This window comes from Ectopseudomonas alcaliphila, assembly GCF_900101755.1.
Taxonomy (GTDB): domain Bacteria; phylum Pseudomonadota; class Gammaproteobacteria; order Pseudomonadales; family Pseudomonadaceae; genus Aquipseudomonas; species Aquipseudomonas alcaliphila.
This window is the reverse complement of record NZ_FNAE01000003.1, coordinates 424,674-482,344: the sequence shown is the minus strand read 5'-3', so window position 1 is coordinate 482,344 and position 57,671 is coordinate 424,674. Positions and strand designations below refer to the sequence as shown.

Here is a 57,671-nt window from a genome sequence, read left to right as displayed (position 1 = left end):
TCTTGATGCCGCTGAACAGCAGGAAGGCGCCGAAGAGGTAGAGAATCCAGTCGAACTGCTGCACCAGAGCCGTGCCCAGGCCGATCATGATCGCGCGCAGCACGATCACCCCGAGAATGCCCCAGAACAGCACGCGATGCTGGTACTTACGCGGGATGTTGAAGTAGCCGAGGATCATCGCCATGACGAAGACGTTGTCCATCGACAGCGATTGCTCTACCAGGAAACCGGTGTAGTACTCCATCGCCTTGGTGCCGCCGAGCTGCCACCAGATCCAGCCGCCGAAGGCGACGCCGACGCTGAAATAGCCGGAATACAGCAGCAGGCTCTCGCGCATCTCGATTTCATGCTGATCGCGATGCAGCACGCCGAGGTCGAGTACCAGCAGGGTGATGATCAGTACCAGAAAGGCCAGCCAGAACCAGCCGGGGGTACCGAAGATGGGGGATGTCAAAAAGGCAAGTAGAGCGTCCATGAGCCCTCCCTAATGTCTGCCTGAGTTGAAAGAAATCGACTCAGTGACTCCGACATCACGGTGAGAAAGCTCACCGCCAGAGGGGCCCGGCGTCACGCGATGCAAAGGCTAACGCCGAGTGGATAGACTGCCAAGCCCCCTGACGAGAAATATTTTCCGGCGTCAGTAGACCCAGATTTCGACGCGGCGATTGCGAATGCGGCCGTTGTCCCGGTCATTCGCCGCCACCGGCAGCTCACTGCCCATGCCGGTGATTTCACGAAACAGTACGCCCTGTTTGGCCAGCTCGCGGCGCACGGCCATGGCGCGCAGTTTCGACAGCAGTTCGGCGCGCTCAGGGTCGCTCTTCGGGTCGCCGAAGCCTACCAGCACCACCTTGTCCTGCAGCTTGTCGTGCTGCTTGAGATAGTCCAGCACTCGCTGCAGATCGCGGTGGGCCTTGTTATCCAGCGTTGCGCTACCTTCCTGGAAGCGGAAGTTCACCGACAGGCGCTGCGCCTGCTGGGCCAGTTGCTGGTATTCCGCTGGCATCTGCGCATCCGCGGCGACCTTGACCGCCTGGACGGTCTGGGCGATGAACCCGCTGTTGTCGACGATGGCCTGGCCGCGTGGGCTGTGGGCGAAGTCGATCAGCGCGCGCACCCAGGGATTGGCCAGTTGCGGGTCGTTGTAAAGAAACAGGCGGCGGGCCAGAGGGTAATCCTCGGTGGCGATCAGTGTGGTGCTCGGCGGCATCGGCTGAGAATTGCCAGCCGCGACGGCGACAGCCTTGGCCTGACGGACGTAGGGCAGGCCAATGAAGCCGATGCCATTGGGATCGCTGCTGACCGAGTCGGACAGCTGGGTGCTGGATTCGAAGCGTTGCGCGCCGGCGGCGAGTGTGTGCCCGCCCGGAGCCAGCACCAGTTCCTTGAAGGTGTCGTAGGTGCCGGAATTGTCATCGCGCGCATAGGGGCGAACCTTGCCGGGTTTGCCGCCCAGTGCTGCCCAGTCGTCGATATCGCCGGAAAACAGCTGCGCGATCTGCTCGACACTCAGCGTCCCAATCGGGTTCGATGGATGGACGATGATCGCCAGGCCGTCGATGGCGATGACCTGTTCGCTCTGTGGGCTGCGCAGGTCGCCAAGGGGCGCCAGGGTCGCGGCTTCGCCATCCTTGATCGGTCGCGACGAGGCGGCCAGGTCGGCGCTGCCATCCTTGAGCGAGGTAAAGCCGGTACCCGAACCGTGGGCGGCAACTTCGACGATCACCAGGCGGCCGTCGGCCCGGCGCGCGAGCAGGCGCTGCTCGTTTTCCCGGGCGCCGTTTTCACTGTGGATATCGTGCAGGCCTTGAGCTTCGAACAGCCCCTTGACCAGCTCCGGGCCGAGTTTGGCACCAATGGTGTTGGAGCCCTGGATGCGCAGTACCGGTCGGTTGCCCTCGGAGGCTGGTAGTGCGGCGAGGACGGAAAGTGGCAGGGCGTAGCAGATGAAACCGATCAGCAGCAGGGACAGAGTACGACCCCAGAGGTCGCGGTCGACGGCAGGCAGGGCGCGCGGCATGCGGCAGGCACCTTCTAGTGGGTGGGAGAAAGTGCCGCGCAGATTAAGTCAGTCGAGTTGCAGTCATGTTACAGGGCGCGCTTTCTGCGCGCGCCCCAGTCTCACGCCAGTTCCAGCCAGATCGGCGCATGATCGGACGGCTTTTCCATGCCGCGCAGGTCGTAGTCGATGCCGGCATCCTTGAAGCGCGCTTGTAGCGGCTGGCTGGCGAGGATCACGTCGATGCGCAGGCCGCGCTTGGGGTCGTCCTCGAAACCGCGACTGCGGTAGTCGAACCAGCTGAAGCGGTCATTCACCTCGGGGTTGAGGTGGCGGAAGCTGTCCACCAGGCCCCAGCTCTTGAGGGTCGCCAGCCACTCGCGTTCTTCCGGCAGGAAGCTGCACTTGCCGGTTTTCAGCCAGCGCAGGCGATTGGGCTCGCCGATGCCGATGTCGCAATCTTCCGGGCTGATGTTGATATCGCCCATCACCACCAGCGCCTGCTGCGGATCGAAGTGCTGCACCAGCAGTTGCTGCAGGTCGGCGTAGAAACGCTGCTTGGCCGGGAACTTCACCGGGTGATCACGGCTTTCGCCCTGCGGGAAATAGCCGTTCATGACAGTGACCGGGTTGCCATTGGCATCGGCGAAGGTGCCGTAGATGAAGCGGCGTTGGGAGTCTTCTCCATCGCCGGGAAAACCCTTGTGCAGGCTCAGCGGCTCCTGGCGCGAAAGCAGGGCGACGCCGTAGTGGCCTTTCTGCCCGTGGTAATGCACGTGGTAGCCGAGCTGGCGGATCTCTGCCTCGGGGAACTGCTCATCGGCCACCTTGGTTTCCTGCAGGCCGATCACGTCCGGCTGGTGTTTCTCGATCAGGGCTTGCAGCTGATGAGGGCGCGCACGCAGGCCATTGATATTGAAGGAGACGATTTTCATGGGCAGCGGGTCCTGGGCAAAAGGCGATGCTAGCCGATCCTCGGCGCTGGCGGCCAGCGCCTGGCGGCTGTCGAGCGGTGGTGCTAAGTTGGCTGTAACCCCACCTGACCCATAACCTATAACAACAGAGGTCTGCCATGCCCAACAACGCTCCAGCAGAAGTGCGCATGCTCGATGGCGGTTACGCTCGCGAGGTCCGTTCGCTGCTCTACCATGCCTATCGTCACGAGCCGACCTTCGCTTACCTGTTCGAAGCGGAGCGACCGGGGTTCGACCAGCGCGTACGCGCTACGGTTCGCGAACTGGTGCAGCAGCACTTCGCCGAAGACCAGCCGGCCATCGGCCTGTTGATTGACGACCGGCTGATCGGCGCAGCACTGATCGCGCCACCGCAGCGCCGCCTGGATATCACCGAAAGCTGGGGTTGGCGGCTGCGCATGCTGCTGAGCACCGGTTTCAGCTGCACCAAGCGCTATCTCGAATACCACGATGCGGTGCTCAGCAGCCTGCCGCCTGGCCCCTACCACGTGTTGCCGCTGCTGGGCATTCACCCCGAATTTCAGGGGCAGCATCGTGGCGAGCAGTTGCTCGAGGCGCTGCATGACTGGTGTGCCCAGGACAGCGGCTCGCAAGGCGTGGTGCTGGACACCGGCAATGCTCGCTATCTGGATTTCTACCGGCGCCAGGGCTACGAGCAAATCGGCGAGCTGGCCATAGGCCCTGTGGTCGAGCACGTGTTCTTTCATCCCAACCCGCAACCGGTGGTCAGAGCCAGTGCCTGAACTCCGGCTGTCTGGAGCAAATGTAACGGCTCTGGCATGGGCTCTGCTCCGTGGTAGCATCCTTCGCCATGAGCGTATATGGACATCTTCAGCGCAGCCTGGCGTTGCTGCTGATCAGTACGGGCGCCTTCGCAGCGAGCGAACTCGACGTACGAATCACCCCGAGCAATTCGGCCCTCAAGGCCAATATCGAAGGTTATGTCGGCAGCCTCGATGGGCGCGACGCGCAGTCGTTGCGGCGTTTGCGGCGTATCGCCGAGAGCGAGGCCGACAAGGCGGCTCAGGCCCTGGGTTATTATCAGGCGCGCATTCGTAGCCGTATCGAAGAGGGCGAAACCCCACGCTTGGTGCTCGAGGTCGAGCCCGGCGAGCGCATTCGCCTGCGCAACGTCGACATTCGAATCGAAGGACCTGCCAGCGAGCTGTCTGCCTTTCGCGTACCCACTGCCGGCCGTATGCAGCCAGGCTCGGTGCTCAACCATGGGCGCTATGAGGACGCCAAGCGGCTGATCCAGAATCAGGCCTCGCGCTACGGCTTCTTCGACGGTCGATTCTCCCGGCAGAGCCTGGAAATCGATCCGCCCGCGGGGGTGGCCGACATCGAGTTGGTGTTCGTCAGCGGGCCGCGCTACAGCCTGGGTGATATCGCGTTCAGCGGCGATTTCCCGTTCGATGAAGAGCTGCTGTTGCGCATGGTGCCGTTCGACCCGGACACGCCCTACGATTCCGAGTTGATCGCCGAGCTATACCAGGCGCTGCAGTCGAGCGGCTATTTCGAGTCGGTGCGGGTCGATGCCATTCCCACCCAGGCTGACCAGTTGCGCATTCCCGTCGCGGTCGCGCTGCAGGTGCGTGAGCCGCGCAGCATGGGCCTGGGAGTAGGCTTTTCCACCGACGTCGGACCACGCCTGCGCGCCAACTGGACGCGCCACTGGCGCAATCCGCAGGGGCACAGCTACGGGGTGGAAACCGAATTGTCCGCGCCGCGGCAGAGCGTCGGTCTGTGGTACGACATTCCCGGCGATCCGCCGCTGACCGACAAGCTGCGCCTGGCGGGCGGCTATCAGTATGAGGAGTTGGCCAGCAAGGACAGCCTCAGCCGTCTGCTTACCCTCGGCCCGGAGTGGCACAGTCGGCGTTCCGGCGGTTGGCAGCGCGTGCTGTCGGTGAAATGGCAGCGTGAGGAATATCGCCTGGGGGATGATTCCGGCTTGAGCACCTTGCTCATGCCGGGCGTCAGCTACTCGCTGTTGCGCAGCGACAATCGCCTCGACCCGAACCAGGGCTATCGCGTGCAGTTCGACTTGAGCGGCGCAGTCGATGGTGTGCTATCCGATGCCAATGTGTTGCATGGCAACGTCATGCTCAAAGGTTTGACCACGGTATTCGACAATCACCGTCTGCTCGGGCGGGTGCAGTTCGGCGGTACCGAAACCAATGGTTTTTCTGCCGTGCCGCCGTCGCTGCGTTTCTTCGCCGGTGGCGATCAGAGCGTGCGTGGCTACGACTACCAGAGCCTGTCGCCGGAGAACAATCGAGGCGACAAGGTCGGTGGCCGCTATCTGTTCGCCGCCAGCGCCGAGTACCAGTACAGCCTCACCGACAAGTGGCGTCTGGCGACCTTCGTCGACCAGGGCAATTCGTTCAACTCGCTAGACTTTCCCACCCTCAAGACCGGGGTCGGCTTCGGCGTGCGCTGGGTGTCGCCGGTCGGCCCGCTGCGTCTGGACCTGGCCCACGCGCTGGATGACGACGGCGGCGTACGCCTGCATTTCTCCATGGGGCCTGAGCTATGACCCGGCGCCTGCTGAAAGGGGTGGCTGTCGGGCTGCTCTGTCTGCTGCTGTCGGTCGTCGCCGTGTTGTGGACGCTGCTCGGTACCCAAGGTGGCAGCCGCTGGTTGCTGGCGCAGGTGCCAGGTCTGCAAGTCGACAACTTCGAAGGGCGTCTTGGCGGTGCCTGGCAGGTCGATGCGCTGATCTGGCAGCAGGACGAGATGCGTGTCGAGTTGCAGCAGCTGGACATGGCCTGGTCGCCGTCCTGCCTGCTGCGCCTGACGCTGTGTATCGATCGCCTGCATCTGCAGCGGGCCGCGCTGAACCTGCCGCCAGGCGGCGAGACGAGCAGCGAGCCGCTCAGCCTGCCAAACCTCAATCTGCCGCTGCGCTTGCAGCTGGGCGATATCCAGCTGGGCGAACTGCGTCTGGATGGCCAGGCGCAACTGAGCGATCTCGAACTGATTGCCAGCTGGAACGAACAGGGCGTCGACCTGCAGCGGCTGGCCGTGCAGCGTGATGACTTGCGCCTGGATGCCAGCGGTCGGCTGACGCCACAGGGCAATTGGCCGCTGGCATTGAGCGGGCGTCTGCAGTTGCCGGAGGTCGATGGCAAACCCTGGCAGGTGGCGTTGCAGATCGGCGGTGAACTGCAGGGTAGCCTTGAACTCGACGCCGACAGCAGCGGTTATCTCGATGCGCGTCTGCAAGGCAGGGTGCAGGCGCTGGCCGAGCACTTGCCGGCCGAGCTACGTCTGACCAGTCGCGACTTCCAGGCCAGCAGCGCCTTGCCGCCAACCCTGCGCTTGCAGGCGCTGCAACTGCAGGCCAAAGGTGATCTGGCCAGCGGCTATCGCATCGAAGGCACGGCCAATCTGCCAGCCGAGCAGGCACCGATGCCGTTGCAACTCAGTGGGCGTGTCGATGCCGTCGGCGCGGATATCGAGCTGTTGCGCATCCAGGCCGAAGCGCAGCATCTGCAGCTCGAGGGCAAATTGGCTTGGAGCGAAGCCTTCAGCGTCGATGCGCAGCTCGACTGGCTGGACTTCCCCTGGCAGCGCCTCTATCCGATGGACGAGCCGCCACCCGTGGCGTTGCGCACCCTGCAGGCAGAAGTCAGCTACAGCGCAGGCAATTACCTGGGTAACTTCGCGGCGCAATTGCAGGGGCCGGCTGGGGACTTCAGCCTGAGCAGTCCGGTCAGTGGCGACCTCGGCCAGGTGAGTCTGCCGCAATTGCAATTGATAGCTGGCCAGGGCCGCGCCGAAGGGGTGGTCAAGGTCGGTTTTGCCGAAGGTATCGACTGGCAGGCCATGCTGCAGCTCAGCGCCCTCGACCCGGGTTACTGGTTGGCGGAGATGCCGGGTAACCTGGCCGGGCCGCTGAACACTACAGGCACCTTCAATGCCGGTGCGCTGCAGGCCAAGGCCGACATCGACCTCAACGGCCGTCTGCGTGGCCAGCCCGCGCAATTGCAGGTACAGGGTGCAGGTGCTGGCGAACAGTGGCAGCTCGAGCGATTGCTGGTGCGCCTGGGCGACAACCGGGTCAGCGGCCAGGGCGCATTGGATCAGCGTTTGCGTGGTCAGCTGGAGCTGGCCTTGCCGCGTCTGGGGCAACTCTGGCCCGGTCTGCAAGGGCAGGTGCAAGGCCAGCTGTCCCTGGCGGGCACCTTGCAGGCGCCGCAAGGCCAGCTTGCGTTGAGCGGTGAGCGTCTGGCCTTTGGCGATCCCAGCCTGCGGCGACTGCAGTTGGACGCGACGCTCGATGCCCGCCAGCAGGCGCGCATCGGTTTGAATCTGCGCGGCATCCGTATCGGCGATACCTATCTTGGGCGCTTGCAGGCCGATGGCCGAGGCGATCAACGCCGGCAGGCGCTGGACATCGATCTGCAAGGCCCGCTGCTGCAAATGGCGCTGGCACTGGACGGCAACCTCAGCGAGCAGGGCGACTGGCGCGGGCGTATCGCCAGCGGCCGGGTGCAGAGCGGCGGGCAGGATTGGCAGTTGCAGCAGGCGGCGAGTCTGGAGCGCCTGGCCAGTGGCCGGCTGAACCTCGGCGCGCATTGCTGGCAATCCGGCGATGCCAGTCTGTGCGGCGGCCAGCAGCGACTGATGCCGCTGCCCAGCCTGGACTGGCGCCTGGAGAATTTCCCGTTGGCCAGCCTGCAGCCCTGGCTGCCCGAGGATTTCGCCTGGCAGGGGCGCCTGGATGGTCAGCTCAAGGTCGAGCTTCCCGACAGCGGTCCCAATGGCCGGGTCACACTCGATGCCGGTGGTGGCAATCTGCGCATTCGTCAGCCGGATGAAGAGCAGTGGCTGGACTTTCCTTACGACAGCCTGCGCCTGGACAGCACCCTGCGCCCGCAGCGAGTAGACAGCGAACTGCGCTTCGTCAGTGCTCGTCTGGGGGAGCTGGTTCTGCAGGCACAGATCGACCCGCGCCCTGCGAACAAGCCGGTCAGCGGTGAGTTTCGTCTCAGCGGTTTCGATCTGGCCGTATTGCGTCCTTTCGTGCCGATGGCGGAAAAGCTCGAAGGCAAGCTACAGGGCAGCGGCAGCATAACCGGCCACCTGTTGGCGCCACAGATCAACGGCCAACTGCGCCTGGATGGCGGTGAGCTGTCCGGCAGCGAACTGCCGATCAGCCTGGAGAACCTGCAATTGCAGGCGTTGATCGCGGGTGAGCGGGTGCAGCTCTCCGGCGACTGGCGCAGCGGTGAGCAGGGGCGAGGCAATCTGCGTGGCGAACTGACCTGGGCCGAGGGGCTGAGCGGCGATCTTGCGTTGCAGGGGCAGCGCTTGCCGGTGAAGGTCGAGCCCTATGCCGAGCTGGAAGTCGAGCCCGATCTGCAATTGCAGCTGCGTGCCCAGCGTCTGGCCGTCAGCGGCAAGGTTGGCGTGCCGCGTGGCCTGATCAGCGTGCGTGAACTGCCGCCATCGACGGTGAAGGTTTCCGCTGATGCGCGGGTGGTCGGTCGTGACGTACCGGAGGCCGAGCAGGGCATGGGCATCGCCATGGATGTCGATGTCGAGGTGGGGCAGGACAAGCTGGCCTTCAGCGGCTTCGGCCTGACTGCGGACCTGCGCGGGCGCGTGCATATCGGCGATAACCTCGATACTCGTGGCGAGCTGGATCTGGTCAATGGTCGCTATCGTGCCTACGGCCAGCGCCTGACCATTCGCCGCGCGCGCCTGCTGTTCACCGGCCCCATCGACCAGCCGTTCCTCGATGTAGAGGCGATTCGCCGGGTCGACACGGTGGTGGCCGGCATTCGCTTGTCTGGCAGCGCCGAGCAGCCCAGCACCACGGTCTTCGCCGAGCCGGCCATGAGCCAGGAACAGGCGCTGTCCTATCTGGTGCTGGGCCGGCCTTTGGGGCAAAGCACGGGTGACAACAACATGCTTGGCCAGGCCGCGCTGGCGCTCGGTCTGGCCGGCAGCAGTTCGCTCACCACCAGCCTGGCCACCAGTCTGGGTATTCAGGATTTCCAGCTCGACACCGAGGGCAGTGGCGTGACCACCAGTGTGGTGGCCAGCGGCAACATCACCGAGCGTCTGAGTCTGCGTTACGGCGTGGGCGTGTTCGAGCCGGCCAACACCATCGCCCTGCGCTACGAGCTGAGCCGGCGCCTGTACCTGGAGGCGGCCAGCGGTCTGGCCAGTTCGCTCGACCTGTTCTATCGCCGGGATTTCTGATGATCGCGCGGTCTTTTGCTAAATCCCTACTTGGCCGCGGGTGTATCGGCAGCGCTTCTGCGCTAGTCTGGACGCATGGTCGGGCCGTGACCTGCCATTCGATGGGCCGTTCGCCTCGGTGAACCCCATGTCACATATTTGCCCTTCAACTCCCTGAACGATAAGGAAACTCCCATGGCGCAAGTCACTCTCAAAGGCAATCCGGTGCAGGTGGATGGTCAACTGCCGCAGGCCGGCCAACAGGCGCCGGCCTTCAGCCTGGTCGCTGGCGACCTGAGCGACGTCACCCTGGCCAGCCTGGCCGGCAAGCGCAAGGTGCTGAACATCTTCCCCAGCGTCGACACCCCGACCTGCGCCACCTCCGTGCGCAAGTTCAACGCTGAAGCCGGCCAGCTGAACAACACCGTGGTGCTGTGCATCTCCGCCGACCTGCCATTCGCCCAAGCGCGCTTCTGTGGTGCCGAAGGCCTGGAAAGTGTGGTCAACCTGTCCAGCCTGCGTGGCGCCGACTTCCTCAAGAACTACGGTGTGGCCATTGCCAGCGGTCCGCTGGCCGGTCTGGCTGCTCGTGCAGTGGTAGTGCTGGATGAAAACGACAAGGTGCTGCACAGCGAGCTGGTTGGCGAGATCGCCCACGAGCCGGACTACGCCGCTGCCCTGGCGGTGCTGAAGTAACTCGCCGCTGGTTCGATGAAACGGCCTGCCTCGCAGGCCGTTTTTATTTGTGCCTCAAACAGTTAGTAACGTAAGGGGAGCGTAAAAAGCGGGTAAATGGGCTTTGCTTGACGCGGGCCAGTGCTTATCGTGCCGACTCCCACAAAAAGTGATATTGCGCCTGCCATGTCGAACGCTTCCCCGTCCCCCTCGAATACCTCCCGTCAATGGCTGATTGGCCTGACGTTGCTCGCCGTGCTGCTTCTACTGCTGTGGTGGTTCTGGCCGAGCAAGCCGCAAACCCAGCAGATGGGCCGTGGCCGTTTCGGCGACATGGGGCCGGTGCCGGTGCGCCTGGCCGAGGTCAAGCAGGGCGAATTCGCCATCGAACTCAAGGCACTTGGCACGGTGACTTCCTACAACACGGTCAATGTGCGCTCGCGGGTCGACGGTGAGCTGGTCAAGGTGCTGTTCGAAGAGGGCCAGGAGGTCAAGGCCGGTGAGCTGCTGGCGGTGATCGACCCACGTCCTTACCAGGTGGCCTTGCAGCAGGCGCAAGGGGCGCTACAGGAAAACCAGGCGCAACTGAAGAACGCCGAGTTGGACCTGCAGCGCTACAAGGGGCTGTACGACGAAGACAGCATCGCCAGGCAGACCCTGGACACCCAGCAGGCGCTGGTCAATCAGTACCGTGGCAGCCTGCAGAGCAACCAGGCCGATGTCGCCACGGCCAAGCTCAACCTCGACTTCACCCAGATCCGTGCGCCGATCTCCGGTCGTCTTGGCCTGCGTCAGCTGGATGTCGGCAACCTGGTCAGCGGCGGCGATACCACGCCGCTGGTGGTGATCACGCAAGCCAATCCGATCTCGGTGATCTTCACCATTCCCGAGGGTGACCTGCCTGCGGTGATGCAGCGCCGCCGTGACGGCACCATCCTGGCCGTCGAGGCCTGGGACCGGGGCGAGCGCCTGAAACTGGCCGATGGCGTGCTGGAAAGCCTGGACAACCAGATCGACACCACCACCGGTACGGTCAAGCTCAAAGCGCGTTTCGACAACGCCGAGCAGATGCTCTTCCCCAATCAGTTCGTCAACGTGCGTCTGCGCGTGGAAACCCGCGAGGCGGCCACCATCATCCCGTCCGCTGCAGTGCAGTTCGGCACGCAGGGCACCTTCGTCTATGTGGTGGATGGCGACAACAAGGTGAGCATCCGCCAGGTCAGCATCGCCGCCAGCGACGCCGAACGCAGCATGGTCAGCGAGGGCGTGCAGCAGGGCGAGCGATTGGTGCTGGAGGGCACCGACCGCCTGCGTGATGGCAGCGAGGTTGAGGTGGTCGACCCGCAGGTCGAGCAAACGCCGAAGGTCAGAGAGCGCGGCGAGTCAGGCCGGGCCGCAGCACGGAACGACGCATGAACATCTCCCGCCCGTTCATCCTGCGGCCGGTCGCCACCACGCTGTTGATGGTGGCGATCTTCCTCAGCGGCCTGATCGCCTATCGGTTGCTGCCGGTGTCGGCGCTGCCAGAAGTGGACTACCCGACCATTCGTGTACTGACGCTCTATCCAGGCGCAAGCCCGGATGTGATGACCAGTGCCGTGACGGCGCCGCTGGAGCGCCAGTTCGGGCAAATGGCCGGGCTCAAGCAGATGTCCTCGACCAGTTCCGGCGGCGCCTCGGTAATCACCCTGCGCTTCAACCTGGACGTGTCCCTGGCGGTGGCCGAACAGGAAGTGCAGGCGGCGATCAATGCGGCGAGCAACCTGTTGCCGGGCGATCTGCCGGCGCCGCCGGTGTACAACAAGGTCAATCCGGCCGATACGCCGGTACTGACCCTGGCGGTGAGCTCGAAGACGATGCCGCTGCCGCAGGTCAACGATCTGGTCGATACCCGCCTGGCGCAGAAATTGGCGCAAACCAGTGGTGTCGGTCTGGTGACCCTGGCCGGCGGGCAACGTCCGGCCGTGCGGATTCGCGTCAACCCGGAGGCGCTGGCGTCCTATGGCCTGAGCCTGGCCGACGTGCGCAACCTGATCACCGCCAGCAACGTCAATCAGCCCAAGGGCAACTTCGACGGGCCTACGCGGGTTTCCCAGCTCGATGCCAATGACCAGCTGAAATCCGTCGACGAATACCGCGAGCTGATCCTCAACTATGAGAACGGCGCGGCGCTGCGTCTGAAGGACGTCGCCGAGATCATCGATGGTGCCGAGAACGAGCGCCTGGCCGCCTGGGCCAACCGCAACCAGGCGGTGCTGGTCAACGTGCAGCGCCAGCCCGGTGCCAACGTGATCGACGTGGTCGACCGCATCCAGACGCTGCTGCCGCACCTGACCGAAGGCCTGCCGGCCAGCGTCGAGGTCAAGGTGCTCACCGACCGTACCCAGACCATCCGCGCCGCGGTGCGCGATGTGCAGCACGAACTGCTGCTGGCCATCGCCCTGGTGGTGATGGTGACTTTCCTGTTCCTGCGCAAGCTGTCGGCGACCATCATCCCCTCCATCGTCGTGCCGCTGTCGCTGATCGGCACCTTCGGCGTGATGTACCTGGCCGGTTTCACCATCAACAACCTGACGCTGATGGCGCTGACCATCGCCACCGGTTTCGTGGTCGACGATGCCATCGTCATGCTGGAGAACATCGCCCGCCATCTGGAGGAGGGCGAGACGCCGCTCAATGCCGCGCTCAAGGGCGCCCGGCAGATCGGCTTCACCCTGGTGTCGCTGACCCTGTCGCTGATCGCCGTGCTGATTCCGCTGCTGTTCATGGCCGATGTGGTCGGGCGGCTGTTCCGCGAGTTCGCCATTACCCTGGCGGTGGCCATCCTGATTTCCCTGGTGGTGTCGCTGACCCTGACGCCGATGATGTGCGCGCGCCTGCTCAAGGCCGAGAAACCCGAGCAGGAAGGGCGCTTCTATCGCGCCGCCGGTGGCGTCATCGACGCCATGATCGAACGCTATGGCGTGTGGCTGCAGTGGGTGCTCAAGCATCAGCCGCTGACCCTGCTGGTGGCCGTGGCGACCCTGGGCCTTACCGTACTGTTGTATATGGCGGTGCCCAAGGGCTTCTTCCCGGTGCAGGACACCGGCGTGATCCAGGGCATTTCCGAGGCGCCGCAGTCGATTTCCTTCAGCGCCATGAGCGAGCGCCAGCAGCGCCTGGCCGACGTGATCCTGCGTGATCCGGCGGTGGCCAGCCTGTCCTCGTCGATTGGTGTGGATGGCGACAACCCGACGCTCAACAGCGGCCGTTTGCTGATCAACCTGAAGAGCCACGCTGAGCGCGATGTCACCGCCAGCGAGGTGATCGAACGGCTGCGCCCTGAGTTGGCGAAGATTCCCGGTATCGAGCTGTTCATGCAGCCGGTGCAGGACCTGACCATCGAGGATCGCATCAGCCGCACCCAGTTCCAGTTCACCCTGGAGTCGCCCGACAGCCAGTTGCTGGAAACCTGGACGCCGCGTCTGGTCGAGGCGCTGCGCGAGCAGCCGGAGCTCACCGACGTGGCCAGTGACCTGCAGAACCGCGGCCTGCAGGTGTACCTGGACATCGACCGTGACGCCGCCGCACGCCTTGGCATCAACGTCGGCGTCATCGACGATGCCTTGTACGACGCCTTCGGCCAACGCCAGATCAGCACCATCTACACCCAGGCCAGCCAGTACCGCGTGGTGCTGGAGAGCCGCGATGGCGGGCGTATCGGCCTGGCCGCACTGCGTCAGATTCACGTGGCCACTGGTGACGGCCAGCAGGTGCCGCTGTCGTCCCTGGCGCATGTCGAGGAGCGGCCGGCCAGCCTGCTGATCAACCATATCGGTCAGTTCCCGGCGGTGACCCTGTCGTTCAACCTGGCGCCTGGCGTATCGCTGGGCGAGGCAGTGGCGGTGATCGAGCGGGTCGAGCAGGAGATCGGTTTGCCGGGTGGCATCAACACCCAGTTCCAGGGGGCCGCCGAGGCGTTCCGCGCGTCGCTGTCGTCGACCTTGCTGCTGATCCTGGCGGCCATCGTCACCATGTACATCGTGCTCGGCGTGCTCTACGAGAGCTATATCCATCCGATCACCATTCTTTCCACGCTGCCGTCGGCGGGCGTCGGTGCGCTGCTGGCATTGCTGCTGACCGGTAACGACCTGGGGCTGATCGCCATCATCGGCATCATCCTGCTGATCGGTATCGTCAAGAAGAACGCGATCATGATGATCGACTTCGCCCTGGAGGCCGAGCGCAACCAGGGCATGGCGCCCGCGGATGCGATCTACCAGGCAGCGCTGCTGCGTTTCCGCCCGATCCTGATGACCACCCTGGCGGCGCTGTTCGGCGCAATTCCGCTGATGCTGGCCTCGGGCTCCGGCGCCGAGCTACGCCAGCCGCTGGGCCTGGTGATGGTCGGCGGCCTGCTGGTCAGCCAGGTGCTGACGCTGTTCACCACCCCGGTGATCTACCTGTACTTCGATCGCCTGTCGCGCCGCTTTAGTGGTCGCAGTGCAGCGGGGGTGGCGGTATGACCCAGGCCCGTAGGAGCGGCTTCAGCCGCGAACAGGCAGGTACAGGGGATTCGCGGCTGAAGCCGCTCCTACGTGATCGGCGAAGCCTTGGCGGGGCCCATCCCGCATGAACCTGTCCGCGCCCTTCATCCGCCGTCCGGTGGCGACGCTGCTGCTGAGCCTGGCGATCATGCTGCTCGGTGGCGTCAGCTTCGGCCTGCTGCCGGTGGCGCCACTGCCGCAGATGGATTTCCCCACCATCACCGTGCAGGCCAGCCTGCCGGGGGCCAGCCCGCAGATCATGGCGTCCACCGTGGCCACGCCGCTGGAACGCTCGCTCGGCTCAATCGCCGGGGTCAGCCAGATGAACAGCCGCAGCAGCCAGGGCAGCACGCGGATCATGATTCAGTTTGACCTGGACAAGGACATCAACACCGCCGCGCGCGAGGTTCAGGCCGCGATCAACGCCGCGCGCGAGCTGCTGCCCAGCGGCATGCGCACCATGCCCAGCTACCGCAAGATCAACCCGTCGCAGGCGCCGATCATGGTGCTGTCGCTGACCAGTGCCACGCTGAACAAGGGCCAGCTGTACGACGTGGCCTCGACCATCCTGGCGCAGAAGCTGTCCCAGGTCGGTGGCGTGGGCGAGGTGCAGGTCGGTGGCAGCTCGCTGCCGGCGGTGCGGGTTTCCCTCGAGCCGCGCCTGCTCGATCACTACGGCATCGCTCTGGATGAGGTGCGCCAGACCATCGCCGCCAGCAACGCTCTGCGTCCCAAGGGCGCGGTCGAGGACGAGCAGCGCCGCTGGCAAGTGCAGGCCAGCGACCAGTTGGCCAAGGCCGCCGATTATCTGCCGATGATCATCCGCTACCAGGATGGCGCTGCCGTGCGCCTGGGCGACGTGGCCACGGTCACCGATGGCGTCGAAGACCGTTATAACAGTGGCTTCTACAACGACAAGGAAGCGGTGCTGCTGGTGATCAACCGGCAGAGTGGGGCGAACATCCTGCAGACCATCAGCGACATCCGCGCCGAGCTACCGGCGCTGCGCGAGGTGATACCAGCCAGCGTCGAGCTGGAAGTGGCGATGGACCGCTCGCCGGTGATCCGCGCCACCCTGCACGAGGCCCAGCAGACCCTGCTGATCGCCGTGGGGCTGGTGATTCTGGTGGTGCTGGCGTTTCTCGGGCGCTGGCGCGCGGCGCTGATTCCGGCACTGGCGGTGCCGGTGTCGCTGATCGGCAGTTTCGCCGCCATGTACCTGCTGGGGTTCTCGCTGAACAACCTGTCGCTGATGGCGCTGATCATCGCCACCGGGTTGGTGGTGGACGATGCCATCGTCGTGCTGGAGAACATCGCCCGGCACATCCATAACGGCGAGAAGCCGATGGCGGCGGCGTTCAAGGGCACGCGCGAAGTCGGTTTCACCCTGCTGTCGATGAATCTGTCGCTGGTCGCGGTGTTCGTCTCCATCCTATTCATGGGCGGCATCGTCGAGCGGCTGTTCCGCGAATTTTCCATCACCCTGGCAGTGGCGGTGGTGATTTCCCTGCTGGTGTCGCTGACGTTGACGCCGATGCTCTGCGCGCGCTGGCTCAAGGCGGAGGACGAACAGTCACGCGGACGCTTGCAACAATGGGGCGACCGCCTGCAGACGCGGGTGCTGGCCGTCTACGGCCGTTCGCTGGACTGGGCACTGCGCCATTCGTTGCTGATGGTGATCAGCCTGCTGGCGACCATCGCGCTGAACGTCTATCTGTTCGTCAGCATTCCCAAGACCTTCATGCCGCAACAGGACACCGGGCAGCTGATCGGTTTCATTCGCGGCGACAATGGCCTGTCGTTCCAGGTCATGCAGCCGAAGATGGAGATTTTCCGCAAGGCGGTGCTGGCCGATCCGGCGGTGGAGAGTGTGGCTGGCTTCATCGGTGGTGCCGGCGGGATCAACAACGCCTTCATGATCGTGCGCCTGAAACCCATCAGCGAGCGCGGCGTGTCATCGCAACAGGTGATCAACCGCTTGCGCGCCACTGTGCCGAAGGTGCCCGGTGGGCGCATGTTCCTCATGCCGGATCAGGATCTGCAGATCGGTGGGCGCGAAGGGCGCAGCTCGGAGAACGAGTACATGCTGCTCTCGGGCGATCTCGATGCTCTGCGTGAGTGGCTACCCAGGGTGCGCGAAGCGCTGCGTACGCTGCCCGAACTGACCGACATCGACGCCCGCGAGAACAGCGGCGCCCAGCAGATTCGCCTGGTGGTGGATCGCGAAGCGGCGCAGCGCCTGGGCGTGGAGATGAGCATGATCACCGCAGTGCTCAACAACGCCTTCAGCCAACGCCAGGTTTCCACCATCTACGAGGCGCTGAACCAGTACAGCGTGGTGATGGAGATCAACCCGCGCTACGCCCAGCATCCCGAGGCACTGGACCAGATTCAGCTGATCACCGCCGATGGCGCACGTGTGCCGCTGTCCACCTTCGCCCATTGGGAACGCAGCCTGGAAGAGGACCGGGTCAACCACCAGGGCCAGTTCGCCGCCGAGAACATCGGCTTCTCACTAGCAGAAGGCGTCAGCCTGGATCAGGCCAGTCGCGCCATCGACAACGCCGTGGCGCGCGTCGGCCTGCCGACCGAGGTGCAGGGCATGCTCGGCGGCACTGGTGCGGCCTTCCAGCAGACCCAGGGCAATCAGCCGCTGATGATCCTGCTGGCGCTGGTGGTGGTGTATATCGTGCTGGGCGTGCTCTACGAGAGTTACGTACATCCGCTGACCATTCTCTCGACCTTGCCGTCTGCCGGGGTCGGCGCCTTGCTCGCGCTGCAACTGGTGGGCATGGAGTTCAGCCTGATCTCGCTGCTGGGGCTGTTCCTGCTGATCGGTATCGTCAAGAAGAACGCCATTCTGATGGTCGATCTGGCCCTGCAACTGGAGCGCAGTGAGCGCCTGAGTCCGCAGGAATCCATCCGCCAGGCCTGCCTGCTGCGTTTCCGCCCGATCATGATGACCACACTGGCGGCGATCCTTGGCGCCTTGCCGCTGGTGCTGGGCAGTGCCGAAGGTTCGGAGATGCGCCAGCCGCTGGGTATCACCATCGTCGGTGGCCTGGTGCTGAGCCAGATGCTGACCCTCTACACCACTCCGGTGGTCTACCTCTACTTCGACCGCCTGCGCCATCGCGTCAACCGCTGGCGCGGCGTGCGCACCGATGCTTCATTGGAAAATCCGCTATGAACCGAGCTCCCTTCGCCCGAACCCTCGTCTCCTTGCTGCTGGCCGGCATGCTCGGCGGCTGCGCCCTGGGGCCTGACTATCAGCGCCCAGAACTGGCGGCGCCTGTGCAGTTCAAGCAGGTCGACGGCTGGAAGGCGGCCGTGCCGGCAGACGCCCTGGAGCGCGGCAATTGGTGGGCGCTGTACGGTGACGCCGAACTCAATGCCCTGGTCGAGCGCCTGCAGCTGTCCAACCAGAACCTGGCGGCCGCCGAGGCCCAGTACCGCCAGGCGCGGGCGTTGGTACGCGGTGCGCGGGCCAGTTTCTATCCGACCCTGTCTGGCAGCGCCGGGGTGACTCGGGCCGGGCAGGGTGGTGGTGACAGCACCATCCGTACCGCCGATGGTGTCACCGTCAGCGGTTCTGGAGCGTCAAGCATTTCCAAGAGTTATGACCTCAGCCTCAACGCAGCCTGGGAGCTGGATCTCTGGGGCAAGCTGCGCCGTGGTCTGGAGGCCAGTCGCGCCGAATTCGATGCCAGCGCTGCCGACCTGGCCGCAGCACGCCTGAGCCTGCAGGGCGAGCTGGTGCAGAACTACCTGCAACTGCGCATCCTCGATGAGCAGAAGCGCCTGCTCGACGCCACCGTAGCGGCTTACGCGCGCTCGTTGCGTCTGACCGAGAACCAATATCGGGCCGGTATCGTGCCCAAATCCGACGTGACTCAGGCCACCACTCAGCTCAAGAGCACCGAGGCGCAAGCCATCGATCTTCAATGGCAGCGCGCGCAGCTCGAGCATGCGATTGCCGTGCTGGTCGGCGTCAGTCCGGCCGAGCTGTCCATCGCACCGCGCGAGAGCCTGCCGGAGTTGCCCGAGGTGCCAGTGGCGCTGCCTTCGCAACTGCTCGAACGTCGCCCCGACGTTGCTGCCGCCGAACGCCGGGTGATGGCAGCCAACGCGCAGATCGGCGTAGCGGAGGCGGCCTGGTTCCCGGACCTGAGTATCTCGGCCAGCGGTGGCTATCGTGGCAGCAGCTTCGCCGACTGGATCGAGGTGCCCAACCGCTTCTGGTCGCTCGGCCCGCAACTGGCACTGACTCTGTTCGACGGTGGCGCGCGGCGTGCGGAGCTGGAACGCACCGAGGCGGCCTATGACCAGACCGTGGCGCAATATCGCCAGGCCGTGTTGGACAGTTTCCGTGAAGTGGAGGATTACCTGGTGCAGCTGCGCGTGCTGGAGCAGGAGAGCGGGGTGCAGCAGGAGGCGCTGGATGCGGCGCGCGAGTCGCTGCGTCTGATCGAGAACCAGTACCGCGCCGGTACCGTCGACTACAACAGCGTGGTCACCGTACAGGCCACCGCGCTGAACAATGAACGTACCAATCTCACGCTGTTGGGTAGCCGGCTGACGGCCAGTGTGCAGTTGATCGCTGCCCTGGGCGGCGGCTGGCAGGTTGAGCGACTGCACCAGCAGCCGGCCAGTAAGTGAGAGGAGCAATCAGTCGGCATGGCGGAAAACCGCCATGCCGACTGTGGGTCATTCGCGATGCTTACGGTTTACCGTCTGCGCAGCCTTGATCACGTCACTGCCAATCTGCCCTTCGAACTGTTCCCATACCGGACGCATGGCGTCGCGCCAGGCCTGGCGCTGTTCGGCGGTCAGGTTGATGACCTGGCTGCGACCCGAATCCACGATGCGCTGGCGGTCGGCCTGGTTGGCGGCTTCGGCCTGCTTGTTCACCACGTAGGTGACCTCATCGATGATGGCTTCCAGCTCCATCCGAATCTGATGCGGGATGCCGTACCAGAAGCGCGAGTTGCTCACCAGCATGTAGTCCAGCACGCCATGGTTGGTTTCGCTGATGAAGGGCTGCACTTCATGCAGCTTCTGGCTATAGATATTCGACCAGGGGTTTTCCGCACCCTGTACCTGGCCACTCTGTAGCGCCTTGAACACTTCCGAGAAAGGCAGTTTCTGACTTTTTGCGCCCACTTGACCGAATTGCGCCTCCAGTACCGCCGAAGGCTGAATGCGGAAGCTCAGGCCATTGGCATCCCCGGGCATGTTCAGCGCACGCGTGGCGGAAAGCTGCTTCATGCCGTTATGCCAGTAAGCCAGGCCGACGATGTTGTGGTCTTCCATCGAACGCAGCAACTGACGGCCCTTGGCGCGTTTCTGGAAGCGGTTGACCGCATCCAGGTCATCGAACAGGAACGGCAGGTCGAACACCTGCAGTTGCTTGGTGTACTGATCGAACTTCGCCAGAGACGGCGCCAGCAACTGAACATCGTTGTTGCGCAGGGCTTCCAGCTCATTGGCATCGCCATAGAGGCTGGAGTTGGGATAGACCTCGACCCTTACCTTGCCGGCCAGACGCTCCTCGACCAACTGCTTGAATATCAGCGCGCCCTGGCCCTTGGGAGTGGCATCGGCCACAACATGGGAGAACTTGATCAGGATAGGTTCATCGGCCAGCACCGTAGTGGCGCTGATAGAGGCGAACGCCATGGCGCATACGGCCATGACGCGAACGGTATTGAACATACTGCTTCCTTTTCTTCTTATCAGGTTGCGGAGCCTTTTCGGCTACTTCGTGTTGGTCACTTTGGCGGTCGCTCAGGCGCTGATGGACACCATGCCGTGAGCGAAGCTGGCGACATACCATCGCAAGGCTTATGCCAGTGTGGCGAAATTCCGCCAGCCTGCCTGACGTGTGGAAAGGGCTGTGACCTGCCTCACAATTGGTGGCGGATATCCGCCATGCGTGTGCTGGGCGAAAGCGGAAACTTGCCGGTGTCAGCGAAGGCCTTGTGGATTCGCTCAGCCTGTTACCCTGTGGCTCGCGATTGAAATCGAGGAGTGATGCGATGAGTTGGTCCGCCCAGCAATATTCCCTGTTCGAACGTCAGCGCACCCGCCCGGTACATGATCTGCTGGCGGCGGTGCCACACGACGGCATCGAACTGGCCGTCGATCTGGGCTGCGGTCCCGGTAATTCCACTGCCGTGTTGCAGGCGCATGCGCCACAAGCGCGGGTTATCGGTATCGACAGCAGTGCAGACATGCTGCGTGCGGCGCGCGAGCGTCTGCCGCAAGTGGCCTTCCAGTTGGCGGATATCCAGCACTGGCAGGCCGAAAGCGCACCGCAACTGATTCTGGCCAACGCCTCGTTGCAATGGCTGCCCGATCACGCTCAGCTCTATCCACGATTGCTGGCGCAACTGGCGCCGGGTGGTTGGTTGGCGATCCAGACGCCGGACAACCTGCAGGAGCCGGCGCATCGTCTGGCCCGCGAGCTGGCGGCCGAGGGGCCGTGGGCGGCGCAGATCGGCCAGGTGCGTCATGCCGAGCGTCATGACGCGCAGACTTACTACGACATCCTCGGCGGTCATGCCAGCGAGCTGGATATCTGGCGCACGACCTATTTCCACGTACTGGAGAATGCTGCGGCGGTGGTGGAGTGGTTCAAGTCCACGGCGTTGCTGCCGTTCCTGCAGCCACTGGATGCCGAGCAGCAGGCGGCTTTCCTCGAACGCTATCAGGCAGCGATTGCCGAAGCCTACCCGGCGCAGGCCGATGGCCGTGTGCTGCTGCCATTCCCGCGTCTGTTTCTGGTGGCTCGACGGTAGCGCAACAAGCTCGCGGCTAAAGCCCCTCCCACAGGTCGCAGTGAAGACTGTGGGAGGGGCTTTAGCCGCGACCCTTGAAAGAACAAGCCCTGCTTTTGCAGGGCTTTTCGTTTACCGCGCCAGGGCAACCAGTCCGGCGTGCTGCACCAGCTCCAGCAGCGGTTGGGGGTACACGCCGATGATGAACGCGAGCAGGGCGACCACCAGCAGCATGATGCCGCCGGCACGCTGGCCCCAGTCGAAGGGTGCGTCGTGACGATGCAGGTTGGGTTCGCGCATGAACAGGGTGACCATCACCCGCAGGTAATAGAACACGCCGATGGCACTGCCCAGCACCATGGCGCCGAGCAGCCACCACAGCTGCGCCTCGACACCGGCGGCGATCACGTAGAACTTGCCGATGAAGCCCGCCGTCAGCGGAATACCGGCCAGCGACAGCATCATCACCGTGAGTACGGCGGTCAGGTACGGGCGGCGCCAGAACAGGCCACGGTACTCGTACAGCGCATCGGCATCGCGGCCGCTGTAGGGCGTGGACATCAGGGTGATCACGCCGAATGCGCCGAGGCTGGTCAGCACGTACGTGGCCAGGTATACGCCCACGGCCTCCACGGCCAGGCCCTTGCTGGCGATCAGCGCCACCAGCAGGTAGCCGAAGTGGGCAATGGAAGAGTAGCCAAGCAGGCGTTTGAGGTTGTTCTGCAGCAGCGCCAGCAGGTTGCCGAACAGGATCGAGGCAATCGCGATCAGTGTCAGCAGCTCGTTCAGCCAGCCGCCGCTCATGGCCGGGGAAATCTGGTAGAGGCGCAGCAACACGGCGAACACCGCCACCTTGCTGGCGGTGGCCAGGAAGGCGGCCACCGGTGCCGGTGCGCCTTCGTAGACGTCCGGCGTCCACAGGTGGAAGGGTACCAGCGACAGCTTGAAGGCCAGGCCGATGAGCATCATGCCGATGCCGATCTGTACCAGCTGGCTGCTTTCCCGTGCCAGGCTGACGCCGATATCGGCGAAGGCCAGGTTGCCGGACTCGGCGTACAGCAGCGCCATGCCGAACAGCAGGAAGGCGCTGCCGGCCGCCGACAGCACCATGTACTTGATGCCGGCTTCCAGCGAGCGCTTGTTGAAGAAGGCGTAGGCGATCATGCCGTAGGTCGGCACCGACAGCAGTTCCAGGCCGATGAACAGGCCGGCCAGGTGCTGGGCGCTGACCAGCACCAGACCGCCAGCAGCCGACAGCAGCACCAGCAGGTACAGCTCCTCGCGGTTGCCCGGGTAACCCTTGCCCGATGCGCCGCCCAGGTAGGCATGGATCAACGTGATGCAGGCCAGGCTGGCGGCCAGCACCAGCGCCATGTAGTAGCAGGCGAAGTTGTCGATCAGCAGCAGTGGGGTGACTTCCAGCGGTGCCACCTCCAGAGCCGGTAGCAGCGACAGCAGCGCCAGGTTCAGGCCCACCACCGAGAGGATGAAGGTCAGGGCGTGATTGCGCTTGGCGGCGATGGCCAGCATCACCACCACGGCGGTGAGGCTGGTCACCAGCAGCGGCAGCAGGGCGATCAGGTGTTGCAGGGTGAATTCGACAGCGTGATGTTCCATGAGTCTCTAATCCTTACCCTTACCGGCCCGAGGCGAGTTGATTGAGGGCACCTGCCATCCACTGCTGCACGCCATGCATGCTGGCCGCGGAGGTATCGAGCACCGGCTGCGGGTAAACGCCAAGCAGAATCAGCAGCACGCCGAGACCGAGCACCATGGCCAGTTCGCGGGCTTTAAGGCCCGGCAGCGGCGTGTCCTGTTGCACCGGGCCGAAGTAGGCGCGGTGGATCATCGCCAGGGCGTACACCGAACCGAGCACCAGGCCGGTGGCGGCCAGCACCACGACCCAGGGCGCGCTGGGGAAGCTGCCGAGCAGAATGAGGAATTCGCCGACGAAGTTGCCGGTGCCCGGCAGGCCCAGTGCGGCGGCGGCGAAGAACAAGCTGATGGCCGGCAACCAGGGCATGCGCGCCCAGATCCCGCCCATCTGGCGCAGGTCACGGGTGTGCAGGCGCTCGTAAAGCTGGCCGCAGAGGATGAACAGCGCGGCGGCGGACAGGCCGTGGGCGACCATCTGCACCACCGCGCCCTGCAGGGCGATCTGGCTGCCCGAATAGATGGCGATCAGCACGAAGCCCATGTGCGACACGCTGGAGTAGGCCACCAGGCGCTTGATGTCGGTCTGTGCGAAGGACAATAAGGCGCCATAGAGGATGGCGAACACGCCGAGCCACTGGGCGATCGGCGCAAACTCGGCGGAAGCGTTGGGAAACAGCGGCAGGGCGAAACGCAGCAGGCCGTAGGCGGCGGTCTTCAGCAGGATGCCGGCCAGGTCCACCGAACCTGCGGTCGGCGCCTGGGCGTGGGCGTCCGGCAGCCAGGAGTGCACCGGCACCACCGGGAACTTCACCGCGAAGGCGACGAAGAAACCGAGCATCAGCAGGTATTCGGTGCCCGGCGCCAGCTCGGTCTTCAGCAGGTCGGCGTAGTTGAAGGTCAGCACGCCGGTCTGGTTGAAGTGCACGAATACCAGAGCCAGGATCGCCAGCAGCATGATCAGGCCGCTGGCCTGGGTGAAGATGAAGAACTTGGTGGCAGCGGTAATGCGCGTACGTCCGTCGCTGCCGCTATGACCCCAGAGCGCGATGAGGAAATACATCGGCACCAGCATCATTTCCCAGAAGAAGAAGAACAGGAACAGGTCGACGGCGAGGAACACGCCGACCACGCCGCCGAGAATCCACATCAGGTTGAGGTGGAAGAAGCCGACGCGGTGCTGGATTTCGTTCCACGAGCAGAGTACCGAGAGCACACCGAGCAGGCCGGTCAGCGTCACCATCAGCACCGATAGGCCGTCCATCGCCAGGTGGATGGTGATCCCTAAGCGCGGGATCCAGTCTATGACGAACTCATGGGCCCAGCGCGGCTCGCTGCCAGGTGCCGGGGCCAGGGTGAAATCACCACTGACCCACAGCCACAGGCTCAGGCCGAACAGCAGGCCCATGGTGATCAGGGCGATCCAGCGCGGCAGGACGTGGCCGAAGCGCTCGCCTTGCCAGCACAGCAGGCCGCCGATGAAGGGAATCAGGATTAGCCAGGGCAGAATCATGACAGGCTGTTTTCCTTAACTCAAAAATAGGATGGCGGCGAGCACCAGTACGGCGCCCCCGGCGATCGACGCGGCGTACCAGCGCACCTGGCCGTTCTCGCTGTGCACCAGTGCAGCGTTGCCGCCGCGCGCGAGCAGCGGAATCAGGCCGATGCTGCGGTCGATGGGGTCGCGGCGCAGCAGATGGCAGAGCGCAAGGTAGGGGCGCACGAACAGCTTGTCGTAGAGCCAGTCGAAGCCCCAGGCGGCGAACCACAGGGCGCTCAACAGGCGACCCGGCGTGCTCTGCGCCACGGCGGAGGCGACGCGGCGCTGGCCGAGGAACAGCAGCGCTGCGACGACGATGCCGCTTACCGCGATCAGCCCCGACAGCAGCTCCAGGCTGTGCTTGGCCTCGCCACCGGCATGGCCGGCACTTTCCGGCAGCACGCCGGCCAGCGGCGGGGTGATCCAGGCACCGATGAAGGTGGACAGCACGATCAGCACCAGCAGCGGCAGGTTGTGGGCGATGCCATGACCGGCGTGTGCCTCGGTCTTCTGCTCGCCGTGGAAGGCGATGAAGATCAGGCGGAAGGTGTAGATCGAGGTGAGGAAGGCGCCAAGCAGGCCGGCGTAGAGCAGCTCGTTATGGCCGCTGGCGAAGGCTTCCCAGAGGATTTCGTCCTTGGAGTAGAAGCCGGCGGTGAGCAGCGGCAGGGCGGCCAGCGCCGCGCCGCCGACGACGAAGCTGGCGTAGGCCAGTGGCAGCTTCTTCCACAGGCCGCCCATCCTGAAGATGTTCTGCTCATGGTGGCAGGCGTGGATCACCGCACCGGATGCGAGGAACAGCAGAGCCTTGAAGAAGGCGTGGGTCATCAGGTGAAAGATCGCCGCATCCCAGGCGCCAACGCCCAGGGCGAGGAACATGTAGCCGATCTGGCTCATGGTCGAGTAAGCGAGGATGCGCTTGATGTCGGTCTGCACCAGCGCGGCGAAGCCGGCCAGCACCAGGGTCACGCCGCCGACGATGCCGACCAGCTCGAGAATCTCCGGGGTCAGGAGGAACAGGCCGTGGGTACGGGCGATCAGGTACACGCCGGCGGTGACCATGGTCGCCGCGTGGATCAGCGCCGACACCGGGGTCGGGCCGGCCATGGCGTCGGCCAGCCAGGTCTGCAGCGGCAGCTGGGCGGACTTGCCCACTGCGCCGCCAAGCAGCATCAGGGTGGCCAGCCACAGCCAGGTGTCGCCGGCCACGTAGCGCTGCGGTGCCAGCACCATCAGCTCCTGGATGTTCAGGGTGCCGAGGTTGAGGAACAGCAGGAACAGGCCAATCATCAGGAACACGTCGCCGACGCGGGTGACGATGAAGGCCTTGAGCGCCGCGTTACCGTTGGGCACGTGCTTGTAGTAGAAGCCGATCAGCAGGTACGAGCACAGGCCCACGCCTTCCCAGCCGAAGAACAGCACCAGCAGGTTGTCGCCCAATACCAGCAGCAACATGCTGAAGATGAACAGGTTGGTGTAGGCGAAGAAGCGCGAATAGCCTTCCTCACCGCGCATGTACCAACTGGCGAACAGGTGGATCAGGAAACCCACGCCGGTGACCACGCCGAGCATGGTCACCGATAGGCCGTCCAGGTACAGGGTGAAGCTCGGCGCCAGGCCTTCGACGCTCATCCACTGCCACAGGGTCAGGCTGTAGGCGCCGTCAGCCGGCGGATTGCCGAGGAACGCGGCGATGACCCAGGCAGCGCTGGCAGCAGCCAGGCCGATGGAGCCGACGCCGATCAGCGCACTGGTGTTTTCCGAGAGGCGCCCGCGTGAGAAGGCCAGCAGCAGCCAGCCGAGCAGCGGGAGGAATAGAGTCAGGGCTAGAAGGTTCATCCGCGCATCTCGCTGGCAGCGTCGATATCCAGAGTGTTGAAGCGGCGATACAGCTGCAGCAGGATCGCCAGGCCGATGCTGGCCTCGGCAGCTGCCAGGGTGATCACCAGAATGAACATCACCTGGCCGTCAGCCGCGCCCCAGCGGGCACCGGCAACGACGAAGGCCAGCGCAGCGGCGTTCATCATCACTTCCAGGCTCATCAGGATGAACAGGATGTTGCGCCGCACCATCAGGCCGACCAGGCCGATGCAGAACAGCACGCCGGCCAGGGCCAGGCCGTGTTCGAGGGGGATGCCGGTCATACGCTGGGCTCCTTGGCTTCATGGCGACCCAGATGGAAGGCAGCGACCAGCGCGGCAAGCAGCAGCAGGGCGGCCAGCTCCACGGCCAGCAGATAGGGGCCGAAGAGGCTGATGCCGACGGCCTTGGCTTCGACCGTGGTATGGCCGATATGGGCGTCGCTGACGTGGTTCAGCAGCACATAGAGCAACTGACCGAGCAACAGGGCGCTGAGAATCGCCGGGCCGACCCAGATACCGGGCGTCAGCCACTTGCGCTCCTGCTCGACGGCAGCCGGGCCGAGGTTGAGCATCATCACCACGAACACGAACAGCACCATGATGGCGCCCGCGTAGACGATGATTTCCAGTGCGCCGGCAAAGGGCGCGCCGAGGGCGAAGAACACCATCGACACCGCCAGCAGCGAGACGATGAGATAGAGCAGGGCGTGCACCGGGTTGGTGTTGGTGACCACCCCCACCGTCGCTGCCACCGCCACACCGGCGGAGAAGTAGAAGGCAAATTCCATCAGAAGCTCCTCATGGCTCCCCTCTCCCGCCTGCGGGAGAGGGGCTGGGGGAGAGGGTAAGAACGAGTCATGGCAGCAGACTCTTGACGTTGATCGGCTCGGCCTCGTTCTGCGCGGCGCCCTTGGGCTTGCCGGCGATGGCCATACCGGCAACGCGGTAGAAGTTGTAGTCCGGGTTCTTGCCGGGGCCGCTGATCAGCAGGTCTTCCTTCTCGTACACCAGATCCTGACGCTTGAACTCGCCCATCTCGAAATCGGGGGTGAGCTGGATCGCGGTGGTCGGGCAGGCTTCCTCGCACAGGCCGCAGAAGATGCAGCGCGAGAAGTTGATGCGGAAGAACTCCGGGTACCAGCGACCATCATCGGTCTCGGCCTTCTGCAGCGAAATGCAGCCCACCGGGCAGGCCACTGCGCACAGGTTGCAGGCTACGCAGCGCTCTTCGCCGTCAGGGTCGCGGGTCAGGACGATGCGGCCACGGTAGCGCGGCGGCAGGTAGACCGCCTCTTCCGGGTATTGCAGGGTGTCGCGCTTGCGAAAGCCATGGCTGAACACCATGGCCAGGCTGCGCAGCTGGGTGGCAGTGCCAACCAGGATGTCCCAGATGTATTTGAACATTCTCATTTCTCCTACGAGGAAATCTACAAATTGCTGCACTCGGCCATGCTGCGTTGAAGCTCACCTCAAAATGCTCATGTACTACTCGTACACTCCGCTTTTTCGGCGAACTTCGCCTTGCCTGACCTTCGTTCGCTGCTTTGTAAATCTCCTCTTACTGGGCCGTGGCCAGCACGACGGCGCCGGTCACCAGCAGGTTGATCAGGGTCAGCGGCAGGCAGAACTTCCAGCTGAAGGCCATGACCTGGTCATAGCGCGGGCGTGGGATCGACGCGCGCAGCAGGATGAAGATCATGATGAAGAAGGCCGTTTTCAGCGCGAACCAGAAGAACGGAATCTGCGGCAGGAGGCCGAACGGGCCGTGCCAGCCACCGAAGAACAGCGTTACCAGCAGGGCGGACACGGTGACGATGGCGACGTATTCGCCGACGAAGAACATGCCCCATTTCATCCCGGCGTATTCGATGTGGTAACCATCGGCCAGCTCCTGCTCGGCTTCCGGTTGGTCGAACGGGTGACGGTGGGTCACGGCGACAGCAGCGATGAAGAAGGTACAGAAACCGAAGAACTGCGGAATGATGAACCACAGGTTCTGCGCCTGGTAATCGACGATATCGCGCATGTTGAACGAGCCGACCTGCGCCACCACGCCCATCAGCGCCAGGGCCAGGAACACCTCGTAGGAGACCGTCTGCGCCGAAGCCCTCAGGGCGCCGAGCAGGGCGAACTTGTTGTTGCTCGACCAGCCGGCGAACAGCACCGCGTACACCGAAAGCCCCGCCATGGCGAAGAAGAACAGGATGCCGATGTTCAGGTCCGCCACGCCCCAGGTCGGGGTGATGGGGATGATGGCGAAGGCCATCAGCATCGCCGAGAAGGCGATCATCGGCGCCAGGATGAAGATGAACCTGTCGGCGAACGGCGGCGTCCAGTCCTCCTTGAAGAACATCTTGATCATGTCGGCGGCGATCTGGAACATGCCGAACGGCCCCACACGGTTGGGGCCGTAGCGATCCTGCCACCAACCGAGCAGGCGCCGCTCGACGAAGCTCAGCAGCGCGCCGCAGACCACCACCACCAGCAGGATGACGATGGCCTTGAGTACCGCGACGACGATCTCGATCAGTTCGGGCGTCAGCCAGCTCATTGCGCGGCCTCCTGCAGCAGGGTCACGCTGGCGCCGGCGAGCGTCGCGGCAATGCCTGGCAAGCCAAGCGGCAGGCCGACCAGGCCGACGGCCAGGTCGTCGCGGACTTGCAGTGGCAGGCGCAGCGCCTGGCCGTTGACGCGCAGGGCCAGCAGCGCGCCGTCGTTCACGCCCAGGCGTGCCGCTTCCTCACGGGCCAGGGCCACGTAGGGTTCGAGCATACGTTCCTGAATCGGTTTGGCGCGTGCGGAGTTTTCCTCGCTGCCGAACAGGTGGTGCAGCGGCGCCACCTGCCAGGTGCCCGCCGCCGGGTTGAACGCAGCATTCACCGCGAACCAGGGCAGGACGTTGCCGGCGGCTTCGAGCAGGCGCACGCCGGGGTCACCGGCACGCAGGTGACCACCGACCTCGTCCTGGAACTTGTTCCAGGCTTGCGGCGAGTTCCAGCCCGGCGACCAGGCGAACGGAATCTGTTGACGGTCTTCCTTGCTGCCGGCGTAGCCTTCCATGGAGAAGGCGAAGGCCGAGTCCTGGTCCTGCGGCTGACGCGGCTCGTGCACGCTGATGTTGGCGCGCATGGCGGTGCGGCCGCTGTAGCGGTGAGGCTCGCGCGCAAGCTTCAGGCCCCTGATGCGGAACGAGGCGCTCGGCGCGGCGTCCTTGATGCCGGACAAATGCGGGTTGCTGGCGGCGCAGGCTGCGGTGACCTGATCCAGTTGCGTCCAGTCCACGGCCTTGCACTGCAGCGTGCTGTGCAGGGCATGCAGCCAGCGCCAGCCTTCGCGGATCAGGATGCTGGCGTCGTAGTAACTCGGCTCATAGACCTGGAAGAAACGCTGGGCGCGGCCCTCGAGGCTGACCAGGGTGCCGTCGCCTTCGGCGAAGGAGGCCACCGGCAGCAGCAGGTGGGCGCGCTCGCTGGTGGCGGTACGCTGGTGATCGGCGACGATCACCGTTTGGGCGGCGTTGAGCGCGGCGTCGACCTTGGCCGCATCGGCGCGGCGGTACAGGTCGTTTTCCAGCACGATCACGGCATCGGCCTGGCCATTGCTCAGTGCATCCAGCGCGGCATCGACGGACTTGTCGCCGAACTCTTCACCCATAAGCAGCGCCAGGCCCAGGCTGTTGGCTTCCGGCACCACCAGGCTCAGCGAGCCGTTCTTCTCACGGTTCTTCAGCGCGCTGGCGATATTGGCGGCGGCTTCGATCAGGGCCTTGTCGCCCAGCGAGGCGCCAGAGACGATCAGCGGGCGCCTGGCATTGATCAGGGCATCGGCGATGCGCTGCACCAGTACGCCGGCTTCGGCTTCCAGGCCGTCGACGGCTGGCGCGCTCGGGTCGATGGCGTGGGCCACGGCGAAACCAATGCGGGCGAGATCAGCAGGGGCGGCGTGCACGCACTGCTCGGCGATATCGTCGAGGCGGGTTTCCGTCACGCTGGCAATGAACAGAGGGTGCAGGGCGTGCTGGGCGACGTTCTGCACCGCCGCCATGTGCCAGTCCTGAATGCGCGCACCGGCAGCGATTTCGGTGGCCTTGCCCTTGACCGCCTGACGCAGGGCCAGGGCCAGGCGCGCGGCGGTCTGGGTCAGGTCTTCGCCGAGAACGAAGATGGCGTCGTGCAGCTCGACGTCGCGCAGGGTCGGGGTCGGCAGCGGGCCGTTTTGCAGGATGTCGCGGATCAGGCGGATATTGGCCAGTTCGCTGGCAGCGATGCCGCTATAGTAATTGCCATCACCTACCAGCTCGCGCAGGGCGAAGTTGGATTCCAGGCTGGCGCGCGGCGAGCCGATGCCGATCACGCGCTTGCCCTTGAGCAGCTCGGCGGCCTTGTCCAGCGCGGCATCGATGCCGATGGCTTGGCCGGCCAGCAGCGGCTGACGCGGGCGATCCTCATTGTTGACGTAGCCATAGCCGAAGCGGCCGCGGTCGCAGAGGAAGTACTGGTTCACCGAACCGTTGAAGCGATTCTCGATGCGACGCAGCTCGCCGTAGCGCTCGCCGGGGCTGATGTTGCAGCCGCTGGCGCAGCCGTGGCAGATGCTCGGGGCGAACTGCATGTCCCACTTGCGGTTGTAGCGCTCGGAGTGGGTCTTGTCGGTGAACACGCCGGTGGGGCAGACCTCGACCAGGTTGCCGGAGAACTCGCTTTCCAGCGTGCCGTCCTCGACGCGGCCGAAGTACACGTTGTCATGCGCGCCGAACACACCCAGGTCGGTGCCGCCGGCGTAGTCCTTGTAGTAGCGCACGCAGCGGTAGCAGGCGATGCAGCGGTTCATCTCGTGGCCGATAAACGGGCCCAACTCTTGATTTTGATGAGTCCGCTTGCTGAACCGGTAGCGACGGACGTTGTGCCCGGTCATCACCGTCATGTCCTGCAGGTGGCAGTGGCCACCTTCCTCGCACACCGGGCAGTCGTGCGGGTGGTTGGTCATCAGCCATTCGACGACGCTGGCGCGGAACGCCTTGGACTCCTCGTCGTCGATGCTGATCCAGGTGTTGTCGGTGGCAGGCGTCATGCAGGACATGACGATACGACCGCGGGTGTCGTTCTCGTCGCTGTACTGCTTGACCGCGCACTGCCGGCACGCCCCGACGCTGCCAAGCGCCGGGTGCCAGCAGAAGTAGGGGATATCGAGTCCGAGGGACAGGCAGGCCTGCAGGAGGTTGTCTGCTCCATCGACTTCGAAATCTTTGCCGTCTACGTGGATAGTGGCCATTTCTTTGAGTCTTCGTTTACCCGCTGGTTAAAGCGGCTGGCTAAGGGAATTCGTCTGTTCAGCTCGCACTGGCCGGCATGCGGGGCGTGGTCGCCACCTTGGCCACACCGGCCTCGAACTCTTCACGGAAATACTTGATGGCACTGCCCAACGGCTCCACGGCGCCTGGCGCGTGAGCACAGAAGGTCTTGCCCGGGCCGAGGAAGTTGACCAGGCCGAGCAGGGTGGCGATGTCCTCGCGGGTGCCTTCGCCACGCTCCAGCGCGAGAAGGATCTTCACGCTCCAGGGCAGGCCGTCGCGGCAAGGCGTGCACCAGCCGCAGGACTCGCGGGCGAAGAACTCTTCCATGTTGCGCAGCAGCGAGACCATGCTGATCGAGTCGTCCACCGCCAGCGCCAGGCCGGTGCCCATGCGCGTGCCGACCTTGGCGATGCCGCCGGCGTACATCTGCGCATCGAGGTGCTCGGGCAGCAGAAAGCCGGTGCCGGCGCCGCCGGGCTGCCAGCACTTGAGGCGGTAGCCGTCGCGCATGCCACCGGCATGGTCCTCGAACAGTTCGCGCGCGGTGACGCCGAACGGCAGTTCCCACAGGCCGGGGTTCTTCACCTTGCCGGAGAAGCCCATCAGCTTGGTGCCGTGGTCTTCGCTGCCCGGACGGGCGAGGCCCTTGTACCAGTCCACGCCCTGGCCGACGATGGCCGGCACGTTGCACAGGGTCTCGACGTTGTTGACGCAGGTCGGCTTACCCCACACGCCGACGGCAGCGGGGAAGGGCGGCTTGGCGCGCGGGTTGGCACGACGGCCTTCCAGCGAGTTGATCAGCGCGGTTTCTTCGCCACAGATGTAGCGGCCGGCGCCGGTATGCACGAACAGCTCGAAATCGAAGCCGCTGCCGAAGATGTTCTTGCCCAGCAGGCCGGCGGCCTTGGCCTCGTCGATGGCGCGGTTGAGGTTGGCGGCGGCGTCGACGTACTCGCCACGCAGGAAGATGTAGCCGCGGTAGGCCTTGAGCGCGCGCGCCGAGATCAGCATGCCTTCCACCAGCAGGTGCGGCAGCTGTTCCATCAGCAGGCGATCCTTCCAGGTGTTGGGCTCCATTTCGTCCGCATTGCACAGCAGGTAGCGGATGTTCATGGATTCGTCGGCTGGCATCAGGCCCCACTTCACCCCGGTGGGGAAGCCTGCACCACCGCGCCCCTTGAGGCCGGATTCCTTGACGGTCTGCACGATGTCGGCCTGGGCCATCTCGGTCAGCGCCTTGCGCGCGGCGGCGTAGCCGTTCTTGGCCTGGTATTCGCTCAGCCATACCGGCTGGGCGTCGTCACGCAGGCGCCAGGTCAGTGGGTGGGTTTCTTCGCTGCGGGCGACGCGGTTGGCCGGGCCAATGGAAGTCAGGGTCTTCATAGCGGTGCGCCGACTCATGGATAGGCCTCCAGCAGCTTGGCGACGCCGTCGGGCTGGATGTCGCCGAAGGTGTCGTCGTCGATCATCAGCGCCGGGGCCTTGTCGCAGTTGCCCAGGCAGCACACCGGCAGCAGGGTGAAGCGGTTGTCGCTGGTGGTCTGGCCGAGGCCGATGCCGAGCTGCTTGTGAATCTCACTGACCACCGATTCATGGCCGCCGATGTAGCAGGTCATGCTGTCGCACACGCGAATCACGTGGCGGCCGACCGGTTGGCGAAAGATCTGGCTGTAGAAGGTGGCCACGCCTTCGACGTCGCTGGCCGGAATGCCGAGAATCGCGCCGATGGCGTCGGCGGCGCCGTCCGGCACCCAGCCGCGCTCTTTCTGCACGATCTTCAGCGCTTCGATGCTGGCGGCGCGCGGGTCTTCGTAGTGATGCATCTCGTGCTCGATGGCCGAGCGCTCGGTTTCGCTGAGAACGAAACGGTCTGTCTGAATCAGCGTGCTGCTATTGGTTGTCTGGCTCATGTCAGCGATCCACGTCGGCCATGACGAAGTCGATACTGCCCAGATAGGCGATCAGGTCCGCCACCATGCTGCCGCGGATCACCGAGGGGATCTGCTGCAGGTGGGGGAAGCTGGGGGTGCGAATCCGGGTGCGGTAGCTCATGGTGCTGCCGTCGCTCGTCAGGTAATAGCTGTTGATGCCCTTGGTCGCCTCGATCATCTGGAAGGCTTCATTGGCCGGCATGACCGGCCCCCAGGAAACCTGCAGGAAGTGGGTGATCAGGGTTTCGATGTGCTGCAGGGTGCGCTCTTTCGGCGGCGGCGTGGTCAGCGGGTGATCGGCCTTGTACGGGCCTGCCGGCATGTTCTTCAGGCACTGGTCGATGATGCGGATGCTCTGGCGCATCTCTTCGACGCGCACGATGCAGCGGTCGTAGGCGTCGCCATTGACGGCCAGCGGCACCTCGAAATCGAAGTGCTCGTAACCGGAGTAGGGGCGCGCCTTGCGCAGGTCGAAATCGCAGCCGGTGGCGCGCAGGCCTGCACCGGTTGTGCCCCATTCCAGCGCTTCCTTGGTGTTGTACTGCGCCACACCGATGGTACGGGCCTTGAGGATGCTGTTCTTCAGCGCCGCTTTCTCGTACTCGTCGAGACGCTTGGGCAGCCAGTCGACGAATTCCTTGACCAGCCCGTCCCAGCCGCGTGGCAGATCATGGGCGACGCCACCGATGCGGTACCAGGCCGGGTGCAGGCGGAAGCCGGTGATGGCCTCGATCACCTTGTAGGCGCGCTGGCGGTCGGTGAAGGTGAAGAACACCGGGGTCATGGCGCCGACGTCCTGGATATAGGTGCCGAGGAACAGCAGGTGGCTGGTGATGCGGAAGAACTCGGCGAGCATGATGCGAATCACGTCGACCTTCTGCGGCACCTTGATCCCGGCCAGTTTTTCTACCGCCAGCACGTAGGGCAGGTTGTTCATCACCCCGCCGAGGTAGTCGATCCGGTCGGTGTAGGGGATGAAGCTATGCCAGCTCTGCCGTTCGGCCATCTTCTCGGCGCCACGGTGGTGATAGCCGATCTCCGGCACGCAATCGACGATTTCTTCGCCATCGAGCTGCAGGATGATGCGGAAGGCACCATGGGCGGAGGGGTGGTTGGGACCAAGGTTGAGGAACATGTAGTCCTCGTGCTCGCCGCCACGTTTCATGCCCCAGTCTTCCGGGCGGAAACGCGCGGCTTCCTCCTCGAGCTGCTGCTTGGCCAGGGTCAGGCTGAACGGATCGAATTCGGTGGCTCGCGCCGGATAGTCCTTGCGCAGCGGATGACCTTCCCAGGTCGGCGGCATCATGATGCGGGTCAGGTGCGGGTGGCCGGTGAAGGTGATGCCGTACAGGTCCCAGACTTCGCGCTCGTACCAGTTGGCATTGGGCCAGATGCCGGTGGCGGTCGGCAGGTTGAGGTCACGCTCGCTCAAGGCGACCTTGATCATCACGTCACTGTTACGCTCTAGCGACATCAGGTGATAGAACACCGTGAAGTCGGCGTCCGGCAGGCCGCGACGCTGGGTGCGCAGGCGCTCGTCGACGCCGTGCAGATCAAAGAGCATGACGTAGGGGCGCGGCAGGTTGCGCAGGCAGGTGAGCACTTCGATGAGGCGCTCACGGGCGACCCAGAGTACCGGCAGGCCGGTGCGGGTCGTTTGCAGGGTGAAACTGTCGTCGCCAAAACGGGCACGCAGTTCGGCGACGACGTCCTGGTCGTCAGCCTTGTAAGGCGGTATGGACACAACGGTGTCTTGAGTCATGGTCTCGGTCGCTGTCGATCAACGTAGAAAGTGGGCGTGACGCTTGCGCGGGCAAGCATCGGCTCAGACTTCGTCGGGGCTACGCAGGTTGGTAACGGCGATTCGCTGCTCGCGACGCTGTTCCTTCTGCGAAGGCATTTCGGCACGGTAGATGCCTTGATCGCCAACGATCCAGGAAAGCGGGCGGCGCTCCTGGCCGATGGATTCCTGCAGCAGCATCAAGCCTTGCAGGAACGCCTCCGGACGGGGCGGGCAGCCGGGAATGTAGACGTCCACGGGGAGGAACTTGTCCACGCCCTGAACGACCGAGTAGATGTCGTACATGCCGCCGGAGTTGGCGCATGAACCCATGGAGATGACCCACTTGGGCTCCAGCATCTGCTCATAGAGACGCTGGATGACCGGCGCCATCTTGATGAAGCAGGTGCCGGCGATGACCATGAAGTCGGCCTGGCGGGGGGATGCACGGATGACTTCCGCACCGAAGCGCGCAACGTCATGCGGGGCGGTGAAGGCCGTGGTCATTTCCACATAGCAGCAGGACAGGCCGAAGTTGTACGGCCACAAGGAATTCTTGCGCCCCCAGTTGACCGCGCCGTTGAGCGCGTCCGAGAGCTTGCCCATGTAGATGTTCTTGTGAACCTGATCCTCTAGCAGCGGGTCGGAGACGAGCTCCCGCTGGCCGATCGGATACGCCTCGTTGGGCGCATTCGGGTCGACCCGAGTAAGTTTGTATTGCATCGCCAAAGCCTCATTGTTTCAGCTTCGCTTGCCGCTTGCGGCGTCCTTCTGGTGCCCAATCCAGCGCACCAATCGCCGACTCGTAGACAAGACCCGCGAACAGAATGGTTATGAAAACAGTAGCTCCGACCAGGCCAATCCAGCCGCTTTCGCGTACCGAGACTGCCCAGGCGAAGAGAAAGAGGGCTTCAACGTCGAAGATCACGAAGAGCATCGCGACCAGATAGAACTTGGCTGACAGGCGCAGACGCGCGCTGCCGGTAGGTAGCATGCCCGACTCGAAGGGCTCGTTCTTGCTGCGTCCCCAGGCCTTGCTGCCGAGCAGACTGGAAACGCCGAGCATGAAGGCGATGAGCCCGCAGACACCCAGCAAGAACACAGCGAAGGCCCAGTTATGGGACATGGTCGTTACCGCATCAGGCATGCCGGTACTCCTTGAGCTAAGGAACGGCTTTTAATTTAGTAGCTGCCAAGCGCCGTCAAGGGCGCTGACGCAAAGTCTGTATACAATACTATGTGCAGTGGAAATGTAAGTAAATTTTTCAGAGAAAATTATTCCCGCTGGTTGGCCATGCCTGTCGAGCGTCCGATTGACTGGTCATGGCAATGCAGGCCCGCAGTGAGCCACACGGCCTACGCTTCTGGACTATAGCTGAGCGCTTCCTTCTGGCAATTTCCGGCAGCGACTCACCCGCTAATCTGCCTGATTTCGAGGCGTGATGAGCCTCGGCGAGATAAGCAATTCACTGCCACTTTGGTGTTAAGGCCAAAGCAGCAAGCACTGCGTGAAATTCCAATAGCGCATATCTCAAGGGCTGATCTATCAGCAAATTTTATTCCTGCACTGATGCTGCACAGCTGATTTTGTACTAGCGTGCATGAATCGCCACAGAGCGATGCACCATCGATCGAGCAGTGCCCACCATCCGCTGGGTCTGCGAAGTTGCCCCTGCCTGGGTATGCCGACCCTTCGTACGAATAACAACATGAGGGGTTTTGCCATGCCTGTTGTCCAGTCCTTGCCGCGTGTAGTCCCAGCCATTCTCTTGCTAGCCTTGAGCGCGCCTGCCAGTGCGGAGTTGGGTGATTACAACTTCTGGCAGAGTTTGAGCAATCTGGTCTCGCCGCCCAAGGCCGATAATCCGGTGACGCCTGCGCAGCGTGTCGGACCGTACCCGCTGCTGGCCAACCCCAGTGGCTTCAAGAGCGGCTTCAATCCCGGCAACTACTACGGCTGGCAAACGATTCAGATGGCGCCACAGACCGGTGCGGTGTGCGGCAATGGCTCGCCCTACAAGTTCTTCATCAATCGTGTGCCGAACACGCGCAATACCATCGTTTATCTGGAAGGTGGTGGCGCCTGCTGGGATTACGCCAGTTGCAGTGGGCAAAGCGGTATTCGTGGCGCGCGCAATCCCGACGGGATTGCCAATGACTACATGTCGCTGCTCAACCCCGGCGCCAGTCTGGTGAGTCCTTTCGTTGTGCGTCTGCATCCCTGGACGCGCGTCAAGACGCAGAACTGGAACATGGTCTACGTGCCGTACTGCACGGGCGATATCTACTCCGGCGACAAGGTGGCGATCTACGAAGACCCGCAGGGGGAAAATCCGCCGCTGGTATGGCACCACAACGGCTTGCGCAACATGCGTGCGGTGGCGGGGTGGCTGAAGGACAATCTGCCGCGACCGACCCAGATGCTGACCACGGGATGCAGTGCCGGCGGTGCGGGCAGCCTGACCAACTACGCCAACCTGCGCCAGGATATCGCGCCGGATCGGGGTTACCTGATCAACGATTCCGGGCCCGTCTATACCGCGCTGGCTGGCGACAACCAGGCTTATCCTTCCTACCCACTGCAGACCCTGATCCGTCAGGCCTGGGGCCTCGATGCCGCGCAGGGGCCGTTGCAGTACCTGCAGGCGCGCCTGCCGGGTTTCACCAGCAACGACCTGGGCAGCCTGTATCCGGCGCTTTCAAGCAATCTGCCGGGTGATCGCATGGGGCACACGCATTTCTGGCAGGACCTGAACTATTCGTCCTATTCCTACGAGCGCTTCTACGCGGAGATCATCAATGCGCCGACTCAGGCTGCCAAGGAGGCGCTGATCAAGCAGCGCTGGGCGACGGACACCACGCGCCTGCGCAGCCAACTGGCGAGCCTGGGCAATGTCGGTGGTTATTTCCCGCAGTTCCGTAACGTCAACGAAAGCCACTGCACCAGCATCATCGAGTTCGCCAACTCCGATATCCAGGAGCAGAATCTGCAGCTGGACAACTTCGTCAGCAGCGTCCTCGATGGCAGCGGGCAGGTACTGGATGCTTCGGAAAGCAGCGATGTGGCCGATCGCAACAAGCAATTCAATCTGCTCTATTACCTGCTGGACCAGTTGCTCTGAGCAGACGCGAAAGCCACGCGGCGGCAGCCTGGGTTGTCGCCGCGTTCAGCCATCCGGGGTTTGTTGGTAATTGCGCTCGCGAGCTTCTTGCAGGCGTTGCCTGAGGTATTGGTCGCGAGTGAGTCCATCGGGAATGTTCTGCAGGCCGAGAACTTCCTCGACGATAGTGCTTTCCTCGGCCTTGTAGCGCTCGAAATTCGGGTCAGATCGCTGCGCCAGTTTGGCCTCACGCTCAGCGCTGATGGCCTGGTAACGCTCGATCAGCGCTTCGGCGCGTCTCTTTTGCTCGTTTTCGTCTTGGCTGACTGCCTTGATCAGGGCGATCTGCAGCAGCAGGGCCTCGCTCAGTGCCAACTCGCCTCGGCGCTCCAGCGCATCGACGCCCTCACTCAATGCCTGCGCTTGAGTCTCGCGACTGTTGCTGTCGAGTTCCTTGGCATGCTCGATGAACCCTCTGTAGCGCCGATGAAAGTCCAGGCGCCGTTCCTGTTGCTGGACTTCGGGCCTTGCCAGCAGGTGCATCTGCTCGGGGCTGAGGTCGATTGGCGCTGACGCGGCGATGTCTTGCGTAAATGGCTGCGCTGGTGCTTGCTCTCGCGGCGAGATGGCAGGCTCTTCGGCGGTGGGGCGTTGCCAGTACCAGGCGAGTGTCACGCTGCCTATCACAATGCAACTGCCGAACAGCAGGGTGGAACGGAGCATGGGCAGTCCTTGCGCGAGTCGATTGCCTTTCAGCGTAGAAGCTGCAGCCGCGCCTTGCCTGTTCATGCATCGAATAGGTGGCTGCACCCTCTCACCTGGGGCGAGAGGGTGCAGGCGTGTGGATCAGAACAGCGGTTTGCCGTCCTCGCGGGTGACGATCACGGTGGCCGAGCGCGGGCGGCGGCCGGGGCCGTCCGGCCAGGTGCTGCGGAAATCCGTCGGAGTCGAGCCTTCGCCCGGGTGCTGGATGTTGACGAACAGCGTGCGGAAGTCCGGTGTGGCGGTAATGCCAGTGACTTCGCAGCCCACGGGGCCGACCAGGAAGCGCTTGACCTCGCCGGTGGTCGGCTCGGCAACCAGCATCTGGTTGTTGCCGAACGGGCCGCTGGCGAGCTGGCTGCCGCTCATGTCGGTCTGGATCCACAGCCGGCCATCGTCGTCGAACCACAGGCCGTCCGGGCTGGCCAGGCGGTTGTCGGCGGTCAGCGGTTTGCCGTTGGGGTCGAGGCTGTCGTTCTCCGGCCCGGCCAGCAGGAACAGGCTCCAGACGAACTCACGGCCAGCATAGTCGCGGCTCTGCTCGCGCCAGCGGATGATGTGACCGAAGGCATTGGCCGGGCGCGGGTTGGCGGCGTCGGCGACGGTGCGCGAGCTGTTGTTGGTGAGGGTGAAGTAGACGTCGCCGTTGTTCGGGTTCACCGCCCCCCATTCCGGGCGATCCATCTTGGTGGCACCGACGATGTCGGCAGCCAGGCGGGTGTTGATCAGCACCTCGCCCTGGTCGGCGAAGCTGACCCCGGCAGCCCTGCAGGCGGCCTGGAAGGCCTTGTCCTTGATGTCCAGGGCCAGCCATTCACCCTTGCCGTTGGCTTTGAAGCGCGCCACGTAGAGGGTGCCCTCATCGAGCAGGCTGCCGTTGCTGCGACCCGGTATGTACCTGCCGCGGCTGACGAACTTGTAGATGTACTCGTTCTGCGAGTCATCGCCGGAATAGCAGACCACCGGGCGACCCGGCTTGACCGGAGCGAACACCAGACCCTCGTGGGCGAAACGGCCCAGTGCGGTGCGCTTGACCGGGGCCGATTCCGGCGCGAAGGGATCGATCTCGACGATCCAGCCGAAGTGGTTCGGTTCGTTGCGGTAGTCGCCTGCGGCCTCGGCGGCCAGGCGGGTGGCGTTGAAGCGCTGGAATTCGTCGCCGGCCAGGTGATCCCAGCCGTAGCGGCTGGCGCTGCCGACGCCGTAGCGGGTCATTTCACGCGGGCGTTCGGCGTCGCCACTGGCGAAATAACCGGCCCAGTTCTCCTCGCAGGTCAGGTAGGTGCCCCAGGGCGTGAAGCCGTTGGCGCAATTGTTCAGTGTGCCGCGGGTGGCGGTGCCGTCGGGGCTGTAGTGGGTCTGCAGCAGGGCGTGGCCGCGTACCGGGCCGCTGATCTGCATCGGCGTGGCACCGGTGATGCGGCGGTTGCGGGCGCTGGGCAACACCTCCCATTGGCCGCGTACGCGGCGCACTTCCACCACCGAAACCCCGTGGGCGTTGATTTCCTTGCGCACTTCATCGGCACTGCTGCGCTTGCCGCCGACCAAGGTGGGACCGTTGGGGTGCAGCAGTGGGGCGTCGATGTACTCGTGGTTGAGAACCAGCAGGCCGTGGTCGCTCTTGTGACCGCCGCCGCGCTGACCATCGATGGGAAAGAAGTGCATGCCGTCATGGTGCATGCCGATCTGGTCGGCCTGATCCGCGGCACTGTTGCCGGCGTTGTCGAGAAAGGCCGGGAAGCTGCCGCGAATCGGCGTGCCCCATGGGATGAAGGTGGTGGCCTTGTAGCCGGCCGGCACGCTGATGGTGTCGGCGCGAGTCACCGCCACCGGGTTGAACGGCAGACGTTTGCTGCGTTTCTTCAGGCGTTCGAGCAGGTCCTTGATCGGGTTGCCGGCGGCCTCGGCACTGCCGGGCATGGCGACGCCGAGAAAGCCCATGACGCCGAGCGCAGCGCCGCCGGCCACCACCTGACGGCGGCTCAGGCCGGCCTCGATCAGGTCGTTGATATGAGGGTTGCTGGAGGCATTGCTGAGCGGTTCATCGCCATTGCCGAATAGCACGTCTTGCTCTTGTTCGTTGCGCATGGAGGGCTCCTGGGGAGGCTGATCGACGGAGCCATGACGCTAACCAAGGAAAACGACGGAATAGTGACAGCGCCTGTGCGCTGTTGCACAAAACTGCTCGGAGGGTGGCGATCGTCCCTCTGCTTGGCGCCGCTTCGTAGGCTGTCGCGAGGTCGCCCAGGCATTGCGCACCAAGGCCGTTGGAAACGATTGGTGCGCCGCGCACCTATTTGCTAGGCATAAAAAAGCCCCGGCAAAGCCGGGGCGGATTAGGCAAACAGACTGCTGCGGATGCGTGGTCCGCAGCAGGAGAACCGTTCTTAGTGGAACTGGTTCATGGTGTTGTCTTTACCGCTCGCCTTCAGAGCTGCTTCGCCAGCGAAGTACTCCTTGTGGTTGTCGCCGATGTCGGAGCCAGCCATGTTCTGGTGCTTGACGCAGGCGATACCCTGACGCAGTTCCTGACGCTGCACGCCTTTCACGTAGGCCAGCATGCCCTGGTCGGCGAAGTAACCCTTGGCCAGGTTGTCAGTCGACAGAGCTGCGGTGTGGTAGGTCGGCAGGGTGATCAGGTGGTGGAAGATGCCAGCCTGAGCCGAACCGTCGCGCTGGAAGGTACGGATCTTCTCGTCGGCAACCTGGGCCAGTTCGGTTTCGTCGTACTCGACGCTCATCAGCTTGGCGCGGTCGTAGGCGGAAACGTCCTTGCCTTCGGCAACCATGGCATCGAACACCTGCTGACGGAAGTTCAGGGTCCAGTTGAACGATGGGCTGTTGTTGTACACCAGCTTGGCGTTCGGGATGGTCTTGCGGATTTCGTTGACCATGGCCGCGATCTGGCCAACGTGCGGCTTCTCGGTTTCGATCCACAGCAGGTCAGCACCGTTCTGCAGGCTGGTGATGCAGTCCAGTACGCAGCGCGCTTCGCCGGTGCCAGCACGGAACTGGAACAGGTTAGACGGCAGACGCTTGGGACGCAGCAGCTTGCCGCCGCGGTTGATCACGACATCGCCGTTGCCCAGGTCGGCAGCAGACACTTCTTCGCAATCGAGGAAGCTGTTGTACAGGTCGCCCAGGTCGCCCGGCTCGTTGGTCACGGCGATCTGCTTGGTCAGGCCGGCACCCAGGGAGTCGGTACGCGCAACGATCACGCCGTTGTCGATGCCCAGCTCGAGGAACGCGTAGCGAACGGCAGCGATCTTGGCGAGGAAGTCGGCGTGAGGAACGGTCACTTTACCGTCCTGGTGGCCGCACTGCTTCTCGTCGGAAACCTGGTTCTCGATCTGGATGCAGCACGCACCGGCTTCGATCATGCGCTTGGCCAGCAGGTAGGTGGCTTCCGGGTTACCGAAGCCAGCGTCGATGTCGGCGATGATCGGCACGATGTGGGTTTCGTGGTTGTCGATCTGGTTCTGGATTTCGGCAGCCTTGGCCTGGTCGCCAGCTGCGCGAGCAGCGTCCAGAGCGGTGAACAGCAGGTCCAGTTCGCGGCTGTCGGCCTGACGCAGGAAGGTGTAGAGCTCTTCGATCAGGTCGGAGACGGCGGTTTTCTCGTGCATCGACTGGTCCGGCAGCGGGCCGAAGTCAGAGCGCAGAGCAGCGACCATCCAACCGGACAGGTAGAGGTAGCGCTTGTTGGTGGTTTTCAGGTGCTTCTTGATCGAAATCAGCTTCTGCTGACCGATGAAGCCGTGCCAGCAACCCAGCGACTGGGTGTAGACGGAGGAGTCGGCGTCGTACTCTTCCATGTCCTTGCGCATGATGTCAGCAGTGTACTGAGCGATTTCCAGACCGGTCTTGAAGCGGTTCTGAGCGCGCATACGGGCGACGGACTCGGGGTTGATAGCGCTCCAGCTGCTGCCGAACTTCTCTTTCAGAGCGGCTACAGCCTTGATGTCGTTTTGATATGCGGACATGGTCAATCCTTCAAAAAATGTGTTGGTTGAGCACCGACTACCCACGCAATGCGTGCACGGATGCAGCGGCTGCGGGAGGCTTCCACTTTGACGGCGAGAAACGGCTGGGGCGAGGATTGACCGCGAGGAGGGGGGATGTGGCGAACAGTTCGAGAACGTCGCATAGGCCGGTCGGCTCGTGGAAACCTTGGGCATCTGCTGGGCTTTCGATCTGTCTGACGCTAAACGCTTCCCCGTCCCTCAGGACAACTTCGTTCCAGTCGCAACCTCGTCGTACGGCCTTGTGGGCTGTTGGGACACGGACCGTTGCGAAGTACTTCGCGGGCGGTCTGGAGATCCTTTTCAGGACCCCTGGCTAGCGGGAGCGAGGCCATCATGCCTCTGGGAAAATGCTTCGTCAAACGTTTTGTAGTGGTTTTTTAAAACTACTACATATTCAGTCGGCGACTGGATGGTCACACTCGGCAGCCCATGGGGCGGGCGTTTCAGGCATTTCGCGGGTTGCGCGAGTTGTCCATCGTTCTTGCGAGGGAAAGGGATTCGACTTTGGTCGGGGTGTCAGTCGATCGCTTCGACCTTCAGGCGCAGCGACATGTCTTCGCGGCCCTGGGTGGTGTGTCGGCGCAACACATCACGGCCGCTGGAGCTGGTTTCCTCGCTGACGCCACTCAGGGTAATCCACTCGCCGAGACGACCGCTGACGCGCGTGTCGGTACTTTGCACATCGATCACGCCGGGGCGGCTGTTGCTGACGCGATCACGCTGACTGCTGATGGCAACGTGTACCAGTTCGCCAGAGAGGCTGGCTGTCACGTAGAAGCCGCGGGTCACGTCGCGGTACTGGGTGTCCTGGTAGACCCGGCCGTAAGGGCCGGTACTGGTGGTGGTCAGCGGTACGCTCTGGCCAACCTGAATCAGTGCCGGATAGCCCTCGGTGGCCTGTACCTGCTGGGTGCCGCCGCCACGGCTGTCGGTGCTGCGGCGGATGATGCGCACCTGGTCGCGACCGTTCACTTCGCCGCGGCCGACCTGGACTTCGGCATTGCCGGCGCTGAGCGTGCCATCGACGCGATAGCCGCGGTCGTTCTGGTAATTGCTGTCGGCGCTCTCCACGGTGATCAGCAGGCGACGCGGGCGGGTGTCGAGTTGCTGCAACAACACGCGAACTTCGCCGATTTTTGCCGGGGAGGCGTTGACGATCAGCTGGTTGCCGTAGGCGCTGACCTTGCCCTCGTTACCAAGCATCGACTGCACCACGCCGAGTACATCGTCGGCGGTGCGGTAATTCAGCGGGATCACTTCGGTAGCCGCTTGCAGCGGCAGGCACAGGCCGAGAAGCAGGGCAGCGAACAGCGTGCGCAGGGTCATAGCAGGAAACTCCGCAGATCAGGGTCGGTGATGCTGGTGTCCCAGGCCTGGTCGAACTGGGTTTGGCGTTGGCGCGCGCGCGCCGGATCATTGTACAGGGCATAGCCCGCCTGCTGATCGAGTTCCGGGCGCAAGAACAGCCCTCTGTCATCGGCGATCAGGTAGGCCAGCTCATCGCTGGCGTAATCCGGATTGAGTTTGCGGATATGCAGGTTGGAGGACAGGCGGCGCGACAGGGCGAGCAGGCGATGACCTTCCTTCACGGCGCGGGTCGGGTCACGCAGCAGGATGCGCAGGCGCGCCCGTGGGCTGTTCAGCAGAAAACGCGTGCAGGCCTGTTGCACGCTGCTGTGGTGATAGAGCCAGGGCTCCAGGTCATCGCTGTACAGGCACAGGTTGCGCTGCGCCTGCTGGATCAGGGCGAGAACGTGAGCGCGCGCTTGCTGGGGCTGGCTGAAGCGCTCCAGGCGCTCGTGCTCGCCCAGGACGAAGGGGGCCGGCTCCCATTGCGCCGTATCCGGCGTGATGGGGGCGGGGTTGTGCACGGCAAAACGCCCCGGCGACTCGAATTCGATAGCCGCCAGTTCAATGGGATCTGGCGTATCGATCGGTTCGACCGGGGCGTGTTTGTCGTTCATTTCGGTCTCTACTGGCTGCTGCGCACCATATCCACGTGCGGTATGCCGGCGTCGAGGTACTCGTCGCTGACAATCCTGAAGCCTAGCCTTTCATAGAATGGCGTGGCGTGCACCTGAGCGGTGAGCATTTGCTGATGCAGGCCGCGCTTTTCCGCTTCGGCAATCACCGCCTGCATCAGTTTTTCGCCCACTTTCAGGCCGCGCCAGTCCTTGAGCACCGAAACGCGACCGATATGGCCATCGGGCAGCAGGCGCGCGGTACCGACCGGGTAATCACCTTCTTCGGCGAGAAAGTGCACGGCGTCGGTATCTTCGGCGTCCCATTCCAGCTCCGGCGGTACCGATTGCTCGGCGACGAAAACGCTGTCGCGGATACGACGAAGCTCGGCATTGTCCCTATGCCAGTCCGCGACACGGACAGTGATCTCACTCATCGGCAAATCCCAGGCTGCCTTGCTTGACCAGTTCCCATAGCAGGGTACGCCCCTCGTCGTCGGCCAGCCAGGCGCCGAGGTTTTCCACATGTAACGCATCGGCGCTGCAGATCAGCTTCAGCAGCTCGCGCAGGCGGGCGGAAACCAGGCGGCTCTGGCCGCTGGCGAACAGCACCAGGTCTTCGCCGACTTCCGACCAGGCCATGCGCGCGCTGGGGTTGCGGATGAGGATCGCGCCATCTTCCAGTGCGCCGAGGAAGTCCTCTTCCTCGATCTCGATGCCGGCGACCAGCTCCGGGTACTTGGGCTCGGTCATGAACTGGCCGAACCAGGTCATCAGCAGACGTTCGTCGCTCATATGCTCGTTGAGCAGGGCCTTGAGGCGTTCCAGGGCGTCGCGCTGGATCTGGTTGGGATCCTCGCTCGGCTGGATGTCGGCATCGCTGTAACGCTCTTCGTCGGGCAGGAACTGGCCGAGGAAGTCGGTGAAATGGGTCAGTACTTCGGCGGCGCTCGGCGCGCGGAAGCCCACGGAATAGGTCATGCAATCATCCTCAGCGGTGCCACAGTGGGCGAGGCATGGCGGCAGGTAAAGCATGTCGCCGGGTGCCAGCACCCATTCATCGGTTGGTTCGAATTGAGCCAGGATCTTCAGATCGGCGTGGGGGAGCAGCGGGCTGTCGGCATCGCACATCTGGCCAATTTGCCAGCGGCGATGACCATGAGCCTGCAGCAGGAATACGTCGTAGTTGTCGAAATGCGGGCCGACGCCGCCACCGGGCGCGGCGAAGCTGATCATCAGGTCGTCGATGCGCCACTTGGGCAGGAACTTGAAGTCCTCCAGCAGCTCGGCCACTTCCGGGACGAACTGATCGACGGCCTGGACCAGCAGGGTCCAGTCGCGCTCGGGCAGGTCCTGGAAGGTGTCTTCGTTGAACGGGCCACGCTGCAGTTCCCAGGGGCGCTCGCCATGCTCGATCACCAGGCGCGACTCGACTTCCTCTTCCAGCGCCAGGCCGGCCAGTTCGTCCGGGCTGATCGGGCTTTCGAAGTCGGGAATGGCTTGACGTACCAGCAGCGGTTTCTTCTGCCAGTAGTCGCGCAGGAATTCACGGGCTGTGAGGCCACCCAGCAATTGCAGCGGAGTATCAGGATTCATCAGTAAGCCCTTGAAATAGATAAAAACCTTAAAACAAAAACGCCCGGCTCAGCCGGGCGTCCTCGAGGCTGGTGTCGCTCAGATGCGCTTGGCCTGGGCCACGGCGTTGCCGATGTAGCGCGCCGGAGTCAGTTGCTTGAGCTCTTCCTTGGCGGCGGCCGGCATGTCCAGGCCGTCGATGAAGGCCAGCAGAGCCTCTGGGCTGATGCCCTTGCCGCGAGTCAGCTCCTTGAGCTTCTCGTACGGGTTCTCGATGGCGTAGCGGCGCATGACGGTCTGGATCGGCTCGGCGAGCACTTCCCAGCAGGCATCCAGATCTTCAGCAATTTTCTGAGCATTGAGCTCCAACTTGCTGATTCCCTTGAGACTGGCCTCGTAAGCGATGACGCTGTGAGCGAAGCCGACACCCAGGTTACGCAGCACGGTGGAGTCGGTCAGGTCGCGCTGCCAGCGGGAGATCGGCAGCTTGCTGGCCAGGTGCTGGAAGATGGCGTTGGCGATGCCCAGGTTGCCTTCGGAGTTCTCGAAGTCGATCGGGTTGACCTTGTGCGGCATGGTCGAGGAGCCGATCTCACCGGCGACGGTCTTCTGCTTGAAGTAACCGAGGGAGATGTAACCCCAGACGTCGCGGTCGAAGTCGATCAGGATGGTGTTGAAGCGGGCGATGGCGTCGAACAGCTCGGCGATGTAGTCGTGCGGTTCGATCTGGGTGGTGTAGGGGTTGAAGGTCAGGCCCAGGTCACCTTCGATGAACTGACGCGCGTTGGCTTCCCAGTCGATGCTCGGGTAGGCCGACAGGTGCGCGTTGTAGTTGCCCACGGCGCCGTTGATCTTGCCCAGCAGCGGTACGGCGGCGACCTGAGCGATCTGCCGCTCCAGGCGGTAGACGACGTTGGCCAGTTCCTTGCCCAGGGTGGTCGGCGAGGCCGGCTGGCCATGGGTACGCGACAGCATCGGCACGTCGGCGAATTTCACCGCCAGTTCGCGAATGGCGCCTGCCAGTTGCTTCATCAGCGGCAGCAGCACGTTGTCACGGCCTTCGCGCAGCATCAGGGCGTGGGACAGGTTGTTGATGTCCTCGCTGGTGCAGGCGAAGTGGATGAACTCGCTGACCTTGTCCAGTTCCGGCAGCTTGGCGGCCTGCTCCTTGAGCAGGTACTCCACGGCCTTGACGTCGTGGTTGGTGGTGCGCTCGATTTCCTTGACGCGCTCGGCGTGCTCGACGGCGAAGTTCTCCGCCAGTTCGTTGAGCAGGGCGTTGGCTTCGGCGGAGAAGGGCGCCACTTCTGGGATGCCTTCGTGGGCAGCCAGGCGCTGCAGCCAGCGCACTTCGACCAGTACTCGGCTGCGGATCAGGCCGTATTCGCTGAAGATGGGGCGCAGGGCGCTGGTTTTGCCGGCGTAGCGGCCGTCGACGGGGGAAACCGCGGTGAGCGAGGAAAGCTGCATGTGGGCGTTCTCGGGCTGTCGGGCTGAAAAGCCATCCTGGGTCACTGCGCATCGCGCCGGCTTCGATGAAGCGGGCTCTAGCTCAGGTGCCGGGACGACCTCTGACGAAAAGGGCGCATATCATACATGAAAACCGGCGCTTGGCCGCCTATGCCCTGCGTCTTGCGACCGATAACAGACTGGCGGCGAAGATCAATGCCGCGCCGAGCAGCGACAGGGTGTCTGGCGTCTCGCCCCAGAGCAGCCAGGCAATGATGCCGGCGAAGACGATGGCCAGGTACGCGACCGGACCGATCAGCCCGGGCGGAGCCAGGCCGTAGGCGCGTGACATGATCACCTGGCTGGCGGTGGCCAGCAGGCCGATGCCCAGCAGCCAGCTCAGCTGCGTGGAATCGAGCGGTTGCCAGCTCCAGGTCAGCGGGATGGCGGAGAACAGCGCGCTGAACAGCGAGAAATAGAAGACGATGCGCGTCGCTGGCTCGCTATCGCTCATTTCGCGGATGGAGACGAAGGCGAAGGCCGCCAGCAGGCTGGCTGCCAGGCCGAACAGCGCGGGCCCCTCGAACAGTGCAGCGCTGGGCTTGGCCACCAGCAGCACCCCGCACAGGCCGATCAGGCTGCTGACCAGCATGCGCCGAGTCAGTGGTTCCTTGAGCCAGATGTGCGCGATCAGCGGCGTGAACACCGGCGCCGAGTAGGTGAACAGCATGGCGTCGGCCAGCGGTAGGTGGGCAATGGCGTAGAAAAAACAGTACATCGCCGCCAGGCCGTAGGTGGTGCGCCAGAGATGGGATTTCAGTCGCGTCGTACGTAGCGGGCGAACGCCGCGCACCAGCAGCAGGGGCAGGAAGAACAGCACGCCGACCAGGTTGCGGAAGAACACCACCGACTCGTTGTTGACGCTGGCGGAGATTTCGCGAATGCCGACCCCGGTGAAGGCGAACAGCAGCGCCGAGAGCGCCAGCAGCAGGGCACCCTGAAGGGGTTTTACGCTGCGGCTGGCGGGCTCCATGGTCAGCTTCGCGTCAGTTCGTAGAGCTCTTTGAGCAGCTTGCTCCGGCTGAACACCAGCTGCCAGCGGTGACCGCCGAGCTGACGCCACAGGCGCGCCGAGCGGATGCCGGCCAGCAGCAGGGCGCGGATTTTCGCGGCGTTGTTCGGCTGCTGCAGAAAGCGCATGTCGCCGTGCACCTGAATGCGCTGGCGGAAGGTGCTGATGGTGTCCTGATACAGGCCGCCGCATGCGGCGATGACGTTGTCATGGACCAGGCCGAAATGCTCGACCTGTTGCTGGATCTGATCCAGCCGGCTGCCCATGATCTGCAACATGTCGCCGCGCTTGTCCAGCTGTCGCTCCAGGCCGATCATTGCCAGCGCATAGCGCAGCGGTTCGCGCTGCAGGGCGGACGGATTGCGCTCCAGCGAGCTGATCAGCGCGCGATAGCCGTCACGCAGGTTGAGGTCGTCGCCGCCGTATACGTCCAGCGTGCTTTTCGGGTCGCGTACCAGCAGGCTGCCGAGCATGCAGCCCATAGAGGCTTCGCTGACCTGGCCGGTGCGGGCGATCTTGTCGGCCAGGGAGGCTGCTTCGAAGACGGCGCCAAGCGCGACCAGCTGTTCCTGAATCGGGCTCATCGGGCGTCCTCGTACCAGGCTTCGGCCGTTTCGATCACGCCGCCGCCCAGGCACACCTCGCCGTCATAGAACACCACGGACTGACCGGGTGTGACGGCGCGCTGCGGCTCGTCGAACACGGCACGATAGCCGTTCTCGGTCTTCTCCAGGATGCAGCGCTGGTCGCTCTGGCGGTAACGCACCTTGGCGGTCAGGCGGCGCGGGACGCTCAGGTCCAGCGGGTTGACCCAGTAGATGTCCGAGGCGAGCAGGGCGCGCGAGAACAGCCAGGGGTGTTCGTTGCCCTGACCGACGACCAGCACGTTGCGCGTCAGGTCCTTGCGCAGCACGTACCAGGGATCGTCGCCGGCGTCCTTGAGGCCGCCGATGCCGAGGCCCTGACGCTGGCCGATGGTGTGGTACATCAAGCCATGATGACGGCCGATGACCTCGCCGGTGGTGGTTTCGATATCGCCCGGCTGCGCCGGCAGGTACTGCTTGAGAAAGTCGCTGAAGCGGCGCTCGCCGATGAAGCAGATCCCGGTCGAGTCCTTCTTCTTCGCCGTGGCCAGCTCGTATTTCTCGGCAATGGCGCGTACCTGTGGTTTTTCCAGCTCGCCGACCGGGAACAGGGTCTTGGCGATCTGCTCGCCGCCCACGGCATGGAGGAAGTAGCTCTGGTCCTTGTTCGGGTCCAGGCCCTTGAGCAGCTCGGTGCGGCCGTCGACATCGCGGCGGCGCACGTAGTGGCCGGTGGCGATCAGGTCGGCGCCGAGCGACAGGGCGTAGTCGAGGAAGGCTTTGAACTTGATCTCGCGGTTGCACAGGATGTCCGGGTTCGGCGTGCGTCCGGCCTTGTATTCGGCAAGGAAATGCTCGAACACGTTGTCCCAGTACTCGGCGGCGAAGTTGGCGGTGTGCAGCTTGATGCCGATGCGATCGCATACGGCCTGGGCGTCGGCCAGGTCATCCATGGCGGTGCAGTATTCGGTGCCGTCGTCTTCGTCCCAGTTCTTCATGAACAGGCCTTCGACCTGGTAGCCCGCCTCGATCAGCAGCAGGGCGGAAACGGACGAATCGACGCCGCCGGACATGCCGACGATCACGCGTTGGGTGCTAGGTGCTTGCATGGGAGTCTGCGAGTGAAGCCTGAAAAGTTGCCGAGTCTACCAGAAAGCCCGCGCCCGTAGCCCGGATGAAATCCGGGAAGAGCACGACAGGCATCCCCGGATTTCATCCGGGCTACGCTTAGTCACGCACCAGCTCCAGAGAACCTCGGATGCCGGCCAGGTAATCATCCACGCAGCGCAGCACCAGCTCGCTGCGCCAGCGCTCGGGCTGTGCGGCCAGTTCATCGCGTGTAAGCCAGGTGATGCCACTGATATCGCTGTCCAGCTCGCGCTCCGGATCATGGCGAACGGGGCGGGCGCTGAAGCAGACGCGCTGATAGGTCACGCCATTGCTCGGCGCGGTATAGAGATAGATGCCGAGCAGGGCGGTGAGCTCCACGTCCCAGCCGGTCTCCTCGAGGGTCTCGCGTAGCGCGGCTTCGCGTATCGATTCATTGGCTTCCAGGTGCCCGGCTGGTTGGTTGAGCACCATGCGACCGGCCTTGAACTCTTCGACGAACAGGAAACGGCCATCGTCTTCGATCACCGTCGCCACGGTGATATGGGGTTGCCACTCCATTTCGGTGCTCCAAAAAACGATCAGCGTGCAGGATTCTGTAGGAGCGAGCTCTGCTCGCGAAAAAGCGTCGCGAGCAGAGCTCGCTCCTACAATATTGTCTATGTCCCTAAATAAAGAACCCCGGCGCAAGGCCGGGGTTCTTTTGACACTCAAGCCTTATCAGGCGTTCAGTGCAGCCAGAGCGGCGTTGAAGGTGTTGCTCGGGCGCATCACCTTGCTGGTCAGCTCGGGGTTGGAGCGATAGTAGCCACCGATTTCGACCGGCTTGCCTTGTACGGCAGCCAGTTCGCCAACGATGGTCGCTTCCTGCTCGGTCAGTTGCTTGGCCAGCGGGGTGAAGCGGGCTTTCAGCTCGGCATCGTCATTCTGCTCGGCCAGGGCTTGCGCCCAGTACAGTGCCAGGTAGAAGTGGCTGCCACGGTTGTCGATCTCGCCGACCTTGCGCGCGGGGGACTTGTTATTGTCCAGCAGCTTGCCGGTGGCTTGATCCAGGGTCTTGCCCAGTACCTTGGCCTTGGCGTTGTTGGTCTTGATGCCGGTTTCTTCCAGCGACACGGCCAGGGCCAGGAACTCGCCCAGGGAGTCCCAACGCAGGTAGTTCTCTTCGACCAGCTGCTGCACGTGCTTGGGGGCCGAGCCGCCGGCGCCGGTTTCGTACATGCCGCCGCCGGCCATCAGCGGCACGATGGACAGCATCTTGGCCGAAGTGCCCAGCTCCATGATCGGGAACAGGTCGGTCAGGTAGTCACGCAGTACGTTGCCGGTCACCGAGATGGTGTCCTGGCCACGGATCATGCGCTCCATGGAGACGCGGATGGCTTCGTTGTAGCCCATCATGCGGATGTCCAGACCGGTCAGGTCGTAATCCTTGAGGTACAGCTCGACCTTCTTCTGCAGTTCGCGGTCGTGGGCGCGTTCCGGGTCCAGCCAGAAGATGGCCGGGGTTTCGGACTGACGGGCGCGGGTAACGGCCAGCTTGACCCAGTCGCGAATCGGCGCGTCCTTGGTCTGGCAGGCGCGCCAGATGTCACCGGCTTCGACCTGGTGCTGCATCAGCACGGTGCCGTCGGCAGCCACGACGCGCATGGTGCCGTCGGCGGTCATTTCGAAGGTCTTGTCGTGGGAGCCGTACTCTTCGGCCTTCTGCGCCATCAGGCCGACGTTCGGCACGGTGCCCATGGTGGTCGGGTCGAACGCACCGTTGGTTTTGCAGAAGTTGATCATTTCCTGATAGATGCGCGCGTAGGTGCTCTCAGGCATGACGGCCTTGGTGTCTTTCTGCTTGCCGTCCTTGCCCCACATCTGGCCGGAGTTGCGGATCATCGCCGGCATCGAGGCGTCGACGATGACGTCGCTCGGGATGTGCAGGTTGGTGATGCCCTTGACCGAATCGACCATGGCCATTTCCGGGCGATGGGCATAGACCTCGTGGATGTCGTGCAGGATTTCTTCCTGCTGCGAGGCCGGCAGCGACTTGATCTTGTCGTAGACGCTGCTGATACCGTTGTTCGGGTTGACGCCCAGTTCCTTGAACAGCTCGCCGTACTTGTCGAACACGTCCTTGTAGTAAACGCTGACAGCGTGGCCGAAGACGATCGGGTGGGAGACCTTCATCATGGTCGCCTTGACGTGCAGGGACCACATCACGCCAGTTTCCTTGCAGTCTTGCAGGGTCTTCTCGAAGAAGTCACGCAGCTTGCGGCAGCTCATGAACATGCTGTCGAACACTTCGCCTTCCTGCAGGGCGAGTTGTTTCTTGACTTCGACCTTGCCGTCCTTGCCGACGAATTCGATGCGCACGTCACCGGCCTTGGCCATGGTGATCGATTGCTCGCTGGAGAAGAAGTCGCCGCCGCGCATGTAGTCGGCGTGGGACTGCGAAGCCATGCTCCACTTGCCCATGCTGTGCGGGTGCTTGCGGGCATAGGCCTTGACTGCGGCTGGAGCGCGGCGGTCAGAGTTGCCTTCACGCAGAACCGGGTTCACGGCGCTGCCCAGGATCTTGGCGTAGCGGGCGCGAACTTCCTTGTCTTCGTCGTTCTGCGGATCTTCCGGGAAATCCGGAATGTTATAGCCCTGAGCCTGCAGCTCGGCGATGGCGGCCTTGAGCTGAGGGACGGAAGCGCTGATGTTCGGCAGTTTGATGATGTTGGCGTCGGCTTGCAGAGTCAGCTCGGCCAGTTTGGCCAGGTCGTCATCGATGCGTTTGTCGGCGTCCAGGCGGTCGGCAAAGCTTGCCAGAATCCGTCCAGCAAGAGAGATGTCGCGGGTTTCAACGGAGATGTCAGCCGAGGCGGCAAAGGCTTCTACAATTGGCAGAAGCGAATAGGTAGCGAGGGCCGGAGCTTCGTCGGTGAAGGTGTAGATGATCTTCGAAGGGGTGGACATTTAGGGTTAACTCTCTTCTTTGCTGAGCGCGCATAGAAACTCGACCTGCGCGGGTAGGCGCTTGAGCCCCATGATGGCGGGCCGGGTCGAGGACTCGCCGCGGTGATGTTGGATGCACCCGTAGAGTGTCGAGCATTTCGAGCCGGCAGACAGTGGTGGCCGTTTACCGGGTTCAAGAGGTTGCTGCCTGGTTCCAGACGGGTCGCCCCTTATGACTCGTTAGTCACCTAAGCAGTATACCACTGCGACACCTCGCCACAGAATGCCCAGTTGCATAAGACCTTTGCACATGTGTCTCCGCGAGCGGTTTGCGCTACTCTCGGGAGTGCCTGTCTAACCACAAGATGGAGTCCAGCATGGGATACCAAAAGATCCAGGTGCCAGCCAGCGGTGACAAAATCACCGTCAACGCCGATATGTCGCTGACTGTTCCGGATAACCCGATCATCCCGTTCATCGAGGGTGATGGAATTGGCGTCGATATTTCTCCGGTGATGATCAAGGTCGTAGACGCTGCCGTCGAAAAAGCCTACGGCGGCGCTCGCAAGATCTCCTGGATGGAAGTTTACGCCGGTGAGAAAGCCACTCAGGTTTACGATCAGGACACCTGGCTGCCGAAAGAAACCCTCGAGGCTGTACGTGATTATGTGGTTTCGATCAAAGGCCCGCTGACCACGCCTGTTGGCGGCGGTATTCGCTCATTGAACGTGGCCTTGCGCCAGGAGCTCGACCTCTACGTCTGCCTGCGCCCGGTGCGTTGGTTCGAAGGCGTGCCAAGTCCGGTGAAGAAGCCGGGCGACGTCGATATGGTGATCTTTCGCGAGAACTCCGAGGACATCTACGCTGGCGTCGAGTGGAAAGCTGGCAGTCCTGAAGCCCAGAAGGTCATCAAATTCCTCACCGAGGAAATGGGCGTCAAGAAGATCCGTTTCACCGACATGTGCGGTATCGGCATCAAGCCGGTTTCCGAGGCGGGCACCAAGCGCCTGGTGCGCAAGGCGCTGCAATATGCCGTGGACAATGACCGCAGCTCGGTGACCCTGGTGCATAAAGGCAACATCATGAAGTTCACCGAAGGTGCCTTCAAGGAATGGGGCTACGAGATCGCCCGCGAGGAATTCGGCGCCGAGTTGCTCGACGGCGGCCCGTGGATGCAGTTCAAGAATCCGCGCACCGGCAAGAGCATTGTGGTCAAGGACGTGATCGCCGACGCCATGCTGCAGCAGATCCTGCTGCGTCCGGCCGAATATGATGTGATCGCCACGCTCAACCTCAACGGTGACTACCTGTCCGACGCCCTGGCGGCGGAGGTCGGCGGCATCGGTATCGCGCCGGGCGCCAACCTGTCCGACTCGGTGGCCATGTTCGAGGCGACGCACGGCACAGCGCCGAAGTACGCCGGTCAGGACAAGGTCAACCCAGGTTCGGTCATTCTCTCCGCCGAGATGATGCTGCGTCACATGGGCTGGGCCGAAGCGGCCGATCTGATCATCAAGGGCACCAACGGCGCCATCGCCGCCAAGACTGTGACCTACGACTTCGAGCGTCTGATGGAGGGTGCGAAGCTGATGTCGTGCTCCGAGTTCGGCGATGCGATGATCAGCCATATGTGATCAGTTCACTGATCGACAGCGTGAAAAAGGCCGGTCATATGACCGGCCTTTTTGTGTTCAGCACATCCATGTGCTTCGCCCCTTCGGGGCTTGCGCGCAAAAACGCTCTCGGCGTTTTTGTGGCTGCAGGAGACTCAGACTTCGACAGTGCTCGCGATATTTTGCGCCTGGGGTACGGCCACGGGGGCGTCCTGGTTGGCGGTAACCGCGCTGATATTGATGGCATGCAGTCCTTTGGGGCCTTGCACGATCTCGAAGCGGACCGGCTGGCCGGCCTTTAATGTCTTGTAACCGTCCATCTGGATAGCCGAGTAGTGGGCGAACAGGTCCTCATCTCGGCCGTCGGCCAGGATGAATCCATAGCCTTTGGCGTTGTTGAACCACTTGACCTTACCGCTGAGCATGCTGATATCCCTCTGCAAAGGACTCCATCTCTGGAGTATCATCCACTTCGATTCCACGCGATAACCGACCAGGCTGGGCGAAGGCGTGGAATCCCTGATACCCACCAGTGGGTATTCATTTGTTGTAACACCCTTTTGCCGTTAGTCAAGGCTATACGGCGGATGGCTGAGAACTCAGTCAAACTCCCTCTAGCATCCCCGTTCGCCCGGCCTTGAACCTCTGATTTCAGCATGCATGCAAGTAGCCAGATTCGACTAACATTCAATCAGGATCACCCGGCAGAGCATGAGGATGACTCCTCTGGTATTGCTGTTCAGGAATCCAAGCCAGCATTGCAGGCACCACCGATGTACAAGGTGGTCTTATTCAATGACGACTACACCCCGATGGATTTCGTCGTCGAAGTGCTCGAAACGTTTTTCGGCATGAACCGGGAGCTGGCGACCAAGATCATGCTGGCCGTCCATACAGAAGGGCGTGCGGTGTGCGGTGTGTACACCCGTGATATTGCGGAGACCAAGGCAATGCAGGTCAACCAGTACGCGCGAGAGAGCCAGCATCCGCTACTCTGTGAAATAGAGAAGGACGGTTAACGCCGGCCACTTGGGTATGAGGTGAAGCTATGTTGAATCGAGAGCTCGAAGTCACCCTCAATCTGGCTTTCAAGGAGGCCCGTGCCAAGCGTCATGAATTCATGACGGTCGAGCATCTGCTGCTCGCCTTGCTGGATAATGAAGCGGCGGCCAGCGTTTTAAGGGCCTGTGGGGCCAACCTCGACAAGCTGCGCCATGATTTGCAGGAGTTCATCGACTCCACCACGCCGCTGATTCCTCAGCATGATGAAGACCGCGAAACGCAGCCAACGCTTGGCTTTCAGCGCGTCCTGCAGCGTGCGGTATTCCATGTGCAGAGCTCCGGCAAGCGTGAAGTGACCGGCGCCAACGTGCTTGTCGCGATCTTCAGCGAGCAGGAAAGCCAGGCCGTTTTCCTGCTCAAGCAGCAGAGCGTGGCCCGTATCGATGTGGTCAACTACATCGCCCACGGTATCTCCAAGGTGCCTGGGCATGGCGATCAGCACGAAAATGATCAGGACATGCAGGATGATGAGGGCGGCGAGTCCTCCGCCTCTGGCAATCCGCTGGATGCCTACGCCAGCAACCTCAATGAGTTGGCTCGTCAGGGGCGTATCGATCCACTGGTCGGTCGCGAGCATGAGGTCGAGCGTGTTGCGCAGATTCTCGCTCGCCGGCGCAAGAACAACCCACTGTTGGTAGGTGAGGCCGGTGTTGGCAAGACAGCAATCGCTGAAGGCCTGGCCAAGCGCATCGTCGACGAGCAGGTACCTGACCTGCTGGCTGATAGCGTGGTGTATTCGCTGGATCTCGGTGCGCTGCTGGCGGGTACCAAGTACCGTGGTGACTTCGAGAAGCGCTTCAAGGCGCTGCTCAACGAGCTGCGCAAAAGGCCGCATGCCATCCTCTTCATCGACGAGATCCACACCATCATTGGTGCCGGTGCGGCGTCAGGCGGGGTGATGGATGCATCCAACCTACTCAAGCCGATGCTGTCGTCCGGTGAGATTCGCTGCATAGGTTCGACCACCTTCCAGGAATTTCGCGGCATCTTCGAGAAGGACCGCGCGCTGGCGCGGCGCTTCCAGAAAGTCGACGTGGTCGAGCCTTCCGTGGAGGATACCGTGGGTATCCTCAGGGGGCTCAAGGCGCGCTTCGAGCAGCACCATCACATCGAATACAGCGACGAAGCCCTGCGTGCAGCGGCCGAGTTGGCTGCGCGCTACATCAACGATCGCCACATGCCGGACAAGGCTATCGACGTGATCGACGAGGCGGGGGCTTACCAG

At 63.4% G+C, this 57,671-nt stretch carries 44 protein-coding genes (2 of these 44 cut by a window edge); 13 read left to right on the top strand and 31 right to left on the bottom strand.

The features are described 5' to 3' along the window. The 3 genes from BLR77_RS13900 to xthA all read right to left on the bottom strand — a co-directional run. On the bottom strand, nt 1-475 hold the beginning of the coding sequence (locus BLR77_RS13900; RefSeq protein WP_074678697.1) for a TerC family protein. 518 nt of this gene lie to the left of the window's left edge; the window shows 475 of its 993 coding nt (coding positions 1-475); it begins with the start codon at nt 473-475; its stop codon lies beyond the left edge, outside the window. A 162-nt stretch (nt 476-637) separates the two neighbouring features. Beyond that, on the bottom strand, nt 638-2,020 hold the full coding sequence (locus tag BLR77_RS13895; protein ID WP_074678695.1) for a substrate-binding domain-containing protein: 1,383 nt from the start codon (nt 2,018-2,020) through the stop codon (nt 638-640). A 101-nt stretch (nt 2,021-2,121) separates the two neighbouring features. Beyond that, on the bottom strand, nt 2,122-2,934 hold the full coding sequence (gene xthA, locus BLR77_RS13890) for an exodeoxyribonuclease III (protein ID WP_074678693.1): 813 nt from the start codon (nt 2,932-2,934) through the stop codon (nt 2,122-2,124). A 137-nt stretch (nt 2,935-3,071) separates the two neighbouring features. Here xthA and BLR77_RS13885 point away from each other — a divergent pair, with 137 nt between their 5' ends. The 8 genes from BLR77_RS13885 (at nt 3,072) to BLR77_RS13850 (ending at nt 19,028) form a co-directional block, all read left to right on the top strand. Then, nucleotides 3,072-3,716, top strand: coding sequence for a GNAT family N-acetyltransferase (locus BLR77_RS13885; RefSeq protein ID WP_074678691.1), 645 nt, complete (start codon nt 3,072-3,074; stop codon nt 3,714-3,716). A 68-nt stretch (nt 3,717-3,784) separates the two neighbouring features. Beyond that, nucleotides 3,785-5,512 carry an autotransporter assembly complex protein TamA gene (locus BLR77_RS13880; RefSeq protein ID WP_074678689.1) on the top strand — a complete coding sequence of 576 codons (1,728 nt, stop codon included), beginning with the start codon at nt 3,785-3,787 and terminating at the stop codon, nt 5,510-5,512. Beyond that, the gene (locus BLR77_RS13875) at nt 5,509-9,189 is read left to right on the top strand and encodes a translocation/assembly module TamB domain-containing protein (protein WP_074678687.1); all 3,681 of its coding nucleotides are present in this window, start codon (nt 5,509-5,511) and stop codon (nt 9,187-9,189) included. Before BLR77_RS13880 ends, BLR77_RS13875 begins: the two co-directional genes overlap by 4 nt. A gap of 174 nt (nt 9,190-9,363) precedes the next feature. Continuing rightward, nucleotides 9,364-9,864 carry a thiol peroxidase gene (tpx, locus tag BLR77_RS13870; RefSeq protein WP_074678685.1) on the top strand — a complete coding sequence of 167 codons (501 nt, stop codon included), beginning with the start codon at nt 9,364-9,366 and terminating at the stop codon, nt 9,862-9,864. A gap of 165 nt (nt 9,865-10,029) precedes the next feature. After that, nucleotides 10,030-11,259 carry an MdtA/MuxA family multidrug efflux RND transporter periplasmic adaptor subunit gene (locus BLR77_RS13865; protein WP_074678683.1) on the top strand — a complete coding sequence of 410 codons (1,230 nt, stop codon included), beginning with the start codon at nt 10,030-10,032 and terminating at the stop codon, nt 11,257-11,259. After that, nucleotides 11,256-14,348, top strand: coding sequence for an MdtB/MuxB family multidrug efflux RND transporter permease subunit (locus tag BLR77_RS13860; RefSeq protein ID WP_074678681.1), 3,093 nt, complete (start codon nt 11,256-11,258; stop codon nt 14,346-14,348). The genes BLR77_RS13865 and BLR77_RS13860 overlap by 4 nt, the downstream gene beginning before the upstream one ends. Before the next feature lie 106 nt (nt 14,349-14,454). Then, entirely contained in the window at nt 14,455-17,559 is a 3,105-nt protein-coding gene (locus BLR77_RS13855; RefSeq protein WP_074678679.1) for a multidrug efflux RND transporter permease subunit, read from the top strand. After that, on the top strand, nt 17,556-19,028 hold the full coding sequence (locus tag BLR77_RS13850) for an efflux transporter outer membrane subunit (protein ID WP_074678677.1): 1,473 nt from the start codon (nt 17,556-17,558) through the stop codon (nt 19,026-19,028). Before BLR77_RS13855 ends, BLR77_RS13850 begins: the two co-directional genes overlap by 4 nt. A gap of 48 nt (nt 19,029-19,076) precedes the next feature. Here BLR77_RS13850 and BLR77_RS13845 read toward each other — a convergent pair whose 3' ends face one another. Continuing rightward, entirely contained in the window at nt 19,077-20,084 is a 1,008-nt protein-coding gene (locus BLR77_RS13845; RefSeq protein WP_074678675.1) for a TRAP transporter substrate-binding protein, read from the bottom strand. Nucleotides 20,085-20,407: 323 nt separating this feature from the next. On the opposite strand from BLR77_RS13845, the gene tam reads away from it, so the two are divergent. Next, nucleotides 20,408-21,169, top strand: coding sequence for a trans-aconitate 2-methyltransferase (gene tam / locus BLR77_RS13840; RefSeq protein WP_074678673.1), 762 nt, complete (start codon nt 20,408-20,410; stop codon nt 21,167-21,169). Between the two features lie 111 nt (nt 21,170-21,280). On the opposite strand, the gene nuoN is transcribed toward tam, so the two are convergent. From nuoN to BLR77_RS13775, 13 genes are all read right to left on the bottom strand, one after another. After that, the gene (gene nuoN / locus BLR77_RS13835) at nt 21,281-22,765 is read right to left on the bottom strand and encodes an NADH-quinone oxidoreductase subunit NuoN (RefSeq protein ID WP_074678671.1); all 1,485 of its coding nucleotides are present in this window, start codon (nt 22,763-22,765) and stop codon (nt 21,281-21,283) included. A gap of 19 nt (nt 22,766-22,784) precedes the next feature. Beyond that, a complete protein-coding gene (gene nuoM, locus BLR77_RS13830; protein WP_074678669.1) occupies nt 22,785-24,314 on the bottom strand; it encodes an NADH-quinone oxidoreductase subunit M in 1,530 nt (509 codons plus the stop codon). 15 nt (nt 24,315-24,329) lie between these two features. Next, nucleotides 24,330-26,180, bottom strand: a complete 1,851-nt coding sequence (gene nuoL, locus BLR77_RS13825; protein WP_074678667.1) for an NADH-quinone oxidoreductase subunit L — start codon at nt 26,178-26,180, stop codon at nt 24,330-24,332. After that, on the bottom strand, nt 26,177-26,485 hold the full coding sequence (nuoK, locus tag BLR77_RS13820; protein ID WP_003460477.1) for an NADH-quinone oxidoreductase subunit NuoK: 309 nt from the start codon (nt 26,483-26,485) through the stop codon (nt 26,177-26,179). The genes nuoL and nuoK overlap by 4 nt, the downstream gene beginning before the upstream one ends. Continuing rightward, nucleotides 26,482-26,991: an NADH-quinone oxidoreductase subunit J gene (gene nuoJ / locus BLR77_RS13815; protein WP_074678665.1), complete on the bottom strand. Its 510-nt coding sequence runs from the start codon at nt 26,989-26,991 to the stop codon at nt 26,482-26,484. Before nuoJ ends, nuoK begins: the two co-directional genes overlap by 4 nt. 67 nt (nt 26,992-27,058) lie before the next feature. Next, the gene (gene nuoI, locus BLR77_RS13810) at nt 27,059-27,607 is read right to left on the bottom strand and encodes an NADH-quinone oxidoreductase subunit NuoI (protein ID WP_074678663.1); all 549 of its coding nucleotides are present in this window, start codon (nt 27,605-27,607) and stop codon (nt 27,059-27,061) included. A gap of 154 nt (nt 27,608-27,761) precedes the next feature. Next, entirely contained in the window at nt 27,762-28,754 is a 993-nt protein-coding gene (gene nuoH / locus BLR77_RS13805; protein WP_074678661.1) for an NADH-quinone oxidoreductase subunit NuoH, read from the bottom strand. After that, a complete protein-coding gene (gene nuoG, locus BLR77_RS13800) occupies nt 28,751-31,474 on the bottom strand; it encodes an NADH-quinone oxidoreductase subunit NuoG (protein ID WP_074678659.1) in 2,724 nt (907 codons plus the stop codon). The genes nuoH and nuoG overlap by 4 nt, the downstream gene beginning before the upstream one ends. 58 nt (nt 31,475-31,532) lie before the next feature. Then, the gene (nuoF, locus tag BLR77_RS13795; RefSeq protein WP_074678657.1) at nt 31,533-32,879 is read right to left on the bottom strand and encodes an NADH-quinone oxidoreductase subunit NuoF; all 1,347 of its coding nucleotides are present in this window, start codon (nt 32,877-32,879) and stop codon (nt 31,533-31,535) included. A gap of 14 nt (nt 32,880-32,893) precedes the next feature. Continuing rightward, nucleotides 32,894-33,406 (bottom strand): NADH-quinone oxidoreductase subunit NuoE, encoded by a 513-nt coding sequence (nuoE, locus tag BLR77_RS13790; RefSeq protein WP_074678655.1) that lies wholly within the window; start codon nt 33,404-33,406, stop codon nt 32,894-32,896. A gap of 1 nt (nt 33,407) precedes the next feature. After that, the gene (gene nuoC / locus BLR77_RS13785; protein ID WP_074678654.1) at nt 33,408-35,189 is read right to left on the bottom strand and encodes an NADH-quinone oxidoreductase subunit C/D; all 1,782 of its coding nucleotides are present in this window, start codon (nt 35,187-35,189) and stop codon (nt 33,408-33,410) included. 63 nt (nt 35,190-35,252) lie between these two features. After that, the gene (locus BLR77_RS13780; protein WP_074678652.1) at nt 35,253-35,930 is read right to left on the bottom strand and encodes a NuoB/complex I 20 kDa subunit family protein; all 678 of its coding nucleotides are present in this window, start codon (nt 35,928-35,930) and stop codon (nt 35,253-35,255) included. Between the two features lie 10 nt (nt 35,931-35,940). Then, nucleotides 35,941-36,354: an NADH-quinone oxidoreductase subunit A gene (locus BLR77_RS13775; RefSeq protein WP_074678651.1), complete on the bottom strand. Its 414-nt coding sequence runs from the start codon at nt 36,352-36,354 to the stop codon at nt 35,941-35,943. A 577-nt stretch (nt 36,355-36,931) separates the two neighbouring features. On the opposite strand from BLR77_RS13775, the gene BLR77_RS13770 reads away from it, so the two are divergent. Next, the gene (locus tag BLR77_RS13770; RefSeq protein ID WP_074678649.1) at nt 36,932-38,329 is read left to right on the top strand and encodes a pectin acetylesterase-family hydrolase; all 1,398 of its coding nucleotides are present in this window, start codon (nt 36,932-36,934) and stop codon (nt 38,327-38,329) included. Between the two features lie 45 nt (nt 38,330-38,374). Here BLR77_RS13770 and BLR77_RS13765 read toward each other — a convergent pair whose 3' ends face one another. From BLR77_RS13765 to BLR77_RS13705, 13 genes are all read right to left on the bottom strand, one after another. Beyond that, on the bottom strand, nt 38,375-39,031 hold the full coding sequence (locus BLR77_RS13765) for a hypothetical protein (RefSeq protein ID WP_074678648.1): 657 nt from the start codon (nt 39,029-39,031) through the stop codon (nt 38,375-38,377). A gap of 123 nt (nt 39,032-39,154) precedes the next feature. Beyond that, entirely contained in the window at nt 39,155-41,158 is a 2,004-nt protein-coding gene (locus tag BLR77_RS13760; RefSeq protein WP_074678647.1) for a PhoX family protein, read from the bottom strand. 299 nt (nt 41,159-41,457) lie between these two features. Then, nucleotides 41,458-43,053: an isocitrate lyase gene (locus BLR77_RS13755; RefSeq protein ID WP_074678646.1), complete on the bottom strand. Its 1,596-nt coding sequence runs from the start codon at nt 43,051-43,053 to the stop codon at nt 41,458-41,460. Nucleotides 43,054-43,611: 558 nt separating this feature from the next. Continuing rightward, nucleotides 43,612-44,421 carry a secretin N-terminal domain-containing protein gene (locus tag BLR77_RS13750; protein ID WP_074678644.1) on the bottom strand — a complete coding sequence of 270 codons (810 nt, stop codon included), beginning with the start codon at nt 44,419-44,421 and terminating at the stop codon, nt 43,612-43,614. Further along, nucleotides 44,418-45,059 carry a DUF7931 domain-containing protein gene (locus BLR77_RS13745; RefSeq protein WP_074678643.1) on the bottom strand — a complete coding sequence of 214 codons (642 nt, stop codon included), beginning with the start codon at nt 45,057-45,059 and terminating at the stop codon, nt 44,418-44,420. The genes BLR77_RS13750 and BLR77_RS13745 overlap by 4 nt, the downstream gene beginning before the upstream one ends. A gap of 8 nt (nt 45,060-45,067) precedes the next feature. Further along, nucleotides 45,068-45,493, bottom strand: a complete 426-nt coding sequence (locus BLR77_RS13740) for a GNAT family N-acetyltransferase (RefSeq protein WP_074678642.1) — start codon at nt 45,491-45,493, stop codon at nt 45,068-45,070. Then, complete coding sequence (locus tag BLR77_RS13735) at nt 45,486-46,652, bottom strand: ribosomal protein uL16 3-hydroxylase (protein ID WP_021489191.1); 1,167 nt, start codon at nt 46,650-46,652, stop codon at nt 45,486-45,488. Before BLR77_RS13735 ends, BLR77_RS13740 begins: the two co-directional genes overlap by 8 nt. A gap of 78 nt (nt 46,653-46,730) precedes the next feature. Beyond that, nucleotides 46,731-48,101: an adenylosuccinate lyase gene (gene purB, locus BLR77_RS13730; protein ID WP_074678640.1), complete on the bottom strand. Its 1,371-nt coding sequence runs from the start codon at nt 48,099-48,101 to the stop codon at nt 46,731-46,733. Between the two features lie 148 nt (nt 48,102-48,249). After that, nucleotides 48,250-49,113: a DMT family transporter gene (locus BLR77_RS13725; protein WP_074678638.1), complete on the bottom strand. Its 864-nt coding sequence runs from the start codon at nt 49,111-49,113 to the stop codon at nt 48,250-48,252. A 2-nt stretch (nt 49,114-49,115) separates the two neighbouring features. Beyond that, the gene (gene hflD / locus BLR77_RS13720) at nt 49,116-49,736 is read right to left on the bottom strand and encodes a high frequency lysogenization protein HflD (RefSeq protein WP_074678636.1); all 621 of its coding nucleotides are present in this window, start codon (nt 49,734-49,736) and stop codon (nt 49,116-49,118) included. Beyond that, nucleotides 49,733-50,845 carry a tRNA 2-thiouridine(34) synthase MnmA gene (mnmA, locus tag BLR77_RS13715; RefSeq protein ID WP_074678634.1) on the bottom strand — a complete coding sequence of 371 codons (1,113 nt, stop codon included), beginning with the start codon at nt 50,843-50,845 and terminating at the stop codon, nt 49,733-49,735. Before mnmA ends, hflD begins: the two co-directional genes overlap by 4 nt. Nucleotides 50,846-50,963: 118 nt before the next feature. Beyond that, nucleotides 50,964-51,404, bottom strand: coding sequence for an NUDIX hydrolase (locus BLR77_RS13710; RefSeq protein ID WP_074678632.1), 441 nt, complete (start codon nt 51,402-51,404; stop codon nt 50,964-50,966). A gap of 159 nt (nt 51,405-51,563) precedes the next feature. Next, complete coding sequence (locus BLR77_RS13705; protein ID WP_074678629.1) at nt 51,564-53,792, bottom strand: NADP-dependent isocitrate dehydrogenase; 2,229 nt, start codon at nt 53,790-53,792, stop codon at nt 51,564-51,566. A gap of 356 nt (nt 53,793-54,148) precedes the next feature. Here BLR77_RS13705 and icd point away from each other — a divergent pair, with 356 nt between their 5' ends. Then, a complete protein-coding gene (gene icd, locus BLR77_RS13700) occupies nt 54,149-55,405 on the top strand; it encodes an NADP-dependent isocitrate dehydrogenase (protein WP_074678627.1) in 1,257 nt (418 codons plus the stop codon). Between the two features lie 134 nt (nt 55,406-55,539). Here icd and cspD read toward each other — a convergent pair whose 3' ends face one another. Further along, nucleotides 55,540-55,809, bottom strand: coding sequence for a cold shock domain-containing protein CspD (gene cspD, locus BLR77_RS13695; RefSeq protein WP_072424088.1), 270 nt, complete (start codon nt 55,807-55,809; stop codon nt 55,540-55,542). A gap of 231 nt (nt 55,810-56,040) precedes the next feature. On the opposite strand from cspD, the gene clpS reads away from it, so the two are divergent. Then, nucleotides 56,041-56,403: an ATP-dependent Clp protease adapter ClpS gene (gene clpS, locus BLR77_RS13690; protein ID WP_003460431.1), complete on the top strand. Its 363-nt coding sequence runs from the start codon at nt 56,041-56,043 to the stop codon at nt 56,401-56,403. Between the two features lie 29 nt (nt 56,404-56,432). Further along, nucleotides 56,433-57,671, top strand: partial view of an ATP-dependent Clp protease ATP-binding subunit ClpA gene (gene clpA, locus BLR77_RS13685; RefSeq protein WP_074678625.1) — the 5' portion only. It continues 1,032 nt past the right edge of the window; the window shows 1,239 of its 2,271 coding nt (coding positions 1-1,239); the start codon lies at nt 56,433-56,435; the stop codon falls past the right edge of the window.

Excerpts from the sequence above, each read along its gene's own strand:
- BLR77_RS13895 (WP_074678695.1), bottom strand. The coding sequence starts at position 2,020 with ATGCCGCGCGCCCTGCCTGCCGTCGACCGCGACCTCTGGGGTCGTACT.
- xthA (WP_074678693.1), bottom strand. The coding sequence starts at position 2,934 with ATGAAAATCGTCTCCTTCAATATCAATGGCCTGCGTGCGCGCCCTCAT.
- BLR77_RS13885 (WP_074678691.1), top strand. The coding sequence starts at position 3,072 with ATGCCCAACAACGCTCCAGCAGAAGTGCGCATGCTCGATGGCGGTTAC.
- BLR77_RS13880 (WP_074678689.1), top strand. The coding sequence starts at position 3,785 with ATGAGCGTATATGGACATCTTCAGCGCAGCCTGGCGTTGCTGCTGATC.
- BLR77_RS13875 (WP_074678687.1), top strand. The coding sequence starts at position 5,509 with ATGACCCGGCGCCTGCTGAAAGGGGTGGCTGTCGGGCTGCTCTGTCTG.
- tpx (WP_074678685.1), top strand. The coding sequence starts at position 9,364 with ATGGCGCAAGTCACTCTCAAAGGCAATCCGGTGCAGGTGGATGGTCAA.
- BLR77_RS13865 (WP_074678683.1), top strand. The coding sequence starts at position 10,030 with ATGTCGAACGCTTCCCCGTCCCCCTCGAATACCTCCCGTCAATGGCTG.
- BLR77_RS13860 (WP_074678681.1), top strand. The coding sequence starts at position 11,256 with ATGAACATCTCCCGCCCGTTCATCCTGCGGCCGGTCGCCACCACGCTG.
- BLR77_RS13855 (WP_074678679.1), top strand. The coding sequence starts at position 14,455 with ATGAACCTGTCCGCGCCCTTCATCCGCCGTCCGGTGGCGACGCTGCTG.
- BLR77_RS13850 (WP_074678677.1), top strand. The coding sequence starts at position 17,556 with ATGAACCGAGCTCCCTTCGCCCGAACCCTCGTCTCCTTGCTGCTGGCC.
- BLR77_RS13845 (WP_074678675.1), bottom strand. The coding sequence starts at position 20,084 with ATGTTCAATACCGTTCGCGTCATGGCCGTATGCGCCATGGCGTTCGCC.
- tam (WP_074678673.1), top strand. The coding sequence starts at position 20,408 with ATGAGTTGGTCCGCCCAGCAATATTCCCTGTTCGAACGTCAGCGCACC.
- nuoN (WP_074678671.1), bottom strand. The coding sequence starts at position 22,765 with ATGGAACATCACGCTGTCGAATTCACCCTGCAACACCTGATCGCCCTG.
- nuoM (WP_074678669.1), bottom strand. The coding sequence starts at position 24,314 with ATGATTCTGCCCTGGCTAATCCTGATTCCCTTCATCGGCGGCCTGCTG.
- nuoL (WP_074678667.1), bottom strand. The coding sequence starts at position 26,180 with ATGAACCTTCTAGCCCTGACTCTATTCCTCCCGCTGCTCGGCTGGCTG.
- nuoK (WP_003460477.1), bottom strand. The coding sequence starts at position 26,485 with ATGACCGGCATCCCCCTCGAACACGGCCTGGCCCTGGCCGGCGTGCTG.
- nuoJ (WP_074678665.1), bottom strand. The coding sequence starts at position 26,991 with ATGGAATTTGCCTTCTACTTCTCCGCCGGTGTGGCGGTGGCAGCGACG.
- nuoI (WP_074678663.1), bottom strand. The coding sequence starts at position 27,607 with ATGTTCAAATACATCTGGGACATCCTGGTTGGCACTGCCACCCAGCTG.
- nuoH (WP_074678661.1), bottom strand. The coding sequence starts at position 28,754 with ATGAGCTGGCTGACGCCCGAACTGATCGAGATCGTCGTCGCGGTACTC.
- nuoG (WP_074678659.1), bottom strand. The coding sequence starts at position 31,474 with ATGGCCACTATCCACGTAGACGGCAAAGATTTCGAAGTCGATGGAGCA.
- nuoF (WP_074678657.1), bottom strand. The coding sequence starts at position 32,879 with ATGAAGACCCTGACTTCCATTGGCCCGGCCAACCGCGTCGCCCGCAGC.
- nuoE (WP_074678655.1), bottom strand. The coding sequence starts at position 33,406 with ATGAGCCAGACAACCAATAGCAGCACGCTGATTCAGACAGACCGTTTC.
- nuoC (WP_074678654.1), bottom strand. The coding sequence starts at position 35,189 with ATGACTCAAGACACCGTTGTGTCCATACCGCCTTACAAGGCTGACGAC.
- BLR77_RS13780 (WP_074678652.1), bottom strand. The coding sequence starts at position 35,930 with ATGCAATACAAACTTACTCGGGTCGACCCGAATGCGCCCAACGAGGCG.
- BLR77_RS13775 (WP_074678651.1), bottom strand. The coding sequence starts at position 36,354 with ATGCCTGATGCGGTAACGACCATGTCCCATAACTGGGCCTTCGCTGTG.
- BLR77_RS13770 (WP_074678649.1), top strand. The coding sequence starts at position 36,932 with ATGCCTGTTGTCCAGTCCTTGCCGCGTGTAGTCCCAGCCATTCTCTTG.
- BLR77_RS13765 (WP_074678648.1), bottom strand. The coding sequence starts at position 39,031 with ATGCTCCGTTCCACCCTGCTGTTCGGCAGTTGCATTGTGATAGGCAGC.
- BLR77_RS13760 (WP_074678647.1), bottom strand. The coding sequence starts at position 41,158 with ATGCGCAACGAACAAGAGCAAGACGTGCTATTCGGCAATGGCGATGAA.
- BLR77_RS13755 (WP_074678646.1), bottom strand. The coding sequence starts at position 43,053 with ATGTCCGCATATCAAAACGACATCAAGGCTGTAGCCGCTCTGAAAGAG.
- BLR77_RS13750 (WP_074678644.1), bottom strand. The coding sequence starts at position 44,421 with ATGACCCTGCGCACGCTGTTCGCTGCCCTGCTTCTCGGCCTGTGCCTG.
- BLR77_RS13745 (WP_074678643.1), bottom strand. The coding sequence starts at position 45,059 with ATGAACGACAAACACGCCCCGGTCGAACCGATCGATACGCCAGATCCC.
- BLR77_RS13740 (WP_074678642.1), bottom strand. The coding sequence starts at position 45,493 with ATGAGTGAGATCACTGTCCGTGTCGCGGACTGGCATAGGGACAATGCC.
- BLR77_RS13735 (WP_021489191.1), bottom strand. The coding sequence starts at position 46,652 with ATGAATCCTGATACTCCGCTGCAATTGCTGGGTGGCCTCACAGCCCGT.
- purB (WP_074678640.1), bottom strand. The coding sequence starts at position 48,101 with ATGCAGCTTTCCTCGCTCACCGCGGTTTCCCCCGTCGACGGCCGCTAC.
- BLR77_RS13725 (WP_074678638.1), bottom strand. The coding sequence starts at position 49,113 with ATGGAGCCCGCCAGCCGCAGCGTAAAACCCCTTCAGGGTGCCCTGCTG.
- hflD (WP_074678636.1), bottom strand. The coding sequence starts at position 49,736 with ATGAGCCCGATTCAGGAACAGCTGGTCGCGCTTGGCGCCGTCTTCGAA.
- mnmA (WP_074678634.1), bottom strand. The coding sequence starts at position 50,845 with ATGCAAGCACCTAGCACCCAACGCGTGATCGTCGGCATGTCCGGCGGC.
- BLR77_RS13710 (WP_074678632.1), bottom strand. The coding sequence starts at position 51,404 with ATGGAGTGGCAACCCCATATCACCGTGGCGACGGTGATCGAAGACGAT.
- BLR77_RS13705 (WP_074678629.1), bottom strand. The coding sequence starts at position 53,792 with ATGTCCACCCCTTCGAAGATCATCTACACCTTCACCGACGAAGCTCCG.
- icd (WP_074678627.1), top strand. The coding sequence starts at position 54,149 with ATGGGATACCAAAAGATCCAGGTGCCAGCCAGCGGTGACAAAATCACC.
- cspD (WP_072424088.1), bottom strand. The coding sequence starts at position 55,809 with ATGCTCAGCGGTAAGGTCAAGTGGTTCAACAACGCCAAAGGCTATGGA.
- clpS (WP_003460431.1), top strand. The coding sequence starts at position 56,041 with ATGCATGCAAGTAGCCAGATTCGACTAACATTCAATCAGGATCACCCG.